Genomic DNA, 54,898 nt, shown 5'->3' with positions numbered 1-54,898 from the left:
CGGGCCCGCCGCCCCGACCCGGTCGGCCAGCTCCTGGTCATCGCCTTGTTCGGCTCCCTGACGTACGCGATCATCGAGGCCCCGCACGCCGGCCTGCCGACGGCCGCGCCCTTCGCCGGCCTTGCGCTCGCGGCCCTGACCGCCCTCCTGTGGTACGAGTCCCGCCGCCGCGAACCCCTCATCGACCTGCGCTTCTTCCGTTCGGCGCCGTTCAGCGGGGCCACCGTGATCGCGGTCAGCGCGTTCGCGGCGCTCGGCGGGTTCCTGTTCCTGTCCACCCTGTATCTGCAGAACGTCCGGGGCCTGAGCGCCCTCGACGCCGGTCTGTGGATGCTCCCCATGGCCGTGCCCACCTTCCTGTGCGCTCCGCTCTCCGGCCGGCTGGTCGGCGGCCGGGGCCCCCGCCTGCCGCTGCTGGTCGCGGGCGGCGCGATGACGGTGAGCGGGCTGCTGTTCGCCGTCCTCGAGGCCGAGACGGCGAACCCGACGCTGTTCCTCGGCTACGTCCTGTTCGGCGTCGGCTTCGGCTTCGTCAACGCCCCCATCACCAACACCGCCGTCTCCGGCATGCCGGCCGCCCAGGCAGGGGTGGCCTCGGCGGTCGCGTCCACCAGCCGTCAGCTGGGCCAGGCGCTGGGGGTCGCGGTGGTCGGCGCGGTGCTGGCGGCCGGGGTGGGCTCGTCCTCGTACGCGGACACCTTCGTGGCGGCGGCCCGGCCCGGCTGGTGGATCATCGCCGGCTGCGGGTTCGCGGTCCTGGTGGTGGGCGCGGCGACCTCAGGCCGCTGGGCCCGCGGGACGGCTCGGCGGACGGCCGAGCGGCTGGAGTCGGCGGAGCTCCGCCAGGCCGCGGGAGTGGGCGCGCGGCGCTGACGCGGTGACCGATTCCCGCCCTGCCGGCCTCGCTCTTGCCGCACACTCCTTGTCGTCGGAACGACAAGAACGACGACGCGGATGCCGGAAGGCCGGAGGGGCCATGTCGCAGACCGACCCGGGCAAGGTCAGCCGCTGGGATCTCCACGGCCGCGAGCACGTCGTGCGGGTGCGGCGCGGCGGCGCGTGGCGCACGCTCAGCTGCGACACGTGCGGCTGGCGCCGGGGCGCCCCGTTCCTGCCCCGGCTCAGGCTGCAGGCGCAGGACCACCTGGCCGACGCGCACCAGGCGACGGTGGACCCGACGGCCACGCGAACCCCGGACCGGGCCAGGGGCCGGTGACACTCACCGCGCGGTGAACACGAGCTTCACCCTCAGCGCGACAACGCCGCGCATGCTAGCGCTCGGCAGCGTCTTCATGCTCCGCTGGCCACGGTCACCGGCGTTGCCGCGCTGCTGCAGGCCAGTGCCACCGCCTTCCAGGTCCTCAAGTACGCCAGCGTCGCCTACCTGCTGTACATGGCCTAGGCCACGCTCCGGGACAAGGAGTCGATCACGGTGGACGACCCGGCCGCGCCCGTCTCGACGGGACGGGTGATCGTGCACGGCGTACTGATCAACATCCTCAACCCGAAGCTGACGCTTCTTCTTCGCCTTCCCCCGCGAAGCTCCGCCGCAGCCCCTCCCTCACCCGCGGCCGGGAGACGACGTGGTCGCGCACGGAGGCCGCGAGGATCCCATACCCGGCGAAGACGACAGGTCCCGAGGGTGCAGGCGAGCGCCGCGACGGCGCTCGCCCGGCGGACGCGCGAGAGGGCGGCGGCGAGCGTGTGGACGACCCCGGTGCCGGGGGTGGTCGGCAGGAAGGCGATGCTCATGGCATCCACCCTGGACGCACGACGGTCCCCGACACAGGACCACTTCGGTGGCTGTATCGGGGACCCATCGGCGTCGGCCGTCGGGGAGCCCCCCGGACGGGGGGTGCCTCGGCGGCCGGTCGTCAGCAGCCGAGCAGACGCGAGGCCAGGTAGCCCTCGATCTGGTCCAGCGAGACGCGCTCCTGCTTCATCGTGTCGCGCTCACGCACGGTCACCGCGTTGTCGTCGAGCGTGTCGAAGTCGACGGTGACGCAGAACGGCGTACCGATCTCGTCCTGGCGGCGGTAGCGGCGGCCGATCGCGCCGGCGTCGTCGAACTCGATGTTCCAGTGCTGACGCAGCGACTGCGCGAGCCCCTTGGCCTTCGGCGACAGCTCCGCGTTGCGGGACAGCGGGAGGACGGCCACCTTCACCGGCGCCAGGCGGGGGTCGAGCCGCAGCACGGTCCGCTTCTCCATCTTGCCCTTGGCGTTGGGCGCCTCGTCCTCGACATAGGCGTCGAGCAGGAAGGCGAGCATCGCCCGGCCGACACCGGCCGCCGGCTCGATGACGTACGGCGTCCAGCGCTCGCCGGCCTCCTGGTCGTAGTAGGCCAGGTCCTGGCCGGAGGCCTTGGCGTGGGCGGAGAGGTCGAAGTCGGTGCGGTTGGCGACGCCCTCGAGCTCGCCCCACTCGCTGCCGCCGAACTGGAAGCGGTACTCGATGTCAGCGGTGCGCTTGGAGTAGTGGGAGAGCTTCTCCTTCGGGTGCTCGTACCACCGCATGTTCTCCTCGCGCAGGCCGAGACCGGTGTACCAGTTCCAGCGCTGCTCCATCCAGTACTCCTGCCACTTCTCGTCCTCGCCCGGCTTGACGAAGAACTCCATCTCCATCTGCTCGAACTCGCGGGTGCGGAAGATGAAGTTGCCGGGCGTGATCTCGTTGCGGAAGGACTTGCCCATCTGGGCGATGCCGAACGGCGGCTTGCGCCGCGAAGTGGTCTGCACCTGGGCGAAGTTGGTGAAGATGCCCTGGGCGGTCTCGGGGCGCAGGTAGGCGATGGAGCCGGAGTCCTGCGTCGGGCCGAGGTGGGTGGCGAGCAGGCCCGAGAACTGCTTGGGCTCGGTGAAGGTGCCCTTGTTGCCACAGTTGGGGCAGTTGATGTCGGCGAGGCCGTTCTCCGGGGCGCGGCCCTTCTTCTCCTCGTACGCCTCCTCCAGGTGGTCCGCGCGGAACCGCTTGTGGCAGGAGGTGCACTCGGTCAGCGGGTCCGTGAAGGTGGCGACGTGACCGGAGGCGACCCACACGTCCGGGGCCAGGATCACGGAGGAGTCGATACCGACCACGTCCTCGCGCGAGGTGACCATGTAGCGCCACCACTGGCGCTTCAGGTTCTCCTTGAGCTCGACACCCAGCGGTCCGTAGTCCCAGGCGGCCTTCGTGCCGCCGTAGATCTCACTACTGGGGAATACGAAGCCACGGCGCTTGCTCAGGCTGACGATGGTGTCGATCTTGTCGGCGGCCACGGTGCTCTCTTCATTACGACGACGGGCGACGAAGCGAGATTGCTTCCAGCGAAGTTCTCAGGCTACCGGCGTGGCCCGCCCCGCGACCAATTCGGTACCCCGCTACCGCACCTCACCCGCTTTGTTGACAACGGTTTCCATGTTTGTTGAAAATGACTGTCATGAACGTACGACGACGCCGCATATCCGCGGCCGCGCTGGCCACGGTCGCCGCCCTCGGCCTCTGCACCCTCACCGCCTGCTCCTCGGACAGTGCCGCCGCGGGCAACACCGAGAAGTTCGACGTCGTCGCGTCGTTCTACCCGATGGCGTTCCTCGCCGAGCAGATCGGCGGCGAGCACGCCAACGTGACCAGTCTCACCGAGCCCGGCCAGGAGCCGCACGACCTGGAGATCAGCGCGAAGCAGACCGCGCAGCTCCAGGAGTCCGACGCGGCCCTCTACCTCAAGGGCCTCCAGCCCACCGTCGACGAGGCCGTCGGCCAGTCCGAGATCAGGACGAAGATCGACGCGAGCACCCTGACCTCCCTGGAGGCGCACGGTAGCGAGCCCGGCGGCCACGAGGACGAGCACGGCCACGAGCACGAGGGCGGCGCGGACCCCCACGTCTGGCTCGACCCGGTCAAGTACGCCGAGGTCGCCGAGGGCGTCGGCAAGGCCTTCGAGAAGGCCGACCCCCACCACGCCGCCGACTACCGGAAGAACACCACGACCCTGGTCGGCAAGCTGAACGGCCTGGACAAGAAGTTCGAGACCGGCCTCGCGGACCGCAAGACCGACGTCTTCATCACCACCCACGCCGCCTTCGGCCACCTCGCCGAGCGCTACGGCCTGACCGAGGAGGCCATCAGCGGCCTGGACCCCGAGTCCGAGCCCAGCGGCGCGCGCGTGAAGGAACTCGGGGACACGGCGAAGGCCGACGGCGTCACCACCGTCTTCTACGAGACGCTCGTCAGCGACAAAACCGCCAAGACCCTCGCCGGGGACGCCGGGCTCAAAACGGACGTCCTCGACCCGGTCGAGGGCATCACCGACGCCTCCCGCGGCGACGACTACTTCCAGGTCATGGAGGCCAACCTCACGGCCCTGCGGACGGCCCTGGGTGCCGCATGACCGACGGACCACCGGAGGACGGCATGACGACCGAGCCCGTGATCTCCCTGCGCGGGGTCCGCGCCGAGCTGGGCTCGCGCCCCGTCCTGCACGGCATCGACCTCACCGTGCGCCGCGGTGAGGTCGTCGCCCTGCTCGGCGCCAACGGCTCCGGCAAGTCGACCGCCGTGCGGAGCGTCATCGGCCAAGTGCCCGTCACCGCCGGTGAGATCGACCTGTTCGGCACCCCGCAGCGACGGTTCCGCGACTGGGCGCGCGTGGGCTACGTCCCACAGCGCACCACCGCCGCGGGCGGCGTCCCGGCCACGGTCACCGAGGTGGTCTCCTCGGGCCGCCTGGCCCGCACCCGCTTCGGTCTCTTCCGCAGGACCGACCGCGAGGCCGTACGCAACGCCCTGGACCTCGTCGGCATGGCGGACCGCGCCAAGGACTCCGTCGACGCGCTGTCCGGCGGCCAGCACCAGCGGGTGCTGATCGCCCGCGCGCTCGCCGCCGTCCCCGAACTGCTGATCATGGACGAGCCGATGGCGGGCGTGGACCTGGCCAGCCAGGAGATCCTCGCCGAGACCCTGAGGCACCAGGTCGCCGAGGGCGCCACGGTCCTCCTCGTCCTGCATGAACTGGGCCCTCTGGAGCCCCTGATCGACCGGGCGGTCGTGCTCCGCGACGGCTGCGTCCTGCACGACGGCCCACCCCCGAAGGCCGTGGGCCAGCATGCCCTGCCCGGCCACGACCACGTACACCCGCACGCACCCGCGGGCGCCGAACCGATCCGCACGGGACTGCTCAGCTGATGGAGATCCTCGACTACGCCTTCATGCAGCGGGCGCTGCTCGCCGCCGTCCTGGTCGGCATCACCGCCCCCGCCGTCGGCATCTACCTGGTCCAGCGCCGTCAGGCCCTCATGGGCGACGGCATCGGCCACGTGGCGATGACCGGCGTCGGCCTCGGCTTCCTGCTCTCCTGGTCCCCGGTGTGGATGGCGACCCTGGTCTCCGTCCTCGGCGCCGTCTTCATGGAACTGGTCCGCTGGTACGCCAGGACCCGCGGCGACATCGCCCTCGCGATGCTGTTCTACGGCGGTATGGCCGGCGGCGTCATGTTCATCAACCTCGCCCCCGGCGGCTCCACCACCAACCTCTCCTCGTTCCTCTTCGGCTCCCTGTCCACGGTCTCCGAGTCCGACGTCACCGCGATCTGTCTGCTGGCCGCGTTCGTGGTCCTGGTGACCGTCGGTCTGCGCCGGCAGCTGTTCGCGGTCAGCCAGGACGAGGAGTTCGCGCGGGTGACGGGCCTGCCGGTGCGCTTCCTGAACCTGCTGACGGCCGTCACCGCCGCGGTCACCGTCTCCGTCGCGATGCGCGTGGTCGGCCTGCTGCTGGTGAGCGCGCTGATGGTGGTGCCGGTCGCGGCGGCCCAGCAGCTCACCCGCAGCTTCGCCGCCACGTTCGCCATCGCCGTCGCGATCGGCGTCGCCGTGACCCTCGGCGGCACGGTCACCTCGTACCACCAGGACGTGCCGCCCGGCGCGACGATCGTGCTGCTGACCATCGGCGCGTTCATCGCGCTGACCGCGCTGGCCACCCCGCTGGCCCGCCGCCGCGCCCGGGCCCTGGCCGCCGCACACCCTGGCGGCGACCCCGCGGAGTGTGCGATTCCGGCCAGCCGCACGGCGGGCCACGAGGCCGGAGCCTGACTGTCCTCTGCCCGGACTGGCACAATGGCCCGGGCAGAGGCGAGACCCGAGGAGGCATTCCCGTGACGACCGCAGGACCGCCCGTGAGGGGCCGCTCCACCCGGCAGCGTGCCGCCGTGGCGGCGTGCCTTCAGGAGGTCGACGAGTTCCGCAGCGCGCAGGAGCTCCACGACATGCTCAAGCACAAGGGCGACTCGGTCGGGCTCACCACGGTCTACCGCACACTGCAGTCCCTCGCCGACGCGGGCGAGGTCGACGTCCTGCGCACCGCCGACGGCGAGTCCGTCTACCGCCGCTGCTCCACCGGCGACCATCACCACCACCTGGTCTGCCGCACCTGCGGCAAGGCGGTAGAGGTAGAGGGCCCAGCAGTCGAGAAGTGGGCCGAGACCATCGCAGCAGAACACGGCTACGTCAACGTGGCCCACACAGTAGAAATCTTCGGCACCTGCGCAGACTGCGCAGCCTCCTCCTAGCTGCGGGCAGTCGTGCCTCCCCCAGTGCCTTAAGGGCCTGGGAGGTACCCCCAGGGCGATGGGGGTCCCCCCGCTCGAGCGAAGCCGAGAGTGGGGGAGGGTGGGCGCAGCGGCACCCGTCCAGCGCAGGGCAGCGCGACCCACCCCCGGCCGGCACCAGCACGGTCCCACCGATAACCAGCGGCGCTGACGCGCGGCCCCGGTCAAGACTCCCCGCGGCCCTCCATGGCCAACAGCTCCTCGTTCGGGATCGCTCCGCCGAACCGCCGGTCCCGGGAGGCGAACTCCAGACACGCCCGCCACAGGTCACGCCGGTCGAAGTCCGGCCACAGGACGTCCTGGAAGACCATCTCCGCGTAGGCGCTCTGCCACAGCAGATAGTTGGACGTACGCTGCTCACCGCTCGGCCGCAGAAACAGATCCACGTCCGGCATGTCCGGGTAGTACATGTACTTCTGCAGCGTCTTCTCGCTCACCTTCGCCGGATCCAGCCGCCCCGCCTTCACATCCTCCGCCAGCGCCTGCGCGGCATCGGCGATCTCCGCGCGCCCGCCATAATTCATGCAGAAGTACAGCGTCAGCCGGTCGTTGCCCTTCGTCTGCTCCTGGGCGATCTGCAGCTCCTTGGCCACCGACTTCCACAGCTTCGGCATCCGCCCGACCCACCGCACGCGGATCCCGAGCTCATCCAGCTGATCCCGGGTCTTGCGGATGAAGTCCCGGTTGAAGTTCATCAGGAAGCGCACCTCGTCCGGCGAGCGCTTCCAGTTCTCGGTGGAGAAGGCGTACAGCGAGATCGCGCCGACGCCCATCTCGACCGCGCCCTGGAGCACGTCCAGCACCCGCTCGGCACCGACCTTGTGCCCTTCGGTACGCGGCAGCCCCCGCTCCTTCGCCCAGCGCCCGTTGCCGTCCATGACGATCGCCACATGGTTCGGCACCAGCTCTCCGGGGATCTTCGGAGGCCGCGCGCCCGACGGATGCGGTTCCGGCGTCCTGTACTCCCGGCGCTGCCGCCCCAGGAATCCGCGTACGACCATGTGCCTCTCGTCTCCTCTGGCTGTTCGCTGCGCGCGTCACTTCTCGACGTACCGGAGCGAGCGCAGCCCGCGCTCCAGATGCCAGTGCAGGTAGGCGGACACCAGCCCGCTCCCCTCCCGGACGTACCGCGCCTCGCACGCGTCCGCCGTCTCCCAGTCTCCCGTAAGCAGCGCTCCGAGGAGTTCCAGGGTCTGCGGCGAGGGTACGACGCTGCCGGGCACCCGGCAGTCGGGACAGATGGAACCGCCCGACGCGACCGAGAAGAACCGGTTCGGCCCGGGCATCCCGCACTTCACACAGTCGGTGAAGCTCGGCGCGTACCCGTTCACGGCGAGGGAGCGCAGCAGGAACGCGTCGAGCACGAGATGCGGCGCGTGCTCCCCCCTCGCAAGGGTCCGCAGCGCGCCCACCAGCAGCAGATACTGCTGCACCGCCGGCTCGCCCTCGTGGTCGGTGAACCGCTCCGCCGTCTCCAGCATGGCCGTCCCGGCGGTGTAGCGGGCGTAGTCCGTCACGATCCCGCCGCCGTACGGCGCGATCGTCTCGCTCTGCGTGCACAGCGGCAGGCCGCGCCCGATCAGCTCGCTCCCCTTCGAGAAGAACTGCACATCCACATGCGAGAACGGTTCGAGGCGCGCACCGAACTTCGACTTCGTCCGGCGCACGCCCCTCGCCACAGCGCGTACCCGCCCGTGACCGCGCGTGAGCAGGGTGATGATCCGGTCCGCCTCACCCAGCTTCTGGGTGCGCAGCACTATGCCGTCGTCGCGGAACAGACTCATGGCACCCATTGTCGCCTACGTTCACGGCACCTCTCCGCGACTGCGGGCATTGGCGTACGCCGTCGCCGCGCGCAGCCGCTCGGCCACGGTCGCCTGCCGTACGACCTCGGGGTCGGCGTCCCACTCCCGGCCGCCGCCGTACGGTCTCAGCTGAACATAGGGCCCCTCATGCCCCATGACGATGCCGATCCGCTCGGTCCCGGTGTCCACGACGTACGCACCGACGGGCGGCTTCACCGCAGCACCGCCGCGATGAGCCTCGCGGTCGCCACGGAACACCGCCCCAATTCCACGAGCGGACAGGGCGCCTCCCGCGCGAGACTCACCGGGTCCAGACCCAGTGACGGCAGTGAAATCCCGGCCTTCGCGAGCGCCGCCCGCAATTGCTCCACCACTTCCTCCGCTTCTTCGACGCAGGGCGCCGCGTGTTGTGCCGTCAAGCCAATTCCCTTCCCCTCCGAGTTTCACCCTTCGTATCCCCACAGTGACGGTCAGTCTCTACACTTCGGAAGGGGTTCACGCCCTACAAGCCCGGGGCTGCACAAAGGGGTTGATCAATGGCCAACGGTTCACGTCAGGCGGCATGGGAGTTCTTCGGGGCGGAGCTGAAGCGACGCCGGGAAGACGCGGGATTCACGCAGGTGGAGCTGGGGACGAGGGTCTTCGTCTCCGGCGGCTACATCGGCCAGTTCGAACAGGCCATTCGCAAGCCGCAATTGGACGTCGCCCAGCGGATCGACGAGGCACTGCAAACCGACGGTATTTTCGAGCGGCTGTGCAGGAAGCTGATTGACGACCGCCGGTATGCGGATTACTTCGCGAAGGCGGCGGAGTTGGAAGCGCTGGCAACCGGTATCTGCGAGTTCGCGCCCGCGTTGGTGCCAGGCCTGTTGCAGACGCCGGCCTATGCCAAGGCGGTCACCCTGGCGATGCATCCCTTTGCCTCAGATGAGTTCATCGACGAGAAGGTCTCGGGCCGTATGGATCGCGGACGCATCCTGATGGACCCAACTCGGCCGAAATATTGGGCGATCCTGCACGAGAACGTCCTGCGGATCCCGGTCGGCGGGGTGACAGTAATGGCGGAGCAACTGCAGCACATCGCGACGCTCGCGCGGGAGCGGACACTGGCGGTGCAGGTGCTGCCGTACAGGGCTGGTGGGTATGCAGTGATGACCGGCGACCTACGGCTCATGGAGTTCGATGACGCGCCGCCAACGGCCTATACAGAAGCGGTGTATTCAGGGAATCTGCTGGACGACCCGGCTGTGGTGAAGCGAGCCCAGTCGGCATACGATCTGCTCAGGACGGACGCGCTGCCACGAGAGGCGTCCCGGGCACTGATCGAGTCGGCCGCGGAGGACTTCAGACGATGCGCGAGTACGACCTGAGCGAGGCACTTTGGCGCCGGAGCACCTACAGCGACGGCAACGGAGGCAACTGCATCGAGGTTGCCTATGACTTCCCCGGCGCCGCCCGCTGGCGCAAGAGCACGTATAGCGGCGGAAGCGGCGCCGAAGATTGCGTCGAAGTCGCCCACGACTTCCCCGGCGTCATCCCCGTCCGGGACAGCAAGGCAGGCACCGCCGGTCCAGTGATCGTCGTCGGGTCGGCGGCCTGGACGGAGTTCATACGTACCGTCCGCGCCACGGCTTGAACTCCGGGAGCTCACGGGGCCAGGGCCGGGCTCCTGGGGGAGGTTGCCAGGCGCAGGCCGAGGTCGACCAGGGTCCAGCCGACGCGGGCGCGGAGGAGCCGCGGGCGCATGGCCGAGGCGGCGAGACGGTACGCGTCGGCGTCGGCGCGGAGCTCGGCCGCGCGGGCGTGGTGCAGGGCGAGGTGGATCTCCGGATGCATCGGGCAGCCTCTCATTCCGTACGGACGGGGAAGACGTGGGTGTGGAGACGCACCTGCTCGGTGTCCGGGGCGCTCGCCTCGGAAGCCTGCGCGCGGTAGCTCTCCACAAGGTCGTGCATCTTGTGGACGAGTTCCTCGGCGGCTTCCGGCGTGAGGCGCAGCGTCCAGTCGCTCATGTCCGACGCGCGGCGCCAGTCCTCGGACCAGTCGCTGCCGGTGCCGAGCCAGGTGGCGATCTCCTGGGTGTGGTTGTTCGCGATCTCGTGCAGGAACAGGTCGGCGGCCCCGCGGACCTGGGGATCGCGGTCCCTGAGCAGGGCGTCGTCGAAGCGCACGCCGGCGTGGACCGCCTTCCACCACCGCTCCCGCCCCTTGCCGCGCTCCGGCGCGTCCTCCACGAACCCGTGGGTGGCCAGCTGACGCAGGTGATAACTGGTCGCCCCGCTGGACTCGCCCAGTTTCGCGGCCAGTTGGGACGCGGTGGCCGGTCCGCCGCGCCGCAGGGCGTTCAGCAGCCGAATGCGCAGCGGATGCGCGAGACCTCGCAGCGAGCGTGCGTCGAGAGTGCGGTCCTCAGGCACGCGCGGCCGCTCGGACTCCATGGATTCCCGGGACTCGTCCATGACTCCGAGAGTAGCCATGCAAAGAACCCGTTGCAAGGGTTTCTATGCAACAGGTTCTTTGGACAAGCGCCATGCTACCTCACCCCCGACCGGCGCGGCATTCGTACGACCGGACGATGAGCTGCCGAAGAGGCCGTTGGCGTGACGTTTCGCCGCCGCCGCAACCGTGGTGGCCGCGTGTGGGCTCCTGTACCGCAGAACCGACACCCTTGGGTGAGGAGACCGCCATGACCGCGACCGCCGCTTTCGAGTACGGCCCGAACCGTGACTTCGCCGCCCCCTACGCCGTCAAGGACGGCACGGGCTCCGCCTGGTGGCCCCCGGCGGACGGACAGCCGGACGGCGATTACCTGCTGGCCCCGCCCCACCCCGCCGACCGCGTCGGCACCGCCATCGACCCCCGCGACCGCCGCCGGCTGGAGCTGCACGCCGCGCTGACCGCGGCCGGCATCCCGCCGCGTCCCGAGGACCGCGAGGCCATCGAGAGCCTGAGCGCGCTGTCCGCCGGCATCAACACCACCATCCAGCGCTGGCTGCACCACACGCTGTGAAGCCGGCCGGCTCACGACCTCCCCGGTGCCACCAGCCCCGACTCGTAGGCCACGATGACCAGTTGGGCCCGGTCCCGGACCCCGAGCTTGCCCATGGTCCGGCTGACGTGCGTCTTCACAGTGAGCGGGCTCAGGCCCAACGACCCCGCGATCTCGGTGTTGTTCAGGCCGCGCGCCACCAGCGTCAGCACCTCGCGCTCACGGTCGGACAGGCACTCGGGACCGGCGGCGACCGGCGCCGACGGGCTCCGGAGGAAACGTTCGATCAGGCGGGCCGTGGGGGCCGGGCGAGAGCAGGGCGCCTCCTGCACGAGCCGGTAGGCGGCGGCCCCGACGGCGGGCCGCACGGGACCCTCGACCCGGACGGCCGGTTCCACCCGGGCCCCGGCCAGCCGCGCGGCCTCCACCAGATCGGGTACGCCGTCGAGCCCGGCCAGCGGCCCCCGGGCGTCCGCCGGACCGGCGTTGTCGCGCAGCACCTCCAGGGTCGTACGGAGTTCACCGCGCGCGGTCCGGCAGGTGTCGGCGATGTCGTCGAGGGCCTTGGCGACGGTCGTCCGGTCGAGGCGTTCGGGGTCGGCGGCCAGGACGTGCGCGGCGACGGAGGTCTGCACGCCGATGAGGGTGATGCTGTCGGCCAGTAGGTCGTGCAGGTCGCGGCGATGCGCAGGCGTTCCTCGGCGGCCCTGCGGCGGGCCTCCTCCTCACGGGTGCGTTCGGCCCGTTCGGCACGCTCGACGATGGCGGCGACGTACTGGCGGTAGAAGCGGACGTCGACGCCCAGGAAGAGCACGGCGACGACCCAGCCGGTGATGCGGACCAGCTCCACGACGCCGTCGGGGTTGGTGAGGGCGTTCATGGTGAGGGTCGTGCCGATGAGGACGGTGCCGAGGAGCAGGGTGCGGCGCGGTGTGCTGGTCGCGGCGACCGTGTAGAGGGCGACCAAGGACGCGGCGACGGGTGCGGCGTGGTTGTTGTCGAGGGCGTGGTACGGCACGACCGGCGCGATCACCAGCAGCAGGACCAGCAGAGGGCGGCGGCGTCTCCACGGCAGTGGCGCATGGGCGGCGAGCAGCAGCGTCCAGCCGAGCGCGTCGGGCCGGCGGTCGTGGTCGACGAGCAGCGCGAGGACGGTGGCGAGCACGGCGGTGCACGCGGCGAGGATCGCGTCGTTGCGGACGGCGTGCGGGGCGGTCAGGGGGTCGCGGCTGATCGCCGTCATGATCCGCTCGCCGGTGCGGGGGCGCTGCGCTGCCTGCGCTGTCCTCGTGGGCACGGGGTCCATCCTCCGGGAGGAGGGCGCCCCGGGAGGGAGGGGCGCCCTGCTGTCGCGTGCGGGCGGCTACACGGGTTCCGGCTGCCGATCGCGACGCAGCAGCACGCTCGCCGTGGTGACGAGGTAGGTCCGGACGAGGAACGTGTCGAGGAGGACGCCGACCGCGATGACGTAGCCGAGTTCGACCAGCGGCACCAGGGGCAAGGTGGTGAGGACGGCGAACGTCGCGGCGAGGACGATGCCCGCGGAGGCGATCACCCCGCCCGTGGTGCGCAGTGCGGTGAGCGCGGCGGCCTCGGGTTCGGCGCCGTTCAGGGACTCCTCCCGCATGCGGTGCATGAGGAAGATGCCGTAGTCGACGCCGAGGGCGACCAGGAACACGAAGGACAGCAGTCCGAGTCCGGGGTCGGTGCCGGCGAAGCCGAACAGCGGCTCGAAGACCAGCCCGCCGATGCCGAGGGCGGCGCCCCAGACGGCGGCCACGGCGGCGAGCAGCAGCAGCGCGACGAGGCTGCGCAGCAGCGCCACGAGGATCACGAACACGGCGGCGAGCACCAGCGGCACGATCACCTTGCGGTCGCGTGCCTCGCTGTCGGCGAGGTCGAGCTGCTGGGCGCTGGGGCCGCCCACGTAGGCACCGTGGTCGTCGTCGAGCGCCTCACGCAGGGCCTCGATGGTGCGGGTCTCGCCCGGTGACTCGGGGGCGGCGGTGGTGAACACGGAGGTCTCGGTCCAGCTCTCGCCGCTGCGTCCGGCGGCGGCCTCCCCGACCCCGTCGGTGTTGCGCCCCTCGTCCAGTACGGCGTCGGCCCGGTCGGTGGGTGCCATCACGGTGAGCGGCTGGGAACTCCGCTCGGGGTACTCCTCGGCCAGGGTCCGCATCGCGGCGATGGACTCGGGCCGGTCGGTGAAGGCGTCCTCCTGCCTGAGGTCGCCGCTGAGGTTGAGGGTGCCGAGGGCGAGGGCGCCGAGGAGCACGGCGCCGCCCGCGAGGACGATGGCGGGACGCCGGGCGGCCGAGGTGCCCATGGCGGCGAACAGCGACCTGCGCGCCTTGGGCGTACTGCCGAAAGCGGGGATCAGCGGCCAGAACACGCGGCGGCCGAGCAGCACGAGGACCGCGGGCAGCAGGGTCGTCATGGCGACAAGCGCGGCGAGCACCCCGATCATGCCGACCGGGCCCATGCCCCTGCTGCTGTTGAGATCGGCGGCGAGCAGGCACAGCAGTCCGGCGGCGACGGTGCCGGAGGAGGCGGGGATCGCCGGTCCGCACCCGCGCAGGGCGGCGCGCATGGCTTCGTACGGCCGTTCGTGGCGGCGCAGTTCCTCGCGGTAGCGGGAGACGAGCAGCAACGCGTAGTCGGTGCCGGCGCCGAGGACGAGGACGGTCATGATGCCGCCGCTCTGGCCGGTGATGGTGACGTCGAACAGTTCGTGGAGCCCGTACCCGGCGGCCATCGCCACGGCGGCGGCGACGCCCGCGACGGCGAGCGGCACCAGCCACCGACGAGCACGAGCGCGGCGAGCCACAGCCCCACGACCACCCACGGCACGGCACGCCACCGCCCAGTACCTGTCCTTACAGCCCCCATGAGACGGGCTCCCCTCCGATCCGACATCTGCAACACTCCCCACCCTCCCGCCGGAGAGGCGCCGGAACGTCGGCCGTGAGGGCGAGTTGAGGGGTACTGCGGGGGGCGGCATGGGGGCGGGGTTACTCCCGCGGGAGTAACCGGCCGGAGCATGCCATTGCCGTGTGCACACGGGGTGGGCTATTCATGGCGTTCATGACCATGGTGTCCACAAGACCGGCCGACCCGGCCGAACTCACCGAAGTCCGCTCCTTGTTGGAGACCTGGTACGGGGCGGGTCCCGCGCCGTCACGGGAGGCGCTGGAACACCTTTCGCACCATGGCCTGGTGCGGGTGGCCGAGGCGGACGGGGCGGTGGTGGGATGTGCCGCGGCTGAGTCGCCGTCCCCGGGCCATATGCGCCTGTGTGCGGTCGCCGTCGCGTCCGGAGCGCGCCGTCGGGGAGTCGGCGCACGGCTGGTGCGGGAGATCGTGGAGGAGGTGCCGGAGGCGCCCGGGGAGCGGCCCACGATCTCCGCCGTGGTCGGTACCGGTGATCTGGACTCCGCCCGTTTCCTGCTCGCCTGCGGGTTCGTAGGCACGCGTGTGTTCAAGGCGGGGCGGGACGGGGGTCTGCGCATCCAATACCAGCACAAGCTGCGGGTCGACTATGTGGACCCCGATGCCCGCCACCTGGTGCCGACCGAACTGCCGGAACAGCTCGTTGAATCCCTGGCGCCCGACGACCACGCCGTGACGGGGCTGGTCGCGCTGGCCGAGGGGCCCGCCTTCGAGATCACCCGGTTCGAGCGCGACGATCCGGCGTCGCTGCAGTCGGGGGAAGCCGCCGCGGGCATCGCCTTCTCAGGGTCGTTGCTGGCCGCCATCACCTTCCTGCTGGGCATCTCGTTCACGTCGGACCGGTTCCCCGACGACGTACGCCTGGTCCTCATCGGCTCGACCTTCAGCACCATGCTGTCCCTGATCGTGTACGCGAGCGCCTCCGGTGAACTGGCCAGGATCCGCGCCAATTCCTTCGGCCGGATCATGAAGTGGGGGAACGTCCTCTCGGAGTTCGGCGGTGTGCTGCCGTTCCTGATCACGCTGCCGGTGATCTATGCGGGAGTCAGCCACAACCGGTGGATCACGATGCTTCTGGCGCTCGTGGCCGGTGCGGCGATCGCGGGATACGAGTGGTCCGAGTTCTCCATCGCCCACCGTTTCCGCAACACCGGCATCGGCTTCGTCCTCATGGTCCTCACCGCCGTCTCACCTCTGTACGGCGCCGCCGCGGTGACCACCGGCACGGTGAGCTGGCCATGGGCGCTGCTGCTGATCGTGACGCTCACGGCGCGCACGTGGCTGTATCTGGCCCGCCGCGGTCCGGAGGCCGGGATCGCCAAGCACCGTATGCAGTGGCAGATCAGGGAGTGAGGGACAGCAGCCTCCGCACCCTGTCCGCCGTTTCGCCGCCGGCGCCCCAGGACAGGGTGACTCCGCCGCCGCCGTGGCCGTAGCTGTGCACGACCGTGGTGGCGCCGTGACGTTCCTCCTCGAATCGGATCTCCGGCCGGGCCGGCCGCAGTCCGACCCGGCACTCGACGACCCGGGCGCCGGCCAGCCGGGGGTCGATCGCCGCGCAGCGCCCGACGATGCGGCGGGCCGTGTCGCCGTCCGGCTCGGTGTCCCAGCTGCCGCGTTCGGCGGTGCCGCCGAGGACGAGGGTGTCGCCCTGGGGGTAGATGTAGACGAGGTCGTCCGCGCCGGGTGTGTCGTCGCAGAAGAAGTCATCGATGCCGGGGTTCTCGACGACGACCAGCTGACCGCGCACCGGCACCACGGACGGGTCGGGGACGAAGCAACGGGCCCCGGCGCCCGTGCAGTTGACGACGACCGGCACCGGGTGGGCGCGCAGGGCGTCGGCGAGCGTGTCGTAGTGGCGGCGCCGCATCCGGCCGCCCGCGGCCCGCAGCCGCCGTGCGAGGTGGGCGAGGTAGCGCGGCATGTCGACGACCGGGGCCCGGTAGCGCCACCCGGTGACGAATCCGGGCATCAGTTCGTCCGGCGTGCACGCCCGGGCGCCGACCAGGGGCGCCCAGGCGGGCAGGTCGCACCGGGTGCGGGACTGCTGGGTGCCGTCCGCCAGCCGCACCCCGCTGTCCTCGACGTCGCTCAGCCCGGTCAGGGCGTCGAGGCCGACCCGGCTCCAGCGCTCCACCAGGGCGGCGGGCCGTACGAGGTAGGGGTCCCACATGGCGCCGGCGGCGGCCGAGGTGGTCGCGGCCGGGTCCCGGGCGCTGACCACCTCCACGTCCACGCCGCGCTCCGCCAGGCAGACGGCCGTCGTCAGCCCCACGACGCCCGCACCGATGACCACCACGCTGTCCGCCACTGCTCGTCTCCTGTAGGGAGTCGCCGTCCCGTCCGGGCCTTCAGCATGACATCACGGCAGGTGGGGCCTGCGGTCCGGCGGGGCGCCGGGGACGGTCAGGACGGCGTGCGGGCCGCTGCCGCCAGCAGACGGGTCACGTCGTCCGAGCAGATGGTGAGGGCCGCGCCGACCGTGGCGAGGGCGTCGCGTTCGGCGGGGGTGTAGGGGCCGTCGGCGAGGGCGATGCGGGCGCCCTGGAGGAGGATGGACTCGCGGCCGGGGGCGGCGAGGTGCGGGGCGAGGGGGTCGAGGGCCTCGTGGAGCTCGATGGCGAGGCCAGCCGTGCAGGGTTCGCCGGTGAAGCGGCCGGTGTCCGCCTCCAGGGCCTCGACGAGCGCGGCCAGCTGCTCCTCGGTGCAGTCGTCGAAGCCGGCCGCGCGCACCCCGACCGCGGCCGTCTCCAGGGACGCGCGTGAGCAGACGCCGCCCGCGGCCAGGACCGCGAGGGCGACGGTGTGGACGGCGTCGCGGAGCATCGCGGAGAAGCGGGTGGTGGTGGGGTGGTCCAGGACCTCGGTGCCGAAGTGGCGGCGGCAGGCGGCGCACTCGACGGTCGGTGCGGACGCGCCGCGCGGCAGCACGGGCACACCGAGCAGGGTGAAGCGGCGGCGTCCGGTGAGCCGCTGGTAGTTGCGGTCGCCGCCGCAGCCGGGGCAGAAGAACTCCCCGTCGCCGACGGCCGTCCACGCGGTGCGGGTGCCCATGAGGCGCGACAGTCCGACAGCGGCGGCACGGCCCTTGGGTCCCCGTTCTGGCAGCACGTCGCACCTCCATCAACGCCACAGCGCCATCGCCGCGCTTGCGTGATGTTAGCCACATCCATGAGGCTGAGTCAGTACCCCGGACGAGACCTTCCCGTGACCTGCACACTCATTGGCCGGTAAACGACGGGGCTCCGCCCGCCGCAAACGGCGGGCGGAGCCCCTTAAACCCCACGAAGTGGCTGATCAGCGCGCCGCGCGGTTGACGGCCGAGACGACGGCCTTCAGCGAGGCCCGCGTGGTGTTCGCGTCGATTCCGATCCCCCACAGAACCTTGTCGCCGATCGCGCACTCGATGTACGAGGCGGCCTGCGCGGAGGCGCCCTCGCTCATCGTGTGCTCCTGGTAGTCCAGCAGGCGTACGTCGATGCCGATGCCCTGCAGCGCGTGGAAGAAGGCCGAGATCGGACCGTTGCCGGTGCCGACCAGGGTGGTCTCCTCGCCGTCCACGGTCGCCTGGACGGTGAGGGTGTCCACGCCGTCGTGGTCGGTGGTGCTCTGGCCGCCCGCGACCTGGATGCGGCCCCAGGGGTTCTCCGGGTTGGGCAGGTACTCGTCCTGGAAGACGTCCCAGATCTCGGTCGGCGTGATCTCGCCGCCCTCGGCGTCCGTCTTCGCCTGGATGATCTTCGAGAACTCGATCTGCATCCGGCGCGGCAGCTCCAGCTTGTGGTCGTTCTTCAGGACGTAGGCGATACCGCCCTTGCCGGACTGCGAGTTGACGCGGATGACGGCCTCGTAGGAGCGGCCGACGTCCTTGGGGTCGATGGGCAGGTACGGGACCGCCCACTCGATGTCATCGACGGTGACGCCTTTGGCCTTCGCGTCGGCCTCCATGGCGTCGAAGCCCTTCTTGATGGCGTCCTGGTGGGAGCCGGAGAAGGACGTGTAGACCAGGTCGCCCACGTACGGGTGGCGCGGGTGGACCTCCATCTGGTTGCAGTACTCCCACGTGCGACGGATCTCGTCGATGTCGGAGAAGTCGATCTGCGGGTCGACGCCCTGGGAGAACAGGTTCATGCCCAGGGTGACCAGGTCGACGTTGCCGGTGCGCTCGCCCTGTCCGAACAGGCAGCCCTCGACGCGGTCGGCGCCGGCCATCAGCGCCAGCTCGGCGGCGGCGACGGCGGTGCCGCGGTCGTTGTGGGGGTGGACGGACAGGCAGACGTACTCGCGGCGGGAGAGGTTGCGGTGCATCCACTCGAAGCGGTCGGCGTGCGTGGAGGGGGTGGAGCGCTCCACGGTGGCGGGCAGGTTGAGGATGATCTCGCGGCCCGGGCCGGGCTGGTAGACGTCCATCACCGCCTCGCAGACCTCCAGCGCGAAGTCCAGCTCGGTGTCGGTGAAGATCTCCGGGCTGTACTGGTAGCCGAACTCGGTCTCGGGGCCCAGCAGCTTCTCGGCGTACTCCATGACCAGCCGGGTGCCGTCGACGGCGATCTGCTTGATGTCGTCCTTGGAGCCGCGGAAGACCACGCGGCGGAAGACGGGCGCGGTGGCGTTGTACAGGTGGACGGTGGCGCGCTTGGCGCCCTTCAGGGACTCCACCGTCCGCTCGATCAGGTCCTCACGGGCCTGGGTCAGTACGGAGATGGTGACGTCGTCCGGGATGGCGTCCGGGTCCTCGATGATGGAGCGGACGAAGTCGAAGTCGGTCTGGCCGGAGGCGGGGAAGCCGACCTCGATCTCCTTGTAGCCCATCCTGACCAGCAGATCGAACATCGTGCGCTTGCGGGCGGGCGACATGGGGTCGATCAGGGCCTGGTTGCCGTCGCGCAGGTCGGTCGAGAGCCAGCGGGGGGCGGTGGTGATCCGCTTCTCCGGCCAGGTGCGGTCGGGGATGTCGACCTGCTCGTAGCGGCCGTACTTCTGGATCGGCATGGAACTGGGCTGCTGGCGGTTTGCCATGGTGCGTGGGCTCCTCGGGGGTCCGCGGGGTGTCCTGGTGGACGGCCGACGGCGCAGCGCCGAACTCCGCGGGGAGGGGGTCGGCCTCTAATGCAGACCCTCACCGCGGCAGCTAAGGAGAAGCAGCCCGAAACGCATGATGCTCCGCAGCTTAACCGAGTCGCTCACCGTGCGAAGGTCCGTATCAGTATGCGGGACCGGCGGGATGAAGTGGACAAAAAGTGCCGTATACCACTCCGGGCGAGCCGTGGGGGGTGAGTGGTGGAGGATTTCACCAATCATGGTCGCTAGGGGTGACAGGCCGGTGACGCAGTGCGATGGTTCCGGCATGACCACCAACGGGGGCTTTGAGCCCGTCTTCTGCACCATCGTCCCGCCGCATGTTCTCGACCGGCTCGCGCAGGCCGAGGACCCCGCGCTGCACGGCCCCGCGCGCCGCACCCTCCGGCGCGACGCCTACGAGCGCACCCAGCGACGGCTGACGACTGTCGTCGGCGCCCCGGCCGTCGCGACGCTCACCGACGCGGAGCCGGGCACGCCGCGCCGCACGGTGTACGACGCCCGGCACGGCACCGGCCTGCCGGGGACCAAGGTGCGCGGCGAGGGCGACGAGCCCGGCAAGGACGCCACCGTCAACCGCGCCTACGCCGGTCTCGGCGCCACGTTCGAGCTGTTCCTGAAGACGTACGCCCGTGACTCGATCGACGGCAACGGACTGCCGATGGACGCGACCGTGCACTACGACGAGGACTACAACAACGCCTTCTGGAACGGCGAGCAGATGGTCTTCGGCGACGGGGACGGGGAGATCTTCCTCGACTTCACCCTCCCCATCGACGTCATCGGCCACGAACTGGCCCACGGCGTCACGCAGTACACCGCGAACCTGGACTACTTCGGCCAGTCCGGCGCGCTCAACGAGTCGGTGTCGGACGTCTTCGGCGCGCTCATCAAGCAGTACACGCTGGGCCAGACCGCAGACGAGGCCGACTGGCTGATCGGGGCCGGGCTGCTCGCCCCGCGCGTCACGGGCAAGGCGCTGCGCTCCATGAAGGAGCCCGGCACGGCGTACGACGACGACGTGCTCGGCAAGGACCCGCAGCCCGCGACGATGGACGACTATGTCCGCACCGGCCGCGACAACGGCGGTGTGCACATCAACTCCGGCATCCCGAACCACGCCTTCTACCTGGCGGCCACCACGCTCGGCGGGCACGCCTGGGAGCGGGCCGGGCAGATCTGGTACGACGTGCTCACGGTCGGCGAGCTCGGGCAGAACGCGCAGTTCCCGGACTTCGCCACGCTCACGGTGAAGGCGGCGCGCGCCCGGTACGGGGAGGGTGAGGAACTCCAGGCGGTGACGAAGGCCTGGGAGCGGGTGGGGGTGCGGACGCTGTAGTTCCGTACTAAACACGACCCATGCGTATTCAGGTACAGCGCACGGGCGGGTTCGCGGGGATCGAGCGCGAGGCCGAGGTGGACACCTCGGGGCGGCCCGACGCCCCTGAGTGGCACGCCCTGGCCGAGCGGGCCCTCGCCGCCGGCCGGGGCACCCCACCGGTGGGGGTGCCGGACGGCTTCAGCTACCGGATCACGGTGGACGGGAAGTCGGTGTACTGCGCGGATCCCCGGCTGACCCCGGAGCAGCGCACGCTGATCCGCCGGGTGCTGAAGGAGGGGGCGTAACGCCCTTCGGGCGCCCGCCGCCGGAAGATTCCGTCAGAAGCCCAGCCGGCGCAACTGCTTCGGGTCGCGCTGCCAGTCCTTGGCGACCTTCACGTGGAGGTCGAGGAAGACGGGTGTGCCCAGGAGGGCCTCGATGTGTTTGCGGGACTTGATGCCGACGTCCTTCAGGCGCTTGCCCTTGGGGCCGATGACGATGCCCTTCTGGCTGGGGCGCTCGATGAAGAGGTTGGCGTGGATGTCGAGGAGGGGCTTGTCGGCGGGGCGGTCCTCGCGCGGGAGCATCTCCTCGACGACCACGGCGATGGAGTGCGGCAGCTCGTCGCGGACGCCCTCCAGGGCGGCCTCGCGGATCAGCTCCGCCACCATGACCTGCTCGGGCTCGTCGGTGAGGTCGCCCTCGGGGTAGAGGGCGGGGCCCTCCGGCATCAGGGGGATGAGGAGGTCGGCCAGCAGGTCGACCTGCTGGTTGGCGGTTGCCGAGACCGGGATGATCTCGGCCCAGGTGATGCCCAGCTCCTGGCCCAGCCGGTCGACGGCGATCAGCTGTTCGGCCAGCGTCTTGCCGTCCACCAGGTCGGTCTTGGTGACGATGGCGATCTTCGGGGTCTTCTTGATGCCGGCCAGTTCCTTGGCGATGAAGCGGTCGCCGGGGCCGATCTTCTCGTTCGCGGGGAGGCAGAAGCCGATCGCGTCGACCTCCGCCCAGGTGGTGCGCACCACGTCGTTCAGCCGCTCGCCGAGCAGCGTGCGCGGCTTGTGCAGGCCGGGGGTGTCCACCAGGACCAGCTGGGCGTCCGGCCGGTGCACGATGCCGCGCACGGTGTGCCGGGTGGTCTGCGGCCGGTTCGAGGTGATCGCCACCTTCTGCCCGACCAGAGCGTTCGTGAGGGTGGACTTGCCCGCGTTGGGGCGGCCCACGAAGCAGGCGAAACCGGCCCGGTGGACGGCTTCGGCCGGCTGCTCGGATGACTGGGTACGAACACTCATGCCGCCCATTCTCCCTGATGCGGAAGGCCCGCCGTACCACCGCCCGGAACGGGCCGGGCGGGGCCTTGGGGCCTGTCCGGCGGCTCATGCCGGGGACGCGGGATCTGGCACGCCCATCTGCGGCGTTGTCATCGGTCGCCGACTCCCCCACTCTCGACTTCGCTCGAGGGGGACCCCCATCGCGTCGACTCCCTCCTCCGTCTTGCGGCTGGACGCACCAGACCCCGCTCACCTGGGTTGCACGGCGCCGCCCCTTTCCCCGGCATGATCCGCCGGACAGGCCCTCGTGCGGGCCCCGCCCGGCCGTCCGTCCGTCAGGCGGATCAGTCGAAGACGAACGGGCCCGGCGACTGCGGTGCGGTCGCCGTGCAGGTGATGGTGATGAAGCCGAACGCGGTCACCTTCAGGGTGCCGCCGAATGCCTCGAGGCTGTCGCCGGAGGCCACGGTCCCGGAGAGCGGACCGACCTCGAGGGCGTCACCGGTCGCCATGGCCGGGTTCTTGGTGCCCTTGAAGACGCTGGTGCCGCCGCCGGCCTTCACCATGGTCAGCTCCGAGACCAGCGAGTCCTTGCCGATTGCGAGCGGCGCGGTGACCGCGGAGGTGTTGATGGTGAGGGTGGCGGACGTGCCGTTCTGGGTGGCCGTGAGGGTGGCGTCGCCGCCGCCCCAGCTGCCGCAGTCGGCGTTGACCGTCGCCGCCCCCGGGGCGACGGCCGCGGCGCTGGGGGCGAATGCCAGCCCGCAGACCGCAAGAGCACCGGCCGCCAGGGACACACCTGTTCCGAATCGCTTGCCTCTCATGGATTCCGGCTCCCTTTCCATGTGGGGGGAACTCCGTGGGGGGAATTCCGTGGGGGAACGGTGTCCATTGATGCGCGGGAGGCAGTGCGCGACAAGGTTGAAATCTGGCCTATTTACCGGTGGTAACACCGCGAGGTCCGGCGCCGCCGGATCAGCCCGCGGTGAGCGTCTCCCGGATCGTCCCGTCGGGGTCGGCCACCAGCACCGGCGTCCCCGCTCCGCCGAGGTCCCGTACGGCGGCCACGTCGTCGGCCGGGACCTCGCCCGCCTCCGTCACCACGGCCGCCGCCTCCAGCGACGTAGCGCCCGACGCCACGGCCATCGCCACGGCCGTCCGCAGGGCGCTCAGCCGCAGGGAGTCCAGGGCCACGGTGCCCGCGACATACGTCCGCCCGGTGTCGTCGCGCACGGCGGCCCCCTCGGGCACACCGTTGCGGGCCCGTGCGGAACGGGCCAGGGTGACGATCTTGCGGTCCTCGGCGTCGAGCGCGCTGCTGTCGGTCATGATCCGAGCATAATCCGAGCACACAGGGCCCCTGCGCAGGACCTCAGGGGCGGTCGAGGCGGAGGCGTTCGGCGCGCGGGAGGCCGGCCACCACCAGGTCGTACGAATCCTCGACCAGTTCCCTGACCAGGCGGTCGGGGAGGGAGCCGTCCGCCGTGACGGTGTTCCAGTGGCGCTTGTTCATGTGGTAGCCGGGGGTGATCAGATCCGGGTGCTCGGCGCGCAGCCGGATCGCGTCCTCGGGGTCGCACTTGAGGTTGACCTTCAGTGGCCGCGCGTCCAGGGCGGTCAGCGCGAAGAGCTTGCCCCCGACCTTGAAGACCGAGGTCTCCGGGTTGAAGGGGAAGTCCTCCACGGCCGCGTTGAAGGACAGGCACAGGGTGCGCAGCTGCCCCGGGGTCACTCCGGCCCCGCCTCCTCGACCGCGGGCGGACCCGCGGGAACCACCGGCTCCACCAGCACGGTCACGATCTTGTTCCGGCGTCCGGCCGAGGCCTCCGCGGTCAGCCGCAGCGTGCGGGCGTCGGGGAGTTCGACCACGGACGAGGCGCCCGCGATGGGCACCCGGCCGAGCTGCTTGGCGAGCAGCCCTCCGACCGTCTCCACGTCCTCGTCGTCGAACTCCTCCAGCCCGTACAGCTCGCCGAGGTCGGTGATGTCGAGGCGGGCGGTGACCCGGTAGCGCTCCTCGCCGAGCTCCTCCACGGGCGGCAGCTCACGGTCGTACTCGTCGGTGATCTCGCCGACGATCTCCTCGAGGATGTCCTCGATGGTGACGATGCCGGCGGTGCCGCCGTACTCGTCGACGGCGACGGCGACGTGGTTGCGTTCTTTCTGCATCTCCCGCAGCAGGTCGCCCGCGTTCTTGGTGTCGGGCACGAAGAACGCCGGGCGCATCGCCGTGGACACCAGCTCGGTCTCGGCGTCCCGGTTGATGTGCGTCTTGCGGGCCAGGTCCTTGAGGTAGACGATCCCGACGATGTCGTCCTCGTTCTCGCCGGTCACCGGTATGCGGGAGAAGCCGGAGCGCAGGGCGAGCGTGAGGGCCTGCCGGATGGTCTTGTACCGCTCGATGACCACCAGGTCGGTGCGGGGCACCATGACCTCGCGCACCAGCGTGTCGCCGAGCTCGAAGACGGAGTGCACCATGCGGCGCTCCTCGTCCTCGATCAGCGACTCCGCCTCCGCGAGGTCCACCAGCGCGCGCAGCTCCGCCTCCGAGGCGAAGGGTCCGCGCGGGAAGCCCTTGCCCGGGGTGAGCGCGTTGCCGATGAGGATCAGCAGCGACGGGATCGGGCCCATGACCCGCGCGAGCGGCACCAGGACGTACGCGGCGGCCGTGGCCGTGTTCAGGGGGTGCTGGCGGCCGATGGTGCGCGGGGAGACCCCGACGGCGACGTACGACACCAGGACCATGATCGCGATGGCGATCAGCAGGGCCTCGGCGGTCCCGTCGAACTCTCTGAGGCAGCCGTAGGTGATCAGCGACGCGGCGGCCATCTCGCAGGAAATCCGCACCAGCAGCGCGACGTTGAGATAGCGGGTCGGGTCCGCGGCGATCTGCGCCAGCCGGTCGCTGCCCCGGCGGCCGGACCGGACGGCCTCCTCGGCGCGGAAGCTGGAGACCCGCGCGATGCCCGCCTCCGCGCAGGCGGCCAGCCAGGCGACCACCACCAGGGCGATCGCGCCGAGCACGAGGGCCGGACTCATGACACGGTGGGGGCCGGGGACGGGCCGCTGAGGCCCCTCTCCGCACGCCAGCCGTCCACGATGGCGGCCTGCAGGCCGAACATCTCGGCCTTCTCGTCCGGTTCCTCGTGGTCGTAGCCGAGCAGGTGCAGCACACCGTGGACGGTGAGCATCTGGAGCTCCTCGTCCATGGTGTGCCGGGTCTCCGCCTCCTCGGCCTGCCTGGCGGCGACCTCGGGGCAGAGCACAATGTCGCCGAGCAGGCCCTGCGGGGGCTCGTCGTCGTCCTTGGACGGGGGTCGCAGCTCGTCCATCGGGAACGACATGACGTCCGTCGGCCCGGGCAGGTCCATCCACTGCAGGTGCAGCTGCTCCATGGCACCGGCGTCCACCAGGATCACCGAGAGCTCGGAGAGCGGGTGGATGCGCATCCGCGCGAGGGCGTAGCGGGCGATGTCGAGGATCGCCTGCTCGTCGACCTCGGTTCCGGACTCGTTGTTGACGTCGATCGACATCTGGTGCTCGGTCTACTTCCCCTTGTGCCCGGACTTGCCACGGCCGCCCTTGTGGGTGCCGTTCTGGGTGCCGTGCTTGCTGTCGTACTGCTCGTACGCGTCGACGATACGGCCCACCAGCTTGTGCCGGACGACATCGTGGGACGACAGCCGGGAGAAGTGGACGTCGTCCAGGCCCTCCAGGATGTCCTGCACCTGCCGCAGTCCGGACTTGGTGCCGTCGGGCAGGTCCACCTGGGTGACGTCACCCGTGATGACTATCTTCGAGTCGAAACCGAGGCGGGTGAGGAACATCTTCATCTGCTCGGGGCTGGTGTTCTGGGCCTCGTCGAGAATGATGAAGGCGTCGTTGAGCGTCCTGCCGCGCATGTACGCCAGCGGCGCGACCTCGATCGTTCCCGCCGCCATCAGGCGGGGGATGGAGTCGGGGTCGAGCATGTCGTGCAGCGCGTCGTACAGCGGGCGCAGATACGGGTCGATCTTCTCGTAGAGCGTGCCCGGCAGGAAGCCAAGCCGCTCCCCCGCCTCGACCGCGGGCCGGGTCAGGATGATGCGGTTGACCTGCTTGGACTGCAGGGCCTGCACCGCCTTGGCCATGGCGAGATACGTCTTGCCGGTGCCCGCCGGGCCGATGCCGAAGACGATGGTGTGCTTGTCGATCGCGTCCACGTAGCGCTTCTGGTTGAGCGTCTTGGGGCGGATCGTACGGCCACGCGAGGAGAGGATGTTCTGCGTGAGCACCTGGGCCGGGGTCTCCTGGCCCTCGCTCTCCCCGGCCTCGCTCGCCTTGAGCATGGCGATCGAGCGTTCCACTGCGTCCTCCGTCATCGGCTGCCCGGTGCGGAGCACCAGCATCATCTCGTCGAACACGCGCGAAATCAGGGCGACATCCGTGGCATCGCCGACCGCGCTGATCTCATTGCCCCGGACGTGGATGTCGGCCCCCGGGAAGGCCTTCTCGATCACGCGCAACAGGGCGTCTCCGGACCCCAGCACGGTGACCATGGGGTGCTGGGCGGGGACGGTGAACTGTACTTTCGCCTGTCCCTGCGCGGAAGTCTGATCTGTGGGTGTCTGAGTCATGGGCCGGCTCTGAAGGCCTGCGGATCCTCCTCTTCAGGGCCGCGCAGCTGTGGGCGGCCTCGCGTTTCCCAGGGTACGACGAAGGGCTGATAACGCCGTAGGCGTTTTACTCCATGGGGCCCTGGACCCCTGCGGCGCGGTGGGGGCTGATCGCGCAGTTCCCCGCGCCCCTGAGGTGGGACCAGCCGCCCCTCGCTTCCCGGGCCACCGAGCCCGGCGGACGGGCCTTGAGCTCAGGGGCCCCCGCGGCGCGGTGGGGGCTGGGCGCGCAGTTCCCCGCGCCCCTGGGGTGGGGTCGGCCGGCCCTCGCTTCCCGGGCCACCGAGCCCCGGCTACGCGCCTGGGGCTCAGGGCCCCTGCGGCGGGGTGGGGGCTGATCGCGCAGTTCCCCGCGCCCCTGGGGTGGGGCCGGCCGGCCCTCGCTTCTCGGGTCACCGAGCCGGGCGGAGGGGGCGGCGGGGTGGGGGCTGGGCGCGCAGTTCCTCGCGGCCCTCGCTTCTCGAGGCCCCTACGCGCCTGGGGCATGGGTTGCCGCTGCTGTGTCGTAGGCGCGGCGGGCCGGGGCGGGGGTGCCGTCGAGGGGGATTTCGACCACCGGCTGTTCCGGGGCGCCGACCTCGGGGACGGCGCCCGTCGGGGCGCCTGAGCCCGCGGCGACCAGAGCCGCCGGGTGCCCGCCGCGACGGCGGACCGCGCCCGGCAGCAGCGGGCGCCCGCCGGTGTGCAGCGCGACCGCGGTCATCGGCAGCGCGACCACCAGCAGACCCGCCCCGAGCACCGCGCCCATCACCGGGAACCCGGCCTGCGCGGACAGCACGCTGCCGGTGAGCGGCCCCGCCGCCGTGCCGAGCGAGGAGGCCGAGCCGACCAGCACGGCCCACCGCCCGCGCGGATCCAGCGACGCGGCCAGCCCGATCAGGTACGACAGGACGACCGGGTAGACCGTGTTCCAGGCGATCTCACCCACGGCGAAGCCGGCCAGCCCGGTCGCCGAGGCGGTCAGCGCGATGCAGCCCGCGATAAGGACCGTGCCGCCCCCGATGGGCAGCGCCCGCCCCAGCCGTGACCCCAGCGCGCCCGCGCCGACGACGCCCAGCAGCCCGGCGCCCAGCGCCACCGCGAAGACGACGCCCACGGTCGGTTCGGACAGGTGGGCCTGGGCGAACCCGATGCGTCCGCTCACGCCCCACAGGGCGTTCTGTGCGAGCGACCACAGCACCATCGCGCCCGCCAGGACCAGCCCCGAACGCCGGTGCGGCAGGCGGGGGGCGGCCGGTTGGGGTCCGGTGACGCGGGGAGCGGGCGTGCCGGCCGGCAGCCGGGAGGTCAGCGGCCACACGGCCACCGCCGTGAGGGCGATGGCGGCCAGCGTGAGGCCGTGCCCCGGCAGATGGGGCACCGTCAGGTACACCAGGCCCGCGAGCGCGGAGACGCTGAGCAGCCCCAGCGTGGACGCCCGGTGCGGGTCGCGTTCCGCGGCGATCCGGGTCGCGGCGACCGTCGTGGTCGTGCCGGAGCCGAAGCCGCCGATCACCGCGCCGGCGACGACGGCCGGTACGGCGCTGGTGAGGGCGGCCCCGCCGTAGCCGATGACGGCCAGGACGAGACCCAGCCGGGCCATGGTCCGCGCCCCGACCCGCTCCACGCGGGACGCCAGCAGGAACCCGGCCGTGGCGGAGCTCAGCAGCAGCGCGCTGCCTACGGCCCCGGCCTGGGTGGCGGAGAGATCGAGCCCGCGTTCGATGCGGCCGACGGTGGTCGGCAGCAGATACGGAGCGAGGTACCCGGCCGTGAAAAGGGCGACGAGGGGCCAGGGGGTGGTGCGAGGGGCGAACACGGGCGTTCCCAGGGCATGCGAAAGGGACGGTGCGAAATGCGAGAAAAATGCGAGAGAAGAGGGGAGCGACGACCGTCGACCGACAGGAGCGCGCGCGCAATTTGTATCAAGCCGAGGGAGGGCAACGGGAGGGCGCCAGGTGTGATCTGAACCACTCTTTGGTTTGAGGGTCCGGGAGCCCGGGCAGGAGCGTCCGCTATCGCCCGTGAACTGCCCCGCCACCTGGGGAAATTGCGCCCTCCGTCTTCGTCCGGATCTCGCGCATCACGGCGACGATCCGCTCCTCCCGCTCCGGCGTCAGCCGGGCCACCGGCACCGAGCAGCTGATGCCGTCCTGCGCCGGGACGTCGTACCGCAGGGCGAAGCCGAAGCCACGAATCCGGCCGCTCCTCCTCGCGGTCCACCGAGTAGCCGCGCTCCCCCGCCAGATCGGCCGTCGGCGCCTGGCGCGACGTCTGGGGGCGGGCGTCGCCGCCTTGTAGAGGCCCTCGGGCAGCTCCTCGTCCGGCCGTTCCGCCGGCAGCGCCTTGCCGAGCGGAGTCCGAGGACGTCCTCGCCGAGCGCCTCGCCTTCGGGAACGGCACCGTGCGGGTCTCCGGCGCCCCCGACCTCGGGCAGGTGGTAAGGAAGTGACGGGCGTCACGATGTCGGTGGGGTGGTGCACACTGGCCTGGTCCGCACCATGCCAGGGAGCACCGTGATGGGGTCCAGTGGAAAGGCACGCATCGAGGGACCGGGCTGCCCGTCCCAGCTCGATCCCCTCGCCGCCCTGCGCGCACCGCAGGACCCGCCCTGGGACGTCTATCTCACCGGCACCGTCTTCCTCGACATCATCTTCACCGGGCTCGACTCCGCCCCGGTGCGCGGGACCGAGTCCTGGGCGCGCGGGATGGGGTCGAGCCCCGGCGGGGTGGCCAACATGGCCACCGCCCTGGCCCGGCTCGGCCTGCGCACCTCCCTCGCGGCGGCGTTCGGCGACGACCACTACGGCGAGTACTGCTGGGACGCGCTGCAGCAGGGCGAGGGCATCGACCTCTCCCTGTCGCGCACCGTGCCCGGCTGGCACTCGCCCGTCACGGTCTCCATGGCCTACGAGGGCGAGCGCACCATGGTCTCCCACGGCCACGAACCGCCCCCGGAGGAGCCCGCGCCCGACTGCCCGCCCCCCGCGCGTGCCGCCGTCGCGTCCCTCACACCCGGCCGCAGCGCCTCCTGGATCGCGCAGGCCGCCCGCAAGGGGGCGCGGATCTTCGGCGACGTCGGCTGGGACGACAGCGGGGCGTGGGATCTCGCCCGGCTGCCCGACCTGCGGTACTGCGAGGCGTTCCTGCCGAACGCGGAGGAGGCGATGCGCTACACGCGCACCAACTGCCCGCGCGCGGCGGCCCACGCCCTCACCGAGCATGTGCCGGTCGCGGTGGTGACCCTCGGGGCGGAGGGCGCGTACGCGGTGGACCGGCGTACGGGGGAGATGGCCTCGGTGCCGGCGATCGAGGTCGAGGCGCTGGATCCGACGGGGGCGGGGGACGTGTTCGTCGCCGGGTTTGTGACGGGGACGCTGGCGGGATGGCCGCTGGCCGACCGGCTCGCCTTCGGGGGGCTCACCGCGGCGCTGTCCGTGCAGGAGTTCGGGGGGTCACTGTCGGCGCCGGGGTGGGCGGAGATCGCGGCGTGGTGGCGCCGGGTGCGGTCGGTCGAGGGGCAGGACCCGTCGCCGCTGCGGCGCTACGAGTTCCTGGCGGGGCTGCTGTCGGGGGAACTGGCGCGGCCGTGGCCGCTGCGGCGGGCGGTGCCGACCATCGGCTTCCGCCGGCCGGCCTGACCACGTGGGTCCGGCCGCGGGGGCTCGCACCGCGCTCCCCCGCGGCCGGGCTGCGATCAGGTGAAGTCGTACGCCTCCACGTCGGCCAGATACCTGGACCGCAGCTCCTCGTCGTCCTCCAGGAACGCGGCGAGGAACGAGTTCCGCGCCAGTTCCCGCAGCTGCTCCGGGCCCAGGCCCAGCGTCTCGCGCACCGCGTCGAAGTTGTCACCGGCGTAGCCGCCGAAGTAGGCCGGGTCGTCCGAGTTGACCGTGCACATCAGCCCCGCCCGAAGCATGGCGGGCAGCGGGTGGTCGGCGAGGGTGTCGACGGTCCGCAGGCGGACATTGGACAACGGGCACAGCGTGAGCGGAACGCGCTCGCGCACCAGCCGCTCCACCAGCGCGGGGTCCTCCACGCAGCGCAGCCCGTGATCGATCCGCTCGACGCCGAGCACGTCCAGCGCCTCGGTGATGTACTCGGGCGGTCCCTCCTCACCGGCGTGCGCCACGCGCCGCAGCCCCAGCGCCGCGGCGGCCTCGTACACCGCGCGGAACTTCACCGGCGGATGCCCGACCTCCGCCGAGTCGAGTCCCACACCGGTGATCCGGTCGAGGTACGGCTTGGCGGCGTCCAGCGTCGCCAAGGCGGACTCCGCGGACTCGTCCCGCAGGAAGCACATGATCAGCCGGGTCGACACGCCGTGCGTCTCCATGCTCCTGCCCAGCGCCCGCCACAGCCCCTCGACCACCGTGCCCATGCCGACGCCGCGCGCGAGGTGCGCCTGCGGATCGAAGAAGATCTCCGCGTGCCGCACTCCCTGCGCGGCCGCCCGGGCGAGATAGGCGTCGGCGAGGTCCTCGAAGTCCCGCTCGGTGCGCAGCACCGTCATCAGCTCGTAGTACAGGTCGAGGAAGGACTGCAGATCCTTGAAGCGATAGGCCTCACGGAGCGCGCCGGTGTCGGCGTACGGGAGCTCGACGCCGTTGCGCGCGGCCAGGGAGAAGGCGAGCTCGGGTTCCAGCGTTCCTTCGATATGAAGGTGCAGTTCGGCTTTCGGTACAGGCATCAACCAATCCTACGGCCGCTTCACCGACGCTTGGGAAGTCCTATCCGTTGCAGATCCTGCGCCACGGTCAGTTCACCCTCGTACCCCGCCGCCCGCGCCTGGCGCTCGAACTCCTCCGGCTCGGAGTACCGCTGGCTGAAGTGCGTGAGCACCAGATGCCGCACCCCTGCCTCCCGCGCGACCCGCGCCGCCTGCCCGGCCGTCAGATGGCCGAACTCATCGGCGAGTTCCTTCTCCTCGTCGAGGAACGTCGCCTCGATGACGAGCATGTCGCAGCCCTCGGCCAGCGCGTACACCCCGTCGCACAGCCGGGTGTCCATGACGAACGCGAACCGCTGTCCGCGCCGCACCTCACTGACCGACTCCAGCGGCACCCCGCCCAGCGAGCCCTCGCGCTGGATCCTGCCGACGTCCGGCCCCTTGATGCCGTGCGCGGCGAGCCGCTCGGGGAGCATGCGCCGCCCGTCGGGCTCGACGAACCGGTACCCGTACGCCTCGATGGGGTGCGACAGCTTCCGCGCCTCCAGTGTGTAGCCGGGCGTACGAGCGAGCGTGCCGTCGGCGTCGACGGGTGCCTCGCTGAGGGGGACGGTCTCGCGGTAGGCGGCGGCGTAGCGCAGACGGTCGAAGAAGCGCTGACCGGAACGCGGGTAGTGGGCGGTGATCTCGTGCGGCACCTTGTCGAGGTTGACGCGCTGGATCACCCCGGCGAGTCCGAGGCAGTGGTCGCCGTGGAAGTGGGTGACGCAGATCCGGTTCAGGTCGTGGGCGGCGACCCCCGCGCGCAGCATCTGGCGCTGGGTACCCTCGCCGGGGTCGAACAGAATGCCCTCGCCGTCCCAGCGCAGCAGGTAGCCGTTGTGGTTGCGGTGCCGGGTGGGAACCTGGCTGGCGGTGCCGAGCACCACCAGTTCACGTACGGACAAGGCCGGCTATCCGGGGGGCCATTCGAGGCCGCGGCCGCCCAGGACGTGGGCGTGCGCGTGCCAGACGGTCTGGCCGGCGCCGCTGCCGGTGTTGAAGACGACCCGGTAGCTCTCCAGCTTTTCCTGTTCCGCGATGGCCCCCGTCTCCCGCAGCACGTCCGCGGCCAGCTCGGGCGCGGCGGTGGCGAGGGCGGCGGCGTCCCGGTGGTGCGCCCTCGGAATCACCAGCACATGCGTGGGCGCCTGGGGATTGATGTCACGGAACGCGATGGTCGTCTCCGTCTCCCGCACGATCGTCGCCGGGATGCTGCCGGCCACGATCTTGCAGAAGAGGCAGTCCTCCTGAGGTTCCCCAGCCATACACCCTCCTCGAGCCAGCTGATCACCTTCGAGCATCGTACCCGCGGGCGGTGTTGTCCTTCCCGCTCACGGCAACGGCGGCGGCTGCTTCGCGGGCGACGTCTCCAGCGCGGCCAGCGCCAGCCGCACCGCCTCGTCCAGCTGGACGTCCCGCCCCGCCGCGTGGTCCTGCGGCCGCTGCACCACCTCGACGTCCGGGTCGACGCCGTGGTTCTCCACGCCCCAGCCGTATCCCTCCAGCCAGAAGGCGTACTTCGGCTGCGTCACCAGCGTCCCGTCGACCAGCCGGTAGCGGCTGTCGATGCCGATCACACCGCCCCAGGTCCGCGTGCCGACCACCGGTCCGATCCCCAGCGCCCGGATCGCCGCGTTCACGATGTCGCCGTCGGATCCGGAGAACTCGTTGGCCACGGCGACGACGGGCCCCCGGGGCGCGTCCCTCGGGTAGCTCTCCGCCCGCATCCCGCGCGGCAGGTCCCACCCGACGATCCGCCGGGCCAGCTTCTCCACCACCAGTTGCGAGGTGTGTCCGCCCCGGTTCTCCCGCACATCCACGATCAGCCCCTCGCGCAGCACCTCCACCCGCAGGTCGCGGTGGATCTGCGCCCACCCGGGCGCCTGCATGTCGGGAACATGGATGTAGCCGAGCCGCCCGCCGGACTGCTCCAGCACATACGCCCGCCGGTCGGCGACCCACGCGTGGTACCGCAGCGGCTCCTCGTCGGCGAGCGGCACGACCACCGCGTGCCGCGGCTCGCCGCCGCCCGCGGGCGACACGGTCAGCTCGACGGGCTTGCCCGCCGTCCCCACCAGCAGCGGCGCCGGTCCGGTCACCGGATCGACCGCCTGTCCCGCGACTGCGACGATGGCGTCCCCGACCCGTACGGCGACGCCCGGCGCGGCCAGCGGCGAGCGGGCGTCCGGGTCGGAGGTCTCCGTGGGCAGGATCCCGTCCACCCGCCAACTGCCGTCCTCGTGCCGGGAGATGTCCGCCCCCAGCAGCCCCTGCCGCGCGCCGTCGCCGCCGTACCCGCGCGGGGTGACGTACGCGTGCGAGGTGCCGAGCTCCCCCTGCACCTCCCACAGCAGGTCCACCAGGTCGTCGTGCGTGGCGAGCCGGTCCAGCACGGGCCGGTAGCGGTCCAGGACCCCGTCCCAGTCCACTCCGTTCATGTCGGGACGCCAGAAGTTGTCCCGCATGATGCGGCCGTTCTCGTCGAACATCTGCCGCCACTCGGCAGCCGGGTCCACGAACTGCCTGATGCGCCCGAGGTCGACGGTGATGTTGCTGTCGCTGTCGTCGTCACCGGAGGCGCGCCGGTCGCTGGGTACGACCTTCAGCCGGCCGTCGGTCCACAGCAGCACCCGCTTGCCGTCGCCGCTGACCTCGAAGTGGTCGGCGTCCACGGCGAGATGCTCGATGCGCTGCTGGGCGAGGTCGTAGCGCTCCAGGTCGGTCTTGGGGTCGGGGTCGTCGGGGGTGGCCCGGGACGCGCCGAGCACGCCCCGCACGGGGTGCCGCAGCCACAGCACCCCGTCCTTGGCGGCGCGCAGGTTGGTGTAGCGGGCGGCCTCGACCGGGAACGGCACGATGCGGTCGGCGAGGCCGTCGAGGTCGATGCGGGTGGTGGGGGTGCCCTCGCTGTCGGGCGTCTCGTCCCGGTCCGGCGTCTCGAAGGGGCGTCCGTGCCGCTGCGGCCCGAAGGGGGACGGGGTGGTCGCCGCGAGGGTGATCAGAAACGGGCGTACGCCCTCGACGAAGGCCAGGTCGAAGACGTGCTCGTCGTAGACCGGGTCGAAGGAGCGGGTCGACAGGAACGCCAGGTGCCTGCCGTCGAGGGTGAACGCGGGCGCGTAGTCCTGGAAGCGCAGCGGGGTCGCCTCGGTGACCGACAGGTCGGTGGTGTTGGCGAGGCGGAGCTGGCTGAGCGGGCGCGGGCCGGGGTGGGCCCAGGCGAGCCAGCTGGAGTCGGGCGAGAAGACCAGCCCGGAGACGTCGCCGTCCTCGCTGCGGTCGACCTCCCGGACCTCGCCGGTCTCCCGTTCCACGAGGAGGAGCCGGCCGTCGTGCGAGGCGATCGCGGCCCGGCTGCCGTCGGGCGCCATGGCGAGCTCCACGACCCGGCCGAGCTGCCCGGCGGCGATCCGGCGCGGGCTCGCTCCGGGGGCGAGGCCCGTGGCGGGGGCGAACTCCAGGGCGTCCTCGCCCTCGGCGTCGGTCACCCACACCACCCACTCCTCGCCGTCCGCGCGGAAGGCACGCGGGCTGCGGGCCCGGACGCCCGGTGTCGCGGCGAGCGCGCGGGCGGGCCCGGCCCGGTGGGTGACCCAGTGGACGGTGCCGCGCACACAGACGGCGCTGCCGCGCGCGGTGTGGTCGGGGGACGCGGAGCCGAACCAGCGGGCGGCGTTCACCGGGAACGGCGTCAGGTCGACGCGCTGGCCGCCGAGCCGGATGTCCAGACGGCGCGGCTCCGCCCCGTCGAGGTCGTCGAGGATCCACAACTCACCGGCGCTGGAGTAGACGACGCGGGCGCCGTCGGTGGCGGCGTGGCGGGCGTAGAAGCCGTCGAGAGGGGTGTGCCGGCGCAGGTCGGAGCCGTCGGCGAGGGAGGAGTACAGCGCTCCGGTGCCCTCGTGGTCGGAGAGGAACGCGATCCTGTCCCCCGCCCACAGCGGGTACTCGATGTTCCCGTCGAGGTCCTCGTGCAGTCGTACGAACTCGCCGTCGCCCTCGCGGTCGATCCACAGCTTGCCCGCGGTGCCGCCCCGGTAGCGCTTCCACCAGGCGGCCTCGCGGCCCATCGGCGCGGACAGCAGCACGGTGTGCGGGCCCTGGGCGACGTCGCCGACGGGACCGTAGGGGAGGGTGGTGGCGGGGCCGCCGTCGAGGGGGACGGCGCGGGCCCAGGTGCGGCGCAGGCCGGCCTGGCCCTGGGCGCTGATCGCCAGGACCCGTCCGTCCGCCGTCCAGCCGCGCACCTGGGTCTTGAGGCTCCCCCAGTGGGTCAGGCGCCGGGCGGGGCCGCCGTCGACGGGCGCGATGTGCACCTCGGGGGCGCCGTCACGGGTGGAGGTCCAGGCGACGGTGGCGCCGTCGGGCGAGATCCGGGGCTGGGTCACCGGCACGTTGTCGGCGCTGACCCGCCAGGCGCGGCCGCCGTCGAGCGGGGCGAGCCACACGTCGTCCTCGGCGGTGAAGGCGACCAACTCGCCGTGCAGATGCGGGAACCGGAGGTAAGCGGCGGATGCGACCGATGCAGGCTGTGTCACCCGATCACCCTATGCAGGAGCGGGCGGTCCTGGACAGGGGTTCTGATCACTTGCCCTCGACGGGGCGACAGGACGGGTACTGCTCGCACCACACGGTCGTCGTCACGGTCACGGTGACGGTGGGGCGGGGGCCGCCGTTGCCCCGCGTGGGTTCGCTCACGCGGGGCGGTGAGCTGCCCTGGCAGTCGCCCAGGCCGTCGACGCGGAACACCTGCTTGCCGTCGACCTTCGCGGTGATGTTGCCGCGTACGCAGGCGCTGTTGATGGCGTGCGTGATCTCTCCGGTGACGGTGATCTCCTTGCCGTCCTGGGTCTCGCCCTGGCAGTCGACGGCGGCGGTGGTGTTTGTGCCGGCCTTGTCACCGAAGGACGCGGTGCAGCTGAGCCACCGTACGTCGGCCTTCCGGTTGTTGAGTGCGTCGGTCACGGTCTCGTCGGTCGTGAGCGCGATGGCCGCGGAGCTGAGTCCGCCGCCCTCGCAGGCCGCGATGCCGGTCACGGCGATCGCGGCGAAGCCGACGGCGAGCATCTGCCGCCCCCAACGTGCCCCTCGCGGAGCCCTTTTCATCGCCCCCATGCACGGCAGACTGCCACCGTCACAGCCGGGGCGGTAGGGCGCATACGGCCACACTGAATTCGCCCCCGCCGCCCCTTCCCGTTCCCGTCCCCCGGGGGCGCTGCCCCCGGACCCCCCTTTCGGCCCTTCGGGCCTCGTCCTCAAACTCCCCCAGAGGGGCACCCCCAGACGGGCTGAATTTTCAGCCCGTCCGGCACAATCCAGCCCCTCCGGCGTTTGAGGAGCGGGGGTCCGGGGGCAGCGCCCCCGGGGTTGGGACGGGAAAGGGCGGCGGGGGCGGAAGAAGCCTAGGACCAGCGCCCCGTGCGCCCCAGCAGCAGCGCCGCCGCGGCCGTACCCGCCGTCGACGTGCGGAGCACAGTGCGCCCCAGCCGGTAAACCCCCGCACCCGCCGCCTCGAACAACGCCAACTCCTCCGGCGACACCCCACCTTCGGGCCCGACAACCAGCACGATGTCACCGGACACGGGAAGTTCCGCCGTCGCCAGCGGCTCCGTCCCGCTCTCATGCAGCACCGCACCGAACTCCGCTTCGGCGAGAAGTGAGGCAACCCCCTTGCTCGTCACCGCGTCCGCCACCGAGGGAAACCGCACCCGCCGCGACTGCTTGCCCGCCTCACGCGCGGTGGCCCGCCACTTGGCAAGCGACTTCAGCCCGCGCTCGCCCCTCCACTGCGTGATGCACCGCGCCGCCGACCACGGCACGATCGCGTCGACGCCGACCTCGGTCATCGTCTCCACGGCCACCTCGCCCCGGTCGCCCTTGGGCAGGGCCTGGACGACGGTGAGCCTGGGGAACTCCTCCGGTTCCTCGGCCACTTCACCCAGCCGCACGATCAGCCGGTCCTTGCCCTCGGTGGCCTCCACCTCGCCCTCGGCCCAGCGGCCCGCGCCGTCGGTGAGGACGACGCCCTCGCCGGCCCGCAGCCGCTTCACCGTGACGGCGTGCCGGCCCTCCGGGCCGTCGAGCACGTAACGGCCGGTGCCGTCCGTCGCGAAGTCGTCGACGACGAACACCGGCGCGGTCATCGGGCGCCTCCCGCCGACAACGACGTCCGGGCGGCGGCCAGTTCGGCGGCCAGCACCTCCACCAGCTGTCCGGCGGGCAGCTCGCGGGCCATCCGGTGGCCCTGTCCCGCCCACAGCGCCAGGCCCTGTGGGTCACCGGCCTTGGCGGCGGCCTTGCGCAGGGGTGCGGTGAGATGGTGGACGTCCGGGTAGGCGGCGGGCGCGTACGGGCCATGCTCGCGCACGAAGCGGTTGACCAGGGCGCGGGCGGGGCGGCCGGAGAAGGCGCGGGTCAGCTCGGTGCGGACGTACAGGGGGCTGGTGAGGGCCTGCTTGTGCAGGGCGTTCGCGCCGGACTCGTGGGCGGCGAGGAAGGCGGTGCCGAGCTGGGCCGCGGCGGCGCCGGCCGCGAGGACGGCGGCGATCTGGCCGCCGCGCATGATGCCGCCGGCGGCGATGACCGGGATACCGACGGCCTCCCGGACCTGGGCGACGAGGGACAGCACTCCGAGGCCGGAGCCCGCCGTCTCCGGGACGTCGCGGTGGGTGCCCTGGTGGCCGCCGGCCTCAATGCCCTGCGCGATCACCGCATCCGCGCCGGCCCGCTCCACGGCCCGGGCCTCCTCCGCCGTGGTGGCGGTGACCAGCGTGAAGGTGCCGACGCGGCGCAGCGAGTCCAGCACCTCGCGGGCCGGCACTCCGAAGTGGAACGACACCACCGGCACCGGGTTGTCCAGCAGCACGGCGAGCTTGGTCTCGTAGCCGTCGTCGCGGCCGCTGTCCGGGTCGCCGAGCTCCGTCTCGTACCAGGAGGCCTCACCAGCCAGCTGATGGGCGTAGACATCGACCGCGGCGGGGTCGGCGGTCTCCGGCTGCGGCAGGAAGAGGTTGACGCCGAAGGGCCGTGCGGTCAGCCCTCGCAGCTGCTTGATCTCCTGGTACATCCCGTCCGCGGTCTTGTACCCGGCGGCCAGGAAACCGAGCCCGCCCGCCTCGGACACGGCCGCCGCGAGCTGCGGCACGGCGACACCGCCCGCCATCGGCGCCTGCACGATGGGGAGCGGGAAAAGATCGGTCGGTACGGAGGACATGACGGCATGTTGTCACGTCCCCCGGCCAACTCCGAATCGGCCCTTCCCCTTGGCATAAGCCACTTTTCGGGGGCCCCGCGCCCCGGGCGTCACCGCCTTCGGACCCGGCCGTCACCGCCCTCCGAAAGCGCCCCTCACCGCCCGTTGAACGCGTCCTTCAGCCGGGAGAACAGCCCCTGCTGCCCCGGCTGACTGTGCCTGCCCGGGGGCCGACCCCCGGACCCCCAGCAGCACACCCCCGCAGCCCCGGCAGGCAACCGGTCACCGCCCGTTGAACGCGTCCTTCAACCGGGAGAACAACCCCTGCTGCCCCGGCTGGAACTGGCCCGTGGGGCGTTCCTCGCCGCGGAGCTTGGACAGTTCACGCAGGAGGCGTTCCTGCTCGGGGTCGAGCTTGGTCGGGGTCTGCACCTCGACGTGGACGATGAGGTCGCCCCGGCCGCCGCCGCGCAGGTGCGTGACGCCCCGGCCGTGCAGCGGGATCGACTGGCCGGACTGGGTGCCGGGCCGGATGTCGACCTCCTCCATGCCGTCCAGCGTCTCCAGCGGCACCTTGGTGCCGAGGGCCGCCGCGGTCATCGGGATGGTGACCGTGCAGTGCAGGTCGTCGCCGCGCCGCTGGAAGGTGGGGTGCGGGAGTTCATGGATCTCCACGTACAGGTCACCGGCCGGACCGCCGCCGGGGCCGACCTCGCCCTCACCGGCCAGCTGGATCCGGGTGCCGTTGTCGACACCGGCCGGGATCTTGACCGTGAGCGTGCGCCGGGAGCGGATCCGTCCGTCGCCCGCGCACTCCGGGCACGGGGTGGGGACGACCGTGCCGAAGCCCTGGCACTGCGGGCAGGGGCGGGACGTCATGACCTGGCCCAGGAAGGACCGCGTGACCTGCGATACCTCACCGCGGCCACGGCACATGTCACACGTCTGCGCGGAGGTGCCGGGCGCGGCGCCCTCACCGTTGCAGGTGGTGCAGACGATCGCCGTGTCGACCTGGATGTCCTTGGTGGTGCCGAACGCGGCCTCGTCCAGCTCCACCTCGATGCGGATCATCGCGTCCTGGCCCCGGCGGGTGCGCGAGCGCGGCCCGCGCTGCGACGCCGTACCGAAGAACGCGTCCATGATGTCGGAGAAGTTGCCGAAGCCACCGGCTCCGAAGCCGCCCGCGCCGCCGGCGCCGCCGGACTGCGAGAGCGGGTCGCCGCCGAGGTCGTAGACCTGCTTCTTCTGCGGGTCCGACAGCACCTCGTAGGCGGCGTTGATCTCCTTGAACCGCTCCTGGGTCTTCGGATCCGGATTGACGTCCGGATGCAGCTCGCGGGCGAGCCGCCGGAAGGCCTTCTTGATCTCCTCCTGCGACGCGTCGCGGCGCACGCCGAGTACGGCGTAGTAGTCCGTGGCCACTACGACTCCGCCAGGATCTGTCCGACGTACCGTGCCACTGCGCGTACCGCTCCCATCGTTCCCGGGTAGTCCATGCGGGTCGGTCCGACCACGCCGAGCTTGGCAACCGCCTCGCCGCCCGAACCGTAGCCCACCGACACGACGGACGTGGAGTTGAGTCCCTCATGGGCGTTCTCATGACCGATACGGACGGTCACGCCCGGTTCCTTCGCCTCGCCGAGCAGCTTGAGGAGCACGACCTGCTCCTCCAGCGCCTCCAGGACGGGCCGGATCGTGAGGGGGAAGTCATGTCCGAAGCGGGTGAGATTGGCGGTGCCGCCGATCATCAGCCGCTCCTCGTTCTCCTCGACAAGCGTCTCCAGGAGAGTGGAGAGCACCGAGGAGACCGTACCGCGGTCCTCGGACTCGAAGGCCTCCGGGAGGTCCTCCACCAGACTCGGCACATCCGTGAACCGGCGGCCCGCGACCCGGCTGTTCAGCCGCGCCCGCAGATCCGCCAGGGAGGACTCGCCGAACGGCGCCGGGCAGTCGACCATGCGCTGCTCGACCCGGCCGGTGTCCGTGATCAGCACCAGCATCAGCCGCGCGGGCGCCAGCGACAGCAGCTCCACGTGCCGCACCGTCGACCGGGTCAGCGACGGGTACTGCACGACGGCGACCTGCCGGGTGAGCTGCGCGAGCAGCCGTACGGTCCTGGCGACCACGTCGTCGAGGTCGACGGCGCCGTCGAGGAAGTTCTGGATGGCGCGCCGCTCGGGCGCGGTCATCGGCTTGACGCCGGCGAGCTTGTCGACGAACAGCCGGTACCCCTTGTCGGTGGGGATGCGCCCGGCGCTGGTGTGCGGCTGGGCGATGAAGCCCTCGTCCTCCAGGGCCGCCATGTCGTTGCGCACGGTGGCCGGGGAGACGCCGAGGTTGTGCCGCTCGGTGAGCGCCTTGGAGCCGACGGGCTCCTGGGTGCCCACATAGTCCTGGACGATGGCGCGCAGCACCTGGAGTCGGCGTTCACTGAGCATCGCGCACACCTCCAGTAGCTTTCCGCCCGGTAACGTCTCTGGCACTCTTCGCACGCGAGTGCCAGACTTCCCCGGTTCAGTGTACGGCCGGGGAGTAGGCACGGGGCAAGGCCGGTCCCGCGCACGACGCGCCGGGCGGCACCGTCCCCGATAGCGTCCCGTCATGACCGTGACTTGGGAAGAGTCGGGATGGGAACAAGTGGCGCCCGGGGTGGGCCGGTGCCGGCTGCCGGTGTGGGACTGCACGGCGGGGCTCGTGGTGGGGGCGGGCGGCGTGCTGCTCGTCGACGCGGGCTCCGGTCTGGGCGAGGGCGCACGGTTGCGGGCCGAGGCGCACGCCCTCACCGGCAGGCGTGTGACGCATCTCGCGCTCACCCATCCACACTTCGATCACATTCTCGGCGCCGGGGCGTTCGCGGGGGTGGAGGTGTTCGGCGCGGTGGGCATGGACACCGTGCTGACGGCGCGGGGGCGCGAGGAGCTGCGCGCGGACGCGGTGCGGCACGGTCTGGACGCGCGTGTGGCGGAGCAGGCGGTGGACGCGCTGGTCGCGCCCCGGCACGCGGTGAGCGGGGAGTGGACGCTCGACCTGGGGGCGGACGGCGACCGTCAGGTGCTGCTGGCGAACGTGGGCCCGGGGCACACCGCCCACGATCTCGCGGTCCTGGTCCCCGGCGACCCGGAGGTGGTGTTCTGCGGCGACCTGGTCGAGGAGTCCGGCGAACCGCAGGCCGGACCCGACGCCGTACCGGAGCGGTGGCCGGCCGCGCTGGACCGGCTGCTGGCGCTGGGCGGGGAGGACGCGCTGTACGTTCCCGGTCACGGGGCGGTGGTCGACGCGGCGTTCGTCCGGGCCCAACGGGACGCGCTGGCACGGCGTTTCGGCGTGTCGGACTGATCACGGCGGGCGGGATCCTCGTATCGTCGTGAGAATGCGCCAGTACTCCGCCGATCTGACCCCTCCGTGGAAGAAACCGGGGCCCGTCCCCGAGGTCGCCGCCGAGCCCGGGCTGGTCGTGGAGGAACCCGGCACCGGCTTCTGCGGCGCGGTGATCCGCTGCGAGGCGGGGACGGTGACGCTGGAGGACCGCTTCGGCAAGCACCGGGTGTTCCCGCTGGAGCCGAGGGGGTTCCTGCTCGAGGGGTGGGCGGTGACGCTGGTACGGCCGGCGTCCGGTCCCGCCCGGCCCACGCGTACGGCATCGGGGTCGGTGGCCGTTCCCGGCGCACGGGCGCGGGTCGCCCGCGCGGGACGCATCTACGTGGAGGGGCGGCACGACGCCGAGCTGGTCGAGAAGGTGTGGGGCGACGACCTACGGATCGAGGGGGTGGTCGTGGAGTACCTGGAGGGTGTGGACGACCTGCCGTCGATCGTGGCGGACTTCGCGCCCGGTCCCGACGCGCGGCTGGGGGTCCTGGTGGACCATCTGGTCCCGGGCTCGAAGGAGTGGCGTATCGCGGAGGCGGTGACGAGCGAGCACGCCCTGGTGGTGGGCCACCCGTACATCGACATCTGGGAGGCGGTGAAGCCGTCGTCGGTGGGCATCGAGGCCTGGCCGCGGGTGCCGCGGGGGCAGGACTGGAAGTCGGGGGTGTGCGCGGCGCTGGGGTGGCGGGTGGCTCACACGGGGGAGGCGTGGCAGCGGATCCTGGGCTCGGTGCGGACGTACAAGGACCTGGAGCCGGAACTGCTGGGGCGGGTGGAGGAACTGATCGACTTCGTCACGGAAAGCGGTGGGGCCTGACCCCGGGGAAGGTCCCGAATTCGCCCGTGTCCAAGCCGACTCCCAGCATGTCGAGCGGCACTCGATGCCCGAAGTCCAGCTTCATCTGTGCCGTGTAGTCAGCCGCTTCCCCCTCTCCGACGGGCATCGTGAGCAGGACACAGTGCGCCATGATCGGATCGATGATGAGGTACGCGGGGATCTTGCCGGCAGCGTAGATCGACCGCTTGACAAGGTAGTCCCGCACGGCACTGGTCTTGGACACGACCTCGACCACCAGCGTGATCGCCTCGGACGGCAGCAAACGGCCCGACTCGGGCGTCGCATCACGCCCGAGGACCACCAGATCCGGCACGGGCTCGCTGGCCTCGTCGATGATGTCGACGTCCTGGGTCTGGAGACGAGCCCACTGCTTGCGCGGAATCTGGTCCTGTACATTCGCGACGATGCGGTTGTGCACCAGCTCAGGGCCGGCCGTCATCACGATGTCGCCCCGGAGAAGCTCGACCCTGACGCCCTCTGGAGGCTCGAATTCCTCGAAGAACCTGGTCATCCCGCGCTCGTCCACAGCGGTCATCTCCGTGGCCCTCCACATCCGCCGAGTCCTTTTGGCGGCAGCCTAGGGACCAGTGTGAGGGACCGAACCTGCGTTCCGCAGTGATTCACTCCGCCGAGTGATCAGTCCACCAGGTCCCTGACCACGGCGTCCGCCAGCAGCCGCCCGCGCAGGGTGAGAGCCGCGTGGCCCTCACCGTACGGTCCCCTCTCCAGCAGCCCCTCCGTCAGCGCGCGCCGCGACGCCTCCAGCCCCGTCTCCTTGAGCAGCGACAGCGGCACACCCTCCCGCAGCCGCAGCTCCAGCAGGATCCGCTCCACCCGCCGGTCCTCGTCCGTCAGGATCTCCCGCCCCGCCCCGGGCGACCGCCCCTCCGCCAATGCCGCGGCGTACGCGCCCGGGTGCTTGACGTTCCACCAGCGCACCCCGCCCACATGCGAGTGGGCGCCGGGGCCCGCGCCCCACCAGTCCGCGCCCCGCCAGTACAGCTCGTTGTGCAGACAGCGGCCGGCTTCCGACGTGGCCCAGTTCGACACCTCGTACCAGTGGAAACCCGCCGCCGACAGCATCTCCTCGGCGATCAGGTACCGGTCCGCGTGGACGTCGTCGTCCGTCATCGGCACCTCACCGCGCCGGATGCGGCGGGCGAGCTGTGTGCCCTCCTCCACGATCAGCGCGTACGCCGACACATGGTCCGGCCCGGCACCGAGCGCCGCGTCCAGGGACGCCCGCCAGTCGTCGTCGGACTCCCCCGGCGTGCCGTAGATCAGGTCGAGGTTGACGTGGTCGAAGCCCGCCGCCCGCGCCTCGGCGACGCACGCCTCCGGCCGTCCGGGGGTGTGGGTGCGGTCCAGAACCTTCAGCACATGCTGCCGGGCGCTCTGCATGCCGAAGGAGACCCGGTTGAAGCCGCCCTCCCGCAGCGCGGCGAGATACGCCGGGTCGACCGACTCGGGATTCGCCTCCGTCGTCACCTCCGCGTCCGCCGCCAGCCCGAACTCCTCCCGGATGGCCCCCAGCATCCGTACGAGATCAGCGGCGGCGAGCAGGGTCGGCGTACCGCCGCCGACGAAGACCGTGCGGACCGGCCGCGGGTCGTCGCCCAGCACCTTCCGCGCCAGGCGGATCTCGTCGATCAGGGTCTCGGCGTAGTTGTCGCGGGAGGCCAGCACGCCGCCGCTGCCGCGCAACTCGGTCGCGGTGTAGGTGTTGAAGTCGCAGTAGCCGCAGCGGGTGGCGCAGTACGGGACGTGCAGGTAGAAGCCGAGGGGGCGGTCGGCGGCCCCGGCGAGCGCGGACGCGGGCAGCGCGCCGTCGGCGGGGACGGGCTCGCCGTCGGGGAGTGCGGAAGGCATGTGCTCCATTGTCCCGCACCGGGCACGTCACTCGGCCTGGAGCACCAGCAGCGCGAGATCGTCGGCGGGCGGCCGGGCCCCGAACTCGTGCACGAGCTGCGTGATCCGTTCCGCTATCAGCTCGGCGTCCATCCCCGCGCAGCTCGCCAGGGCCATGGCCAGCCCGTCGCCGTCGTCGAACTGGCGGGAGCCGGAGCGCCGCTCGGTGACCCCGTCGGTGACGCAGAGGAGGGTGTCGCCGGAGTACATGTCGAAGGTCTCACTGGTGTACGCGGCGTCCTCGACGACGCCGAGCAGGGTCTGCGGCTGCGCCACCGGACGGACGCCGCCGTCGGGGTCGAGGAGCAGGGGCAGGGGGTGTCCGGCGGAGGCGAGGGTGCAGCGGACGCCGCCGGGGAAGGGCATGAGCTCGCCGTAGAGGAGGGAGAGGAAGCGGGTCTGGGGCCCGTCGCCGGGGGCGGTCGGGCGGGCCCCGGCGGCCACCAGCGCGCGGGCGGCGGCGTCGGCGGCCTCCGTGGCGTCGTCGAGGAGGAGCTGGTTGAGGCGGTCGAGGACGTCGGCGACGCGGTAGCCCTCGCGGGCGAGCAGTCGCAGCCAGGGCCGGGCGAGTCCGATGACGACGGCCGCCTCGGGGCCCTTGCCCTGTACGTCACCGACCGCGAAGCACCAGCGGCCGCGGCCGGCCGGGAAGAGGTCGTAGAAGTCGCCGCTCGGTCCGCCCTTGTCGCAGGGTTCGTAGACGAGGGCGCTGCGCACGCCGGGGATCTCGGCGACGGCGCCGGGCAGCAGGCCGCGCTGGAGCACGGCGCTGATGGTGGCCTGGCGGGCGTACTGCCGGGCGGCTCCGATGGCGAGGGCGACCCGCCGGCCGAGGTCCTCCACGAGGCCGGTGACCTCATCGGGAAACCGGTCGATCCCGCCCCGCCCGATCACCAGCGTCCCGAGCGGCCGCCCACCGGCGACGAGCCGGTAGGCGAGAGCGGTGCCACAGTCTCCTCCGTCCCCCGCAACACCGGCCCCCTCCCCGGCCGCCCCATGGTCCCGACCACCCGGCCCCCCGGACCCGGCCCCGTCGACCGGTGCACCCGGCCCCTCGGCCGACACACCCGGCCCCTCGGGCAGCACATCCGGCCTCCTGACCGGTGCACCCGGCCCCTCAGCCAGCACATCCGGCCCCCCGGCCAGCACACCCTCGGCCAGCACGCCCGACTCCCCGGCCAACGCGTCCGCCCCCTCCACGCCCGGCCCGTCGGGCCGCCCGGCCGGTGTGTCGGCCGCCGTCGACGGGCCGTCCAGGGCGGCCCCCGGCCAGGGGTACGGCACGGGGCCCGGGCGTAACGGGTCGCCGGGGTGGGGTGGGTTTTGTTCCAGGGCGTGGCTCAGGTCCTCGATGCGGTTCTCGCTGGCGTGCCATACGCGGGCGAGGCGGGGTCCGCCGGCCCGGGTGTCGTCGCTCCAGCCGCGGTGGCCGGTGGTCTCGTCCTCCAGCCACACCGCACACCAGTCGGCGAGCCGCGGCACGATCAGTTGGCCGGTGAGGGAGGTGACCAGGTCCTCGTCGAGCTGCCCTGCGAGCAGGTCGGAGGCCTCGGCGAGGAAGGAGAGGGCGCCGCGGCCCAGCCAGGTGCCGTCGCGGCCGTGGCGGCGCGCCAGCCAGTCGTCGCCGTACGAGCCTCCGCGCCAGGTCTCCCGGGCGGGCCCCGTCGGCTCCCGGTGGCCGGCGAGCGGGTCCTGCGGTAACGGCGCGTCCAGCGGGTCCGGGGCGAGGATCTCCGCCACCCGGAGATCATGCGCCGACGCGCGCTCCCCTGCGTACGCCTCGATCTGCTCGCTGACCGCGCACTCCCCGGCGGACAGCCGCGCCCACACGGTCTTGGTGCCCGGGCGGTAGGTGATCCCCCAGGATTCCGCGAGCGCGGCGACGAGGCGCAGGCCGCGCCCGTACTCGGGGGCGTCGTACGCCGACGCCTCCGGTTCGCTGCCGCGCGGGGCGCGGGAGGGGTGGTGGTCGGTGACCTCGACGACGAGTGCGCCGGTGTCCTCCTCCAGCCCGCAGGTCAGGCGCACCTCGGTGCCGGCGTGCACGACGGCGTTGGTGACGAGCTCGCTGGCGAGGAGCGTGGCGTCGTCGCCGACGCGGCCGGTGAGCTGTTCGGCGCCGGGCAGCGGGAGCTGGGCCCACTCGGTGAACGCCTTGCGCAGCAGGGCCCGTGCGGAGCCGGGGGCGAGAGGGCTTCCGGACAGGGTCGCTTCCACCCGCGCGCGCCCGCGCGCGTCCAGGACGCGCGGGGCGGTTTCCCGCTGGGTCGGAATGGCCCGCATGGGCGGCTCCCCGGGCAGTTCGTACGAAGAAGACTCGATCGCTGCCGACAGGGTGACAGAAAGACCCCGCCCATAAGCAAGCAGTTACCGAAGTGCGCCACCACGGGTGAGAACAGTGCTCCGCATGCGGTCATGAACGGTCAGGAGATTGCCTGTATCGGAAGGGCGACGCCCCCTCAGGCGAGCACCTCTCGGAGTCACTGGTCGTCCGGCCACAGCCGGAACGCGGTGTGACCGGTCAAAGGGCGCACCGTGCGGAAGTGTCGGCGGTCCAGGGTGAGGATCGCATCCGTGCGGTACTCGGCCGCCATCACCACGTTCATCGTGCCCGTGAGACCGATCTGCGGATACCTCCGCATGGTGACCAACGCCGTCGACAGGTGCGGTTCGATCTCCGGGACCGCGTACCGGCGCACGGCGACGCGGTCCCGGACGTGACCCAGCGCCGCGTGCGCGGCCTCGGGCCCGACCCGGGTACTCAGGAGGTAGTCGAGCTCCGCGAGTACAAGGGGACTCACCACCAGGTGGGAGGAGCCCGCGACGGCCTTGCGACAGGCCGCGTGCTCGGGAGCGTCCGCGTCGAACAGGGAGAACAGGCCCGAGGTGTCGGCGATCAGGACGGTCACGCGCCGAATCCCTCCAGGTAGGAGCCGCGCCCCTCGGACCAGTCGATCCTGGAGCCGCTGTGGAACACGGGGATGTCCTCGTCACCCATCGGGTCCGTGGGATGATCGGGTACGGGCTCCTCCGTGACCGGCGACAGTATGGCGACCGGCCGCCCGTTCTTGGTCACCGTGATCCGCTCGCCGCGCTCGGCCGCGGCGAGGATCCTCGATGCGTTCTGGTTAAATTCACGCGCAGTCGCTTCCATGTACTACAGGGTACTACCGCGGCTCCGCAGATGAGGCAGACAGACAGGAACACGTCAGCGGGGCGGGGTTCCGGGGCCGAACCGGCCCGGGACCCCGCCCCGCTCATCCGTCACCGCGTGACGGTCACGCCTCGCGGGTGCCCTCGTACATCTCCTCGATGAGGTGCTTGTACTCGCGCTCGACCACCGGGCGCTTCAGCTTCAGGCTCGGCGTGATCTCACCGTGCTCCACGTCGAGGTCGCGCGGCAGGAGGCGGAACTTCTTGATGGTCTGCCAGCGCTGGAGGCCCTCGTTGAGCTGCTTGACGTAGCCGTCGACCATCTCCACCGTGGCGGGCGCGGCGACGATCTCGGCGTACGGCTTGCCCTCCATGCCGTTCTCGGCCGCCCAGGCGGTGATGGCGATCTCGTCGAGGGCGATGAGGGCGGTGCAGTAGTTCCGGTCGGCGCCGTGCACCAGGATGTTGGAGACGTAGGGGCAGACCGCCTTGAACTGGCCCTCGACCTCGGCGGGCGCGATGTACTTGCCGCCGGAGGTCTTGATGAGGTCCTTCTTGCGGTCGGTGATACGGAGGTAGCCGTCGGCGGAGAGTTCGCCGATGTCGCCGGTGTGGAACCAGCCGTCCTCCTCCAGGACCTCGGCGGTCTTGTCGGGCAGGTTGTGGTAGCCCTGCATGATGCCGGGGCCGCGCAGCAGGATCTCGCCGTCGTCGGCGATGCGCACCTCGGTGCCGGGCAGCGGCTTGCCGACGGTGCCGGTGCGGTAGGCCTCGCCGGGGTTGACGAAGGAGGCAGCGGAGGACTCGGTGAGGCCGTAGCCCTCCAGGATGTGGATGCCCGCGCCGGAGAAGAAGAAGCCGATGTCCGGCGAGAGGGCCGCCGAGCCGGAGACACAGGCGCGGAGGTTGCCGCCGAAGGCCTCCCGGATCTTGGCGTAGACGAGCTTGTCGGCGACGGCGTGCTTGCTGCGCAGGCCGAAGGGGGCGCTCGCCGTGCCGGTGCGGCGGAAGTTGTCCTGGGTGACCTTGGCGTACTCGCGGGCGACCCCGGCCGCCCACTGGAAGATCTTGTACTTGGCGCCGCCGCCGGCCTTCGCCTTGGCGGCGACGCCGTTGTAGACCTTCTCGAAGATGCGGGGCACGGCCGCCATGTACGTCGGCCGGACCACCGGAAGGTTCTCGATGATCTTGTCGACGCGGCCGTCGACGGCGGTGACGTGGCCGACCTCGATCTGGCCGGAGGTGAGCACCTTGCCGAACACGTGGGCGAGCGGCAGCCACAGGTACTGGACGTCGTCGCTGTTGACCAGGCCGGTCGCGGCGATCGCCTTCGCCATGTACGACCAGCAGTCGTGCGGCAGGCGGACGCCCTTGGGGCGGCCGGTGGTGCCGGAGGTGTAGATGAGGGTGGCGAGCTGGTCCTTGGTGATCGCGGCGACGCGCTCCTTGACCAGCTCCGGCTCCTTCTGGAGGCGGGCGGCGCCACGCTGCTCCAGTTCGGCGAGTGTGATCACGAAGTCGTCGGTGTCGACGCCGGCCGGGTCGACGACCACGACCCGGGTGAGCTCGGGCAGCTCCGCGCGCTTCTCCACCGCCTTGGCGGCCTGCTCGGCGTTCTCCGCGATCAGCACCCGGCTCTGGGAGTCGGACAGGATGTACGCCGACTCGTCGGCGTTGGTCTGCGGGTAGATCGTGGTGGTGGCGGCGCCCGCGCAGAGGATGCCGAGGTCGGCGAGGATCCACTCGACCCGGGTCGCGGAGGCCAGCGCGACCCGCTGCTCCGGCTCCACGCCCAGCTCGATCAGGCCGGCCGCGATGGCGTGGACCCGCTCGGCAGTGTCCGCCCAGGTGAGCGACTTCCAGTCGTCCGGGCCCTCGCCGGAGGCCGGCGGGACGGGATGGCGGTAGGCCTCGGCGTCCGGTGTGGCCGCCACACGCTCCAGGAAGAGGGCCGCCACGGTCGGCGGTCGGTTCTCGATCAGTGTCTGTGTGTCGCTCACGACATCCTCCGGGGCCCGCGACGGTGCGGCTGGCTCAGTGCGGCTGGGGTTTCCTCGCGTCGTTGTTTAACTCGCGAGTAACTATCGAGCACGGACAGACTAAAGGTCGACCGGCCATGGCGTAAGGGGCCACGGCCTGTTACTTCGTACAGAGAGCTACCCAACCGACGCTCAGGGCCCGCCGCGCTCGCGTGCGACGGGCCCGGGTTCGCCCGGATTGCGGAGTGACCCGCAGTAACCGCGACTACTTCTTGCCCTTGCCCGATCCCGCGCTGTCATCGCTGGACAGGACGGCGATGAAGGCCTCCTGCGGAACCTCCACGGAACCCACCATCTTCATCCGCTTCTTGCCTTCCTTCTGCTTCTCCAGCAGCTTCCGCTTACGGGAGATGTCACCGCCGTAGCACTTGGCGAGGACGTCCTTGCGGATGGCGCGGATGGTCTCGCGGGCGATGACGCGGGAGCCGATGGCGGCCTGCACCGGCACCTCGAAGGCCTGGCGCGGGATGAGCTCCTTGAGCTTGGCGACGAGCCGCACGCCGTACGCGTACGCCTGGTCCTTGTGGGTGATCGCGGAGAAGGCGTCCACCTTGTCGCCGTGCAGCAGGATGTCGACCTTGACCAGGCTGGAGGTCTGCTCGCCGGTGGGCTCGTAGTCGAGCGAGGCGTAGCCGCGGGTCTTGGACTTCAACTGGTCGAAGAAGTCGAAGACGATCTCGGCGAGGGGCAGGGTGTAGCGGATCTCGACGCGGTCCTCGGAGAGGTAGTCCATGCCGAGCAGCACACCGCGCCGGTTCTGGCACAGCTCCATGATCGAGCCGATGAACTCGCTGGGCGCGAGGATCGTCGCCCGCACGACCGGCTCGTAGACCTCGCTGATCTTCCCCTCGGGGAACTCGCTCGGGTTGGTGACGGTGTGCTCGGTGCCGTCCTCCATGACCACGCGGTAGACCACGTTGGGGGCGGTGGCGATGAGGTCGAGGCCGAACTCGCGCTCGAGGCGCTCACGGATCACGTCGAGGTGGAGCAGGCCGAGGAAGCCCACGCGGAAACCGAAGCCGAGGGCCGCGGAGGTCTCCGGCTCGTAGACCAGGGCGGCGTCGTTGAGCTGGAGCTTGTCGAGTGCCTCGCGCAGCTCCGGGTAGTCGGAGCCGTCCAGGGGGTAGAGGCCCGAGAACACCATCGGCTTGGGGTCCTTGTAGCCGCCGAGCGCCTCCTCGGCGCCCTTGCTCTGGGTGGTGACGGTGTCACCGACCTTGGACTGGCGGACGTCCTTCACACCCGTGATCAGATAGCCCACCTCGCCGACGCCGAGGCCGTCGGCGGGCAGCATTTCCGGCGAGTTGGTGCCGATCTCCAGCAGCTCGTGGGTGGCGCCGGTGGACATCATCCGGATGCGCTCGCGCTTGTTGAGCTGGCCGTCGATGACACGGACGTACGTCACGACACCGCGGTAGGAGTCGTAGACCGAGTCGAAGATCATCGCGCGGGCGGGGGCGTCCTTGACGCCGACCGGTGCGGGGACGTCGGCGACCACCCGGTCCAGCAGCGCCTCGACACCGAGGCCGGTCTTCGCGGACACCTTGAGCACGTCGTCGGGGTCGCAGCCGACCAGGTTCGCCAGCTCCTCGGCGAACTTCTCCGGCTGCGCGGCCGGCAGGTCGATCTTGTTGAGCACCGGGATGATCGTGAGGTCGTTCTCCATCGCCAGGTAGAGGTTGGCGAGGGTCTGGGCCTCGATGCCCTGGGCGGCGTCGACGAGGAGGATCGTGCCCTCGCAGGCGGCGAGGGAGCGGGACACCTCGTAGGTGAAGTCGACGTGCCCCGGGGTGTCGATCATGTTGAGGATGTGCGTGCTGCCCTTGTCGTGGGTCGGCGCCCACGGCAACCGCACGGCCTGGGACTTGATCGTGATGCCGCGCTCACGCTCGATGTCCATGCGGTCGAGGTACTGGGCGCGCATCTGCCGCTGCTCGACCACTCCGGTCAGCTGGAGCATCCGGTCGGCGAGCGTGGACTTGCCGTGGTCGATGTGCGCGATGATGCAGAAATTGCGGATCAGCGCGGGGTCGGTACGGCTCGGCTCGGGCACATGGCTGGGGATCGCGGGCACGCAGGGTCCTGATTCTTGAGGCGTCCGCATACGTGTGCTTGTGCGTCTGCGGTCTCGGGTCGGATCGATACGTAGCCTCCATGGTCCCACGGGTGGGGACCCGGGACCGGTTTGGGCCACCTAATGAGCCGCTGGTAGTGTGGGGGGCTGTGTCTCATGCCCTCTCAGCGCGAGGCACACCCCAAGAAAATCACCCGGTACCGAGCCGTGCGGCTCCCGCACGGTCCCGTGCCAGAACCTGTAGAGGCTCAATTCGTGGCGAACATCAAGTCCCAGATCAAGCGGAACAAGACCAACGAGAAGGCCCGGCTGCGCAACAAGGCCGTCAAGTCCTCTCTGAAGACCGCGATCCGCAGGGCCCGTGAGGCCGCCGCCGCGGGTGACGTCGAGAAGGCCACCGAGTACCAGCGCGTCGCCGCGCGTCAGCTCGACAAGGCCGTCTCCAAGGGCGTCATCCACAAGAACCAGGCCGCCAACAAGAAGTCGGCGCTGGCGCAGAAGGTCGCGGCCGTCAAGGGCTGAACAACCCTGTGATCTGATCGCCGGCGGGACCCCGGGCGGGCCCTCTCTCATCCGCCCCCGGCCGGCACCCCGAGCTCGTACGCGGCCTGCGTTCGCCACGCGGGTACGAGCTCACACGCTTCATCCGGAGGCCCCGCCCTCACCCTTCCCCAGGGTGGGTGGCGGGGCCTTCTGTTGGTCGGCTACGCCCAGAAGTCGTTCACCGCGTCCATGTCGGCGACGCACTCGTCCAGGTCCGTCATCTTGTCCCCGACGATCCGGAAGACGATGCATCCGTCCTCGTCCAGGTGCTTGCCCTTGCGGTCGGCCGTCGCGTGGTGCACGCCCACGGCGTGTCCGCGGCCGTCTACGAGGATCTGCCGCAGCTCGACGGTGAACGTCCCGCCGGTCTCCTCACCGATCCGCCGGTACATGTCGATGATCTCGTCCCGGCCCTTGAAGTCACCGGACAGCGCGCCGGACCCCGGCACATGGTGGGTCGCGTCCGACGCCAGCATGCCGCGCAGGGTCTCCATGTCCCCGCGGGTGAAGGCCTCGTATCCCTTTCGGACGATCTGTGCGCTCGGGTGTTCAGCCATTGTGCTCGCCACCTCTCCGTGCGCTCGGGCGACCTACGGCTGACACTTCCGATTCTCCCCCTCGCGGAGGGGCGGGAGAACTCGATCAACGGCCGTGCGTGCGGGCTATGACCTGCCTCGCGACCGCGCCGCGCGGGCGATGGTGACCACCGCCTTCTCCAGGGCGTACTCCGGGTCGTCCCCGCCGCCCTTGACTCCCGCGTCCGCCTCGGCGACCGCGCGCAGTGCCACGGCCACGCCGTCCGGGGTCCAGCCGCGCATCTGCTGCCGCACCCGGTCGATTTTCCACGGCGGCATGCCCAGCTCCCGGGCGAGATCGGCGGGCCGGCCGCCGCGCGCCGACGACAGCTTCCCGATCGCCCGTACGCCCTGCGCGAGCGCGCTGGTGATCAGCACCGGGGCCACCCCGGTCGACAGTGACCAGCGCAGGGCCTCCAAAGCCTCCGCCGCGCGTCCTTCGACCGCCCGGTCGGCGACGGTGAAGCTCGATGCCTCCGCCCGCCCGGTGTAGTACCGGCCCACGACCGCCTCGTCGATGGTGCCCTCGACGTCCGCGACCAGCTGGGACACGGCCGAGGCCAGCTCGCGCAGATCGCTGCCGATGGCGTCGACCAGCGCCTGGCACGCCTCGGGCGTGGCGGACCTCCCGGCGGTGCGGAACTCGCCCCGCACGAAGGCCAGCCGGTCCGCCGGCTTGGTCATCTTCGGGCACGCCACCTCCCGCGCCCCCGCCTTGCGCGCCGCGTCGAGCAGGCCCTTGCCCTTGGCTCCGCCCGCGTGCAGCAGCACGAGGGTGATCTCCTCGGCGGGCGATCCGAGGTACGCCTTCACATCCTTGACGGTGTCGGCCGACAGGTCCTGCGCCTGGCGTACGACCACGACCTTGCGCTCCGCGAAGAGCGACGGGCTGGTCAGCTCGGCGAGCGTGCCCGGCTGGAGCTGGTCGGGGGTCAGGTCGCGTACGTCCGTATCGGCGTCGGCCGCCTTCGCGGCGGCGACCACCTCCCGCACGGCGCGGTCGAGCAGCAGCTCCTCCTGGCCCACGGCGAGCGTCACGGGGGCGAGGGGGTCGTCGGATCCGGTCTTCCTGGCCATCGCGACAAGCATCCCACGCCCCACTGACAACGCCGCCGGCTACGGCTCCTCCCGCCAGCCCTCCCACTCGCCGGCGAACTCGTTCAGCTCGCCGGGGTCGAGCCGCCCGGCCTCGTCCCGCAGGACGACGAGCCACTGCGCGTCCTCCGCGTCGTCCTCACCGGCCAGCGCGTCCCGCACCAGCCGCGGCTCCTCGTCGACCCCGAACCGTTCCCCGAGGGCCTCGGCCACCTCTTCCGCGGCATCACGGTCGGGCAGCACCAGCACATGTCGCACATCACTCACACGGGCCATTGTCCGGCACGCCGTCCCACACCTTCGGCACCGTGTCCAGCGACGCGATGCCGAACCGGTCCCGGTAGAGCGCCAGCACCTCCTCGTCCGTGCCGGTCTCCCGTTCCTCCCGCGTCCCGTCCGGCGCCGTGACGGTGAACCGCCGGCCGCTGAGCGTGATCCGTCCCCCGTCCCCGGTCGGCGACCGCAGGGTCAGGGTCGCAACCGCCGGTCAGTGGCTGGTGGGGCCGTCGGTGAGGGGCCGGTCGTGGGTCAGGTAGGCGGTGTTGTTGGTGAGCGTTTCGTGGTGGTCGCACAGTGCCAGCACCGCGCAGGCAAGCCGCTTGACGCGGGCGACCTCACCGGCCAGACCGGCGGCCTCCGGCTCGGTGAGCCACCGCCGTGCTTCCCGGACGCCGGCGAGCGCCGCCCGGGCCTGGATGTCGCCGCTGTCGCGCCGGTCAGTGAGTTCCTCGAGGAGCGGCAGCAGTTGGTCCAGGTGCCGGCGGAAGTCGTGGTCG

General features: G+C 71.4%; 56 protein-coding genes and 5 pseudogenes (2 of these 61 only partly in view). 17 read left to right on the top strand and 44 right to left on the bottom strand.

Features of this window, described 5'->3' with window-relative positions; translation table 11 throughout:
• The 3 genes and pseudogenes from AB0L56_RS18565 to AB0L56_RS18555 form a co-directional block, all read left to right on the top strand.
• On the top strand, window positions 1-873 hold the 3' portion of the coding sequence (locus AB0L56_RS18565; protein WP_365424547.1) for an MFS transporter. The gene continues 579 nt to the left of window position 1, outside the view; only the last 873 of its 1,452 coding nucleotides appear in the window; its start codon lies off the left edge, out of view; the stop codon is at window positions 871-873.
• Window positions 874-976: 103 nt separating this feature from the next.
• Window positions 977-1,216 (top strand): hypothetical protein, encoded by a 240-nt coding sequence (locus AB0L56_RS18560; protein ID WP_361022923.1) that lies wholly within the window; start codon window positions 977-979, stop codon window positions 1,214-1,216.
• 84 nt (window positions 1,217-1,300) lie between these two features.
• Window positions 1,301-1,519 (top strand): annotated as a pseudogene (locus AB0L56_RS18555) (LysE family transporter); the annotation flags it as partial.
• A 116-nt stretch (window positions 1,520-1,635) separates the two neighbouring features.
• On the opposite strand, the pseudogene AB0L56_RS18550 reads toward AB0L56_RS18555, so the two are convergent.
• Window positions 1,636-1,752 (bottom strand): annotated as a pseudogene (locus AB0L56_RS18550) (LysE family translocator); the annotation flags it as partial.
• Window positions 1,753-1,874: 122 nt separating this feature from the next.
• The gene (locus tag AB0L56_RS18545; RefSeq protein ID WP_361022926.1) at window positions 1,875-3,257 is read right to left on the bottom strand and encodes a glycine--tRNA ligase; all 1,383 of its coding nucleotides are present in this window, start codon (window positions 3,255-3,257) and stop codon (window positions 1,875-1,877) included.
• 161 nt (window positions 3,258-3,418) lie between these two features.
• On the opposite strand from AB0L56_RS18545, the gene AB0L56_RS18540 reads away from it, so the two are divergent.
• The 4 genes from AB0L56_RS18540 to AB0L56_RS18525 all read left to right on the top strand — a co-directional run bounded on the left by AB0L56_RS18540 (window position 3,419) and on the right by AB0L56_RS18525 (window position 6,541).
• On the top strand, window positions 3,419-4,369 hold the full coding sequence (locus AB0L56_RS18540) for a metal ABC transporter substrate-binding protein (protein ID WP_365424544.1): 951 nt from the start codon (window positions 3,419-3,421) through the stop codon (window positions 4,367-4,369).
• A gap of 23 nt (window positions 4,370-4,392) precedes the next feature.
• The gene (locus tag AB0L56_RS18535) at window positions 4,393-5,163 is read left to right on the top strand and encodes a metal ABC transporter ATP-binding protein (protein WP_365424651.1); all 771 of its coding nucleotides are present in this window, start codon (window positions 4,393-4,395) and stop codon (window positions 5,161-5,163) included.
• Window positions 5,163-6,065 (top strand): metal ABC transporter permease, encoded by a 903-nt coding sequence (locus AB0L56_RS18530; protein WP_365424542.1) that lies wholly within the window; start codon window positions 5,163-5,165, stop codon window positions 6,063-6,065. The genes AB0L56_RS18535 and AB0L56_RS18530 overlap by 1 nt, the downstream gene beginning before the upstream one ends.
• Window positions 6,066-6,127: 62 nt before the next feature.
• On the top strand, window positions 6,128-6,541 hold the full coding sequence (locus tag AB0L56_RS18525; RefSeq protein ID WP_365424540.1) for a Fur family transcriptional regulator: 414 nt from the start codon (window positions 6,128-6,130) through the stop codon (window positions 6,539-6,541).
• A 203-nt stretch (window positions 6,542-6,744) separates the two neighbouring features.
• Here AB0L56_RS18525 and AB0L56_RS18520 read toward each other — a convergent pair whose 3' ends face one another.
• The 4 genes from AB0L56_RS18520 to AB0L56_RS18505 are packed head-to-tail and all read right to left on the bottom strand — an operon-like array spanning window position 6,745 to window position 8,804.
• Entirely contained in the window at window positions 6,745-7,581 is an 837-nt protein-coding gene (locus tag AB0L56_RS18520; RefSeq protein ID WP_361022938.1) for an isoprenyl transferase, read from the bottom strand.
• 36 nt (window positions 7,582-7,617) lie between these two features.
• The gene (gene recO, locus AB0L56_RS18515; protein ID WP_361022940.1) at window positions 7,618-8,364 is read right to left on the bottom strand and encodes a DNA repair protein RecO; all 747 of its coding nucleotides are present in this window, start codon (window positions 8,362-8,364) and stop codon (window positions 7,618-7,620) included.
• A gap of 21 nt (window positions 8,365-8,385) precedes the next feature.
• Window positions 8,386-8,601, bottom strand: coding sequence for a hypothetical protein (locus tag AB0L56_RS18510; RefSeq protein ID WP_190166130.1), 216 nt, complete (start codon window positions 8,599-8,601; stop codon window positions 8,386-8,388).
• On the bottom strand, window positions 8,598-8,804 hold the full coding sequence (locus AB0L56_RS18505) for a hypothetical protein (RefSeq protein WP_365424537.1): 207 nt from the start codon (window positions 8,802-8,804) through the stop codon (window positions 8,598-8,600). The genes AB0L56_RS18510 and AB0L56_RS18505 overlap by 4 nt, the downstream gene beginning before the upstream one ends.
• Window positions 8,805-8,921: 117 nt before the next feature.
• On the opposite strand from AB0L56_RS18505, the gene AB0L56_RS18500 reads away from it, so the two are divergent.
• Together AB0L56_RS18500 and AB0L56_RS18495 are read left to right on the top strand one after the other, a co-directional pair.
• Entirely contained in the window at window positions 8,922-9,755 is an 834-nt protein-coding gene (locus AB0L56_RS18500) for a helix-turn-helix transcriptional regulator (RefSeq protein ID WP_361022948.1), read from the top strand.
• On the top strand, window positions 9,737-10,021 hold the full coding sequence (locus tag AB0L56_RS18495) for a DUF397 domain-containing protein (RefSeq protein WP_365424535.1): 285 nt from the start codon (window positions 9,737-9,739) through the stop codon (window positions 10,019-10,021). The genes AB0L56_RS18500 and AB0L56_RS18495 overlap by 19 nt, the downstream gene beginning before the upstream one ends.
• An 11-nt stretch (window positions 10,022-10,032) precedes the next feature.
• On the opposite strand, the gene AB0L56_RS18490 is transcribed toward AB0L56_RS18495, so the two are convergent.
• Together AB0L56_RS18490 and AB0L56_RS18485 are read right to left on the bottom strand one after the other, a co-directional pair.
• Window positions 10,033-10,221: a hypothetical protein gene (locus AB0L56_RS18490; protein ID WP_365424533.1), complete on the bottom strand. Its 189-nt coding sequence runs from the start codon at window positions 10,219-10,221 to the stop codon at window positions 10,033-10,035.
• Between the two features lie 11 nt (window positions 10,222-10,232).
• Window positions 10,233-10,844 carry a helix-turn-helix domain-containing protein gene (locus AB0L56_RS18485; protein ID WP_365424531.1) on the bottom strand — a complete coding sequence of 204 codons (612 nt, stop codon included), beginning with the start codon at window positions 10,842-10,844 and terminating at the stop codon, window positions 10,233-10,235.
• 227 nt (window positions 10,845-11,071) lie between these two features.
• Between AB0L56_RS18485 and AB0L56_RS18480 the strand changes: the two genes are divergently transcribed.
• Window positions 11,072-11,395 (top strand): hypothetical protein, encoded by a 324-nt coding sequence (locus tag AB0L56_RS18480; protein WP_365424529.1) that lies wholly within the window; start codon window positions 11,072-11,074, stop codon window positions 11,393-11,395.
• Window positions 11,396-11,406: 11 nt separating this feature from the next.
• On the opposite strand, the gene AB0L56_RS18475 is transcribed toward AB0L56_RS18480, so the two are convergent.
• The 3 genes and pseudogenes from AB0L56_RS18475 to AB0L56_RS18465 form a co-directional block, all read right to left on the bottom strand.
• Complete coding sequence (locus AB0L56_RS18475) at window positions 11,407-11,586, bottom strand: LuxR C-terminal-related transcriptional regulator (RefSeq protein WP_365424649.1); 180 nt, start codon at window positions 11,584-11,586, stop codon at window positions 11,407-11,409.
• Between the two features lie 108 nt (window positions 11,587-11,694).
• A pseudogene (locus AB0L56_RS18470) lies at window positions 11,695-12,680 on the bottom strand (histidine kinase dimerization/phosphoacceptor domain-containing protein); the annotation flags it as partial.
• Window positions 12,681-12,761: 81 nt separating this feature from the next.
• Window positions 12,762-14,174: pseudogene (locus tag AB0L56_RS18465) on the bottom strand (MMPL family transporter); the annotation flags it as partial.
• 275 nt (window positions 14,175-14,449) lie between these two features.
• Here AB0L56_RS18465 and AB0L56_RS18460 point away from each other — a divergent pair.
• On the top strand, window positions 14,450-15,676 hold the full coding sequence (locus AB0L56_RS18460) for a GNAT family N-acetyltransferase (RefSeq protein ID WP_365424527.1): 1,227 nt from the start codon (window positions 14,450-14,452) through the stop codon (window positions 15,674-15,676).
• Here AB0L56_RS18460 and AB0L56_RS18455 read toward each other — a convergent pair.
• The 3 genes from AB0L56_RS18455 to leuA all read right to left on the bottom strand — a co-directional run bounded on the left by AB0L56_RS18455 (window position 15,666) and on the right by leuA (window position 19,342).
• Complete coding sequence (locus tag AB0L56_RS18455; RefSeq protein WP_365424525.1) at window positions 15,666-16,634, bottom strand: FAD-dependent oxidoreductase; 969 nt, start codon at window positions 16,632-16,634, stop codon at window positions 15,666-15,668. The two genes, AB0L56_RS18460 and AB0L56_RS18455, sit on opposite strands and share 11 nt — an antisense overlap.
• A gap of 95 nt (window positions 16,635-16,729) precedes the next feature.
• On the bottom strand, window positions 16,730-17,434 hold the full coding sequence (locus AB0L56_RS18450) for a TerB family tellurite resistance protein (RefSeq protein ID WP_365424523.1): 705 nt from the start codon (window positions 17,432-17,434) through the stop codon (window positions 16,730-16,732).
• 186 nt (window positions 17,435-17,620) lie between these two features.
• The gene (gene leuA / locus AB0L56_RS18445; RefSeq protein ID WP_361022992.1) at window positions 17,621-19,342 is read right to left on the bottom strand and encodes a 2-isopropylmalate synthase; all 1,722 of its coding nucleotides are present in this window, start codon (window positions 19,340-19,342) and stop codon (window positions 17,621-17,623) included.
• Window positions 19,343-19,670: 328 nt separating this feature from the next.
• Between leuA and AB0L56_RS18440 the strand changes: the two genes are divergently transcribed.
• On the top strand, window positions 19,671-20,741 hold the full coding sequence (locus AB0L56_RS18440) for a M4 family metallopeptidase (RefSeq protein ID WP_365424520.1): 1,071 nt from the start codon (window positions 19,671-19,673) through the stop codon (window positions 20,739-20,741).
• A 20-nt stretch (window positions 20,742-20,761) separates the two neighbouring features.
• Window positions 20,762-21,028, top strand: coding sequence for a protealysin inhibitor emfourin (locus tag AB0L56_RS18435; protein ID WP_365424518.1), 267 nt, complete (start codon window positions 20,762-20,764; stop codon window positions 21,026-21,028).
• Window positions 21,029-21,061: 33 nt separating this feature from the next.
• Here the strand turns inward: AB0L56_RS18435 and era are convergent, their stop codons facing one another.
• From era to AB0L56_RS18390, 9 genes and pseudogenes are all read right to left on the bottom strand, one after another.
• Complete coding sequence (era, locus tag AB0L56_RS18430) at window positions 21,062-22,015, bottom strand: GTPase Era (RefSeq protein WP_361023001.1); 954 nt, start codon at window positions 22,013-22,015, stop codon at window positions 21,062-21,064.
• Between the two features lie 323 nt (window positions 22,016-22,338).
• Window positions 22,339-22,818: a hypothetical protein gene (locus AB0L56_RS18425; protein ID WP_361023004.1), complete on the bottom strand. Its 480-nt coding sequence runs from the start codon at window positions 22,816-22,818 to the stop codon at window positions 22,339-22,341.
• A 151-nt stretch (window positions 22,819-22,969) separates the two neighbouring features.
• Window positions 22,970-23,323: a cytidine deaminase gene (locus AB0L56_RS18420; protein ID WP_365424515.1), complete on the bottom strand. Its 354-nt coding sequence runs from the start codon at window positions 23,321-23,323 to the stop codon at window positions 22,970-22,972.
• Between the two features lie 43 nt (window positions 23,324-23,366).
• On the bottom strand, window positions 23,367-23,726 hold the full coding sequence (locus AB0L56_RS18415) for an MmcQ/YjbR family DNA-binding protein (protein ID WP_361023010.1): 360 nt from the start codon (window positions 23,724-23,726) through the stop codon (window positions 23,367-23,369).
• Window positions 23,723-25,033 (bottom strand): hemolysin family protein, encoded by a 1,311-nt coding sequence (locus tag AB0L56_RS18410; RefSeq protein WP_361023013.1) that lies wholly within the window; start codon window positions 25,031-25,033, stop codon window positions 23,723-23,725. The genes AB0L56_RS18415 and AB0L56_RS18410 overlap by 4 nt, the downstream gene beginning before the upstream one ends.
• Complete coding sequence (gene ybeY, locus AB0L56_RS18405; protein WP_361023016.1) at window positions 25,030-25,527, bottom strand: rRNA maturation RNase YbeY; 498 nt, start codon at window positions 25,525-25,527, stop codon at window positions 25,030-25,032. Before ybeY ends, AB0L56_RS18410 begins: the two co-directional genes overlap by 4 nt.
• Window positions 25,528-25,539: 12 nt before the next feature.
• Window positions 25,540-26,610, bottom strand: a complete 1,071-nt coding sequence (locus tag AB0L56_RS18400; RefSeq protein ID WP_365424512.1) for a PhoH family protein — start codon at window positions 26,608-26,610, stop codon at window positions 25,540-25,542.
• A 508-nt stretch (window positions 26,611-27,118) separates the two neighbouring features.
• Complete coding sequence (locus tag AB0L56_RS18395) at window positions 27,119-28,447, bottom strand: MFS transporter (RefSeq protein ID WP_365424510.1); 1,329 nt, start codon at window positions 28,445-28,447, stop codon at window positions 27,119-27,121.
• 196 nt (window positions 28,448-28,643) lie between these two features.
• Window positions 28,644-28,982, bottom strand: a pseudogene (locus tag AB0L56_RS18390) (IclR family transcriptional regulator); the annotation flags it as partial.
• A gap of 165 nt (window positions 28,983-29,147) precedes the next feature.
• Here AB0L56_RS18390 and AB0L56_RS18385 point away from each other — a divergent pair.
• The gene (locus tag AB0L56_RS18385; RefSeq protein ID WP_365424508.1) at window positions 29,148-30,269 is read left to right on the top strand and encodes a PfkB family carbohydrate kinase; all 1,122 of its coding nucleotides are present in this window, start codon (window positions 29,148-29,150) and stop codon (window positions 30,267-30,269) included.
• Between the two features lie 56 nt (window positions 30,270-30,325).
• Here AB0L56_RS18385 and AB0L56_RS18380 read toward each other — a convergent pair whose 3' ends face one another.
• From AB0L56_RS18380 to hrcA, 9 genes are all read right to left on the bottom strand, one after another.
• The gene (locus AB0L56_RS18380; protein ID WP_365424506.1) at window positions 30,326-31,318 is read right to left on the bottom strand and encodes an adenosine deaminase; all 993 of its coding nucleotides are present in this window, start codon (window positions 31,316-31,318) and stop codon (window positions 30,326-30,328) included.
• Between the two features lie 20 nt (window positions 31,319-31,338).
• Complete coding sequence (locus AB0L56_RS18375) at window positions 31,339-32,244, bottom strand: ribonuclease Z (protein ID WP_365424504.1); 906 nt, start codon at window positions 32,242-32,244, stop codon at window positions 31,339-31,341.
• Window positions 32,245-32,250: 6 nt separating this feature from the next.
• The gene (locus AB0L56_RS18370; protein WP_361023033.1) at window positions 32,251-32,604 is read right to left on the bottom strand and encodes a histidine triad nucleotide-binding protein; all 354 of its coding nucleotides are present in this window, start codon (window positions 32,602-32,604) and stop codon (window positions 32,251-32,253) included.
• Between the two features lie 66 nt (window positions 32,605-32,670).
• Complete coding sequence (locus tag AB0L56_RS18365; protein WP_365424501.1) at window positions 32,671-35,877, bottom strand: S41 family peptidase; 3,207 nt, start codon at window positions 35,875-35,877, stop codon at window positions 32,671-32,673.
• A 46-nt stretch (window positions 35,878-35,923) separates the two neighbouring features.
• On the bottom strand, window positions 35,924-36,406 hold the full coding sequence (locus AB0L56_RS18360) for a hypothetical protein (protein WP_365424499.1): 483 nt from the start codon (window positions 36,404-36,406) through the stop codon (window positions 35,924-35,926).
• A gap of 335 nt (window positions 36,407-36,741) precedes the next feature.
• Window positions 36,742-37,482 (bottom strand): 16S rRNA (uracil(1498)-N(3))-methyltransferase, encoded by a 741-nt coding sequence (locus tag AB0L56_RS18355; RefSeq protein WP_365424497.1) that lies wholly within the window; start codon window positions 37,480-37,482, stop codon window positions 36,742-36,744.
• On the bottom strand, window positions 37,479-38,552 hold the full coding sequence (locus AB0L56_RS18350) for a nitronate monooxygenase (RefSeq protein ID WP_365424495.1): 1,074 nt from the start codon (window positions 38,550-38,552) through the stop codon (window positions 37,479-37,481). Before AB0L56_RS18350 ends, AB0L56_RS18355 begins: the two co-directional genes overlap by 4 nt.
• A gap of 261 nt (window positions 38,553-38,813) precedes the next feature.
• Window positions 38,814-39,953 carry a molecular chaperone DnaJ gene (gene dnaJ, locus AB0L56_RS18345; protein ID WP_365424493.1) on the bottom strand — a complete coding sequence of 380 codons (1,140 nt, stop codon included), beginning with the start codon at window positions 39,951-39,953 and terminating at the stop codon, window positions 38,814-38,816.
• Window positions 39,953-40,969 (bottom strand): heat-inducible transcriptional repressor HrcA, encoded by a 1,017-nt coding sequence (gene hrcA, locus AB0L56_RS18340; RefSeq protein ID WP_365424491.1) that lies wholly within the window; start codon window positions 40,967-40,969, stop codon window positions 39,953-39,955. The genes dnaJ and hrcA overlap by 1 nt, the downstream gene beginning before the upstream one ends.
• 163 nt (window positions 40,970-41,132) lie before the next feature.
• Between hrcA and AB0L56_RS18335 the strand changes: the two genes are divergently transcribed.
• Both AB0L56_RS18335 and AB0L56_RS18330 read left to right on the top strand, forming a co-directional pair.
• Window positions 41,133-41,867 (top strand): MBL fold metallo-hydrolase, encoded by a 735-nt coding sequence (locus AB0L56_RS18335; protein WP_365424489.1) that lies wholly within the window; start codon window positions 41,133-41,135, stop codon window positions 41,865-41,867.
• Between the two features lie 34 nt (window positions 41,868-41,901).
• Complete coding sequence (locus AB0L56_RS18330; RefSeq protein ID WP_365424487.1) at window positions 41,902-42,714, top strand: DUF3097 domain-containing protein; 813 nt, start codon at window positions 41,902-41,904, stop codon at window positions 42,712-42,714.
• Here the strand turns inward: AB0L56_RS18330 and AB0L56_RS18325 are convergent.
• From AB0L56_RS18325 to lepA, 7 genes are all read right to left on the bottom strand, one after another.
• Window positions 42,692-43,270 (bottom strand): Uma2 family endonuclease, encoded by a 579-nt coding sequence (locus tag AB0L56_RS18325; RefSeq protein ID WP_365424485.1) that lies wholly within the window; start codon window positions 43,268-43,270, stop codon window positions 42,692-42,694. The two genes, AB0L56_RS18330 and AB0L56_RS18325, sit on opposite strands and share 23 nt — an antisense overlap.
• 101 nt (window positions 43,271-43,371) lie before the next feature.
• Window positions 43,372-44,604, bottom strand: coding sequence for a radical SAM family heme chaperone HemW (hemW, locus tag AB0L56_RS18320; RefSeq protein WP_365424483.1), 1,233 nt, complete (start codon window positions 44,602-44,604; stop codon window positions 43,372-43,374).
• A 27-nt stretch (window positions 44,605-44,631) separates the two neighbouring features.
• Window positions 44,632-46,926 carry an ATP-binding SpoIIE family protein phosphatase gene (locus tag AB0L56_RS18315; protein ID WP_365424481.1) on the bottom strand — a complete coding sequence of 765 codons (2,295 nt, stop codon included), beginning with the start codon at window positions 46,924-46,926 and terminating at the stop codon, window positions 44,632-44,634.
• 197 nt (window positions 46,927-47,123) lie between these two features.
• Window positions 47,124-47,552, bottom strand: a complete 429-nt coding sequence (locus AB0L56_RS18310) for a PIN domain-containing protein (RefSeq protein WP_365424479.1) — start codon at window positions 47,550-47,552, stop codon at window positions 47,124-47,126.
• Window positions 47,549-47,797, bottom strand: coding sequence for a type II toxin-antitoxin system prevent-host-death family antitoxin (locus AB0L56_RS18305; protein ID WP_365424477.1), 249 nt, complete (start codon window positions 47,795-47,797; stop codon window positions 47,549-47,551). Before AB0L56_RS18305 ends, AB0L56_RS18310 begins: the two co-directional genes overlap by 4 nt.
• 124 nt (window positions 47,798-47,921) lie before the next feature.
• Complete coding sequence (locus AB0L56_RS18300; RefSeq protein ID WP_365424475.1) at window positions 47,922-49,796, bottom strand: AMP-dependent synthetase/ligase; 1,875 nt, start codon at window positions 49,794-49,796, stop codon at window positions 47,922-47,924.
• Window positions 49,797-50,040: 244 nt separating this feature from the next.
• Entirely contained in the window at window positions 50,041-51,909 is a 1,869-nt protein-coding gene (gene lepA, locus AB0L56_RS18295) for a translation elongation factor 4 (RefSeq protein WP_361023078.1), read from the bottom strand.
• A 255-nt stretch (window positions 51,910-52,164) separates the two neighbouring features.
• Between lepA and rpsT the strand changes: the two genes are divergently transcribed.
• Window positions 52,165-52,431, top strand: coding sequence for a 30S ribosomal protein S20 (rpsT, locus tag AB0L56_RS18290; protein WP_361023081.1), 267 nt, complete (start codon window positions 52,165-52,167; stop codon window positions 52,429-52,431).
• Between the two features lie 182 nt (window positions 52,432-52,613).
• Here rpsT and AB0L56_RS18285 read toward each other — a convergent pair whose 3' ends face one another.
• The 5 genes from AB0L56_RS18285 to AB0L56_RS18265 all read right to left on the bottom strand — a co-directional run.
• Window positions 52,614-53,009 carry a nuclear transport factor 2 family protein gene (locus tag AB0L56_RS18285; protein WP_365424472.1) on the bottom strand — a complete coding sequence of 132 codons (396 nt, stop codon included), beginning with the start codon at window positions 53,007-53,009 and terminating at the stop codon, window positions 52,614-52,616.
• 105 nt (window positions 53,010-53,114) lie between these two features.
• Window positions 53,115-54,104, bottom strand: a complete 990-nt coding sequence (gene holA / locus AB0L56_RS18280; protein WP_361023087.1) for a DNA polymerase III subunit delta — start codon at window positions 54,102-54,104, stop codon at window positions 53,115-53,117.
• A 39-nt stretch (window positions 54,105-54,143) separates the two neighbouring features.
• A complete protein-coding gene (locus AB0L56_RS18275) occupies window positions 54,144-54,389 on the bottom strand; it encodes a hypothetical protein (RefSeq protein ID WP_365424470.1) in 246 nt (81 codons plus the stop codon).
• A complete protein-coding gene (locus tag AB0L56_RS18270) occupies window positions 54,382-54,594 on the bottom strand; it encodes an arylamine N-acetyltransferase (RefSeq protein ID WP_365424647.1) in 213 nt (70 codons plus the stop codon). The genes AB0L56_RS18275 and AB0L56_RS18270 overlap by 8 nt, the downstream gene beginning before the upstream one ends.
• A gap of 15 nt (window positions 54,595-54,609) precedes the next feature.
• On the bottom strand, window positions 54,610-54,898 hold the 3' portion of the coding sequence (locus AB0L56_RS18265; protein WP_365424468.1) for a DUF6415 family natural product biosynthesis protein. The gene runs 119 nt beyond the window's last position; 289 of the gene's 408 nt are visible here — the last part of the coding sequence; the start codon falls outside the window, past its right edge; it ends in the stop codon at window positions 54,610-54,612.

Source organism: Streptomyces sp. NPDC052079 (assembly GCF_040680275.1).
Classification (GTDB): Bacteria; Actinomycetota; Actinomycetes; order Streptomycetales; family Streptomycetaceae; genus Streptomyces.
This window is presented reverse-complemented; position numbering and strand designations above follow the sequence as displayed.

Excerpts from the sequence above, each read along its gene's own strand:
- AB0L56_RS18540 (WP_365424544.1), top strand. The coding sequence starts at position 3,419 with ATGAACGTACGACGACGCCGCATATCCGCGGCCGCGCTGGCCACGGTC.
- AB0L56_RS18330 (WP_365424487.1), top strand. The coding sequence starts at position 41,902 with ATGCGCCAGTACTCCGCCGATCTGACCCCTCCGTGGAAGAAACCGGGG.
- AB0L56_RS18325 (WP_365424485.1), bottom strand. The coding sequence starts at position 43,270 with ATGACCGCTGTGGACGAGCGCGGGATGACCAGGTTCTTCGAGGAATTC.
- AB0L56_RS18535 (WP_365424651.1), top strand. The coding sequence starts at position 4,393 with ATGACGACCGAGCCCGTGATCTCCCTGCGCGGGGTCCGCGCCGAGCTG.
- AB0L56_RS18530 (WP_365424542.1), top strand. The coding sequence starts at position 5,163 with ATGGAGATCCTCGACTACGCCTTCATGCAGCGGGCGCTGCTCGCCGCC.
- AB0L56_RS18560 (WP_361022923.1), top strand. The coding sequence starts at position 977 with ATGTCGCAGACCGACCCGGGCAAGGTCAGCCGCTGGGATCTCCACGGC.
- AB0L56_RS18385 (WP_365424508.1), top strand. The coding sequence starts at position 29,148 with ATGGGGTCCAGTGGAAAGGCACGCATCGAGGGACCGGGCTGCCCGTCC.
- hemW (WP_365424483.1), bottom strand. The coding sequence starts at position 44,604 with ATGCCTTCCGCACTCCCCGACGGCGAGCCCGTCCCCGCCGACGGCGCG.
- AB0L56_RS18485 (WP_365424531.1), bottom strand. The coding sequence starts at position 10,844 with ATGGACGAGTCCCGGGAATCCATGGAGTCCGAGCGGCCGCGCGTGCCT.
- AB0L56_RS18410 (WP_361023013.1), bottom strand. The coding sequence starts at position 25,033 with ATGAGTCCGGCCCTCGTGCTCGGCGCGATCGCCCTGGTGGTGGTCGCC.
- AB0L56_RS18420 (WP_365424515.1), bottom strand. The coding sequence starts at position 23,323 with ATGACCGACAGCAGCGCGCTCGACGCCGAGGACCGCAAGATCGTCACC.
- AB0L56_RS18380 (WP_365424506.1), bottom strand. The coding sequence starts at position 31,318 with ATGCCTGTACCGAAAGCCGAACTGCACCTTCATATCGAAGGAACGCTG.
- AB0L56_RS18435 (WP_365424518.1), top strand. The coding sequence starts at position 20,762 with ATGCGTATTCAGGTACAGCGCACGGGCGGGTTCGCGGGGATCGAGCGC.
- AB0L56_RS18440 (WP_365424520.1), top strand. The coding sequence starts at position 19,671 with ATGACCACCAACGGGGGCTTTGAGCCCGTCTTCTGCACCATCGTCCCG.
- hrcA (WP_365424491.1), bottom strand. The coding sequence starts at position 40,969 with ATGCTCAGTGAACGCCGACTCCAGGTGCTGCGCGCCATCGTCCAGGAC.
- AB0L56_RS18305 (WP_365424477.1), bottom strand. The coding sequence starts at position 47,797 with ATGGAAGCGACTGCGCGTGAATTTAACCAGAACGCATCGAGGATCCTC.
- era (WP_361023001.1), bottom strand. The coding sequence starts at position 22,015 with ATGAGTGTTCGTACCCAGTCATCCGAGCAGCCGGCCGAAGCCGTCCAC.
- ybeY (WP_361023016.1), bottom strand. The coding sequence starts at position 25,527 with ATGTCGATCGACGTCAACAACGAGTCCGGAACCGAGGTCGACGAGCAG.
- holA (WP_361023087.1), bottom strand. The coding sequence starts at position 54,104 with ATGGCCAGGAAGACCGGATCCGACGACCCCCTCGCCCCCGTGACGCTC.
- AB0L56_RS18500 (WP_361022948.1), top strand. The coding sequence starts at position 8,922 with ATGGCCAACGGTTCACGTCAGGCGGCATGGGAGTTCTTCGGGGCGGAG.
- AB0L56_RS18315 (WP_365424481.1), bottom strand. The coding sequence starts at position 46,926 with ATGCGGGCCATTCCGACCCAGCGGGAAACCGCCCCGCGCGTCCTGGAC.
- recO (WP_361022940.1), bottom strand. The coding sequence starts at position 8,364 with ATGAGTCTGTTCCGCGACGACGGCATAGTGCTGCGCACCCAGAAGCTG.
- leuA (WP_361022992.1), bottom strand. The coding sequence starts at position 19,342 with ATGGCAAACCGCCAGCAGCCCAGTTCCATGCCGATCCAGAAGTACGGC.
- AB0L56_RS18335 (WP_365424489.1), top strand. The coding sequence starts at position 41,133 with ATGACCGTGACTTGGGAAGAGTCGGGATGGGAACAAGTGGCGCCCGGG.
- AB0L56_RS18490 (WP_365424533.1), bottom strand. The coding sequence starts at position 10,221 with ATGCATCCGGAGATCCACCTCGCCCTGCACCACGCCCGCGCGGCCGAG.
- AB0L56_RS18495 (WP_365424535.1), top strand. The coding sequence starts at position 9,737 with ATGCGCGAGTACGACCTGAGCGAGGCACTTTGGCGCCGGAGCACCTAC.
- AB0L56_RS18425 (WP_361023004.1), bottom strand. The coding sequence starts at position 22,818 with ATGAGAGGCAAGCGATTCGGAACAGGTGTGTCCCTGGCGGCCGGTGCT.
- AB0L56_RS18480 (WP_365424529.1), top strand. The coding sequence starts at position 11,072 with ATGACCGCGACCGCCGCTTTCGAGTACGGCCCGAACCGTGACTTCGCC.
- AB0L56_RS18285 (WP_365424472.1), bottom strand. The coding sequence starts at position 53,009 with ATGGCTGAACACCCGAGCGCACAGATCGTCCGAAAGGGATACGAGGCC.
- AB0L56_RS18400 (WP_365424512.1), bottom strand. The coding sequence starts at position 26,610 with ATGACTCAGACACCCACAGATCAGACTTCCGCGCAGGGACAGGCGAAA.
- AB0L56_RS18350 (WP_365424495.1), bottom strand. The coding sequence starts at position 38,552 with ATGTCCTCCGTACCGACCGATCTTTTCCCGCTCCCCATCGTGCAGGCG.
- AB0L56_RS18460 (WP_365424527.1), top strand. The coding sequence starts at position 14,450 with ATGGCGTTCATGACCATGGTGTCCACAAGACCGGCCGACCCGGCCGAA.
- AB0L56_RS18520 (WP_361022938.1), bottom strand. The coding sequence starts at position 7,581 with ATGGTCGTACGCGGATTCCTGGGGCGGCAGCGCCGGGAGTACAGGACG.
- AB0L56_RS18370 (WP_361023033.1), bottom strand. The coding sequence starts at position 32,604 with ATGGCTGGGGAACCTCAGGAGGACTGCCTCTTCTGCAAGATCGTGGCC.
- AB0L56_RS18360 (WP_365424499.1), bottom strand. The coding sequence starts at position 36,406 with ATGCTCGCCGTCGGCTTCGCCGCGATCGCCGTGACCGGCATCGCGGCC.
- AB0L56_RS18355 (WP_365424497.1), bottom strand. The coding sequence starts at position 37,482 with ATGACCGCGCCGGTGTTCGTCGTCGACGACTTCGCGACGGACGGCACC.